Source organism: Oceanobacillus sp. E9 (assembly GCF_001741975.1).
GTDB lineage: Bacteria > Bacillota > Bacilli > Bacillales > Amphibacillaceae > Oceanobacillus > Oceanobacillus kimchii.
The window spans coordinates 1-57,671 of sequence record NZ_LSNA01000009.1; the positions used below are offsets into that span (position 1 = coordinate 1).

At 34.7% G+C, this 57,671-nt stretch carries 60 protein-coding genes (1 of these 60 running past the window's edge); 19 read left to right on the top strand and 41 right to left on the bottom strand.

What is annotated here, in order from left to right; translation table 11 throughout:
- Positions 1-390: 390 nt before the first annotated feature.
- Positions 391-1,263, bottom strand: a complete 873-nt coding sequence (locus AQ616_RS16215) for a nucleotidyltransferase-like protein (RefSeq protein ID WP_017796058.1) — start codon at positions 1,261-1,263, stop codon at positions 391-393.
- Positions 1,264-1,387: 124 nt separating this feature from the next.
- Here AQ616_RS16215 and AQ616_RS16220 point away from each other — a divergent pair, with 124 nt between their 5' ends.
- A complete protein-coding gene (locus tag AQ616_RS16220) occupies positions 1,388-1,753 on the top strand; it encodes a YgzB family protein (RefSeq protein WP_011065312.1) in 366 nt (121 codons plus the stop codon).
- Positions 1,754-2,167: 414 nt separating this feature from the next.
- On the opposite strand, the gene perR is transcribed toward AQ616_RS16220, so the two are convergent.
- The 4 genes from perR to AQ616_RS16240 all read right to left on the bottom strand — a co-directional run bounded on the left by perR (position 2,168) and on the right by AQ616_RS16240 (position 4,361).
- A complete protein-coding gene (gene perR / locus AQ616_RS16225; RefSeq protein ID WP_017796057.1) occupies positions 2,168-2,611 on the bottom strand; it encodes a peroxide-responsive transcriptional repressor PerR in 444 nt (147 codons plus the stop codon).
- A gap of 202 nt (positions 2,612-2,813) precedes the next feature.
- Complete coding sequence (locus tag AQ616_RS16230; RefSeq protein WP_069686278.1) at positions 2,814-3,380, bottom strand: cob(I)yrinic acid a,c-diamide adenosyltransferase; 567 nt, start codon at positions 3,378-3,380, stop codon at positions 2,814-2,816.
- A 9-nt stretch (positions 3,381-3,389) separates the two neighbouring features.
- A complete protein-coding gene (bcp, locus tag AQ616_RS16235) occupies positions 3,390-3,866 on the bottom strand; it encodes a thioredoxin-dependent thiol peroxidase (protein ID WP_017796055.1) in 477 nt (158 codons plus the stop codon).
- Between the two features lie 60 nt (positions 3,867-3,926).
- Positions 3,927-4,361 carry a potassium channel family protein gene (locus AQ616_RS16240; RefSeq protein WP_017796054.1) on the bottom strand — a complete coding sequence of 145 codons (435 nt, stop codon included), beginning with the start codon at positions 4,359-4,361 and terminating at the stop codon, positions 3,927-3,929.
- A 150-nt stretch (positions 4,362-4,511) separates the two neighbouring features.
- Here AQ616_RS16240 and AQ616_RS16245 point away from each other — a divergent pair, with 150 nt between their 5' ends.
- Positions 4,512-5,810 carry a glutamate-1-semialdehyde 2,1-aminomutase gene (locus tag AQ616_RS16245; protein ID WP_017796053.1) on the top strand — a complete coding sequence of 433 codons (1,299 nt, stop codon included), beginning with the start codon at positions 4,512-4,514 and terminating at the stop codon, positions 5,808-5,810.
- A 261-nt stretch (positions 5,811-6,071) separates the two neighbouring features.
- Positions 6,072-7,313 carry an MDR family MFS transporter gene (locus tag AQ616_RS16250; RefSeq protein WP_069686279.1) on the top strand — a complete coding sequence of 414 codons (1,242 nt, stop codon included), beginning with the start codon at positions 6,072-6,074 and terminating at the stop codon, positions 7,311-7,313.
- Between the two features lie 227 nt (positions 7,314-7,540).
- Here the strand turns inward: AQ616_RS16250 and AQ616_RS16255 are convergent, their stop codons facing one another.
- The 3 genes from AQ616_RS16255 to AQ616_RS16265 form a co-directional block, all read right to left on the bottom strand.
- Positions 7,541-9,295 carry an ABC transporter ATP-binding protein gene (locus AQ616_RS16255; protein WP_069686280.1) on the bottom strand — a complete coding sequence of 585 codons (1,755 nt, stop codon included), beginning with the start codon at positions 9,293-9,295 and terminating at the stop codon, positions 7,541-7,543.
- A gap of 113 nt (positions 9,296-9,408) precedes the next feature.
- Positions 9,409-9,936 (bottom strand): nucleoside tri-diphosphate phosphatase, encoded by a 528-nt coding sequence (gene ntdP, locus AQ616_RS16260; protein WP_017796050.1) that lies wholly within the window; start codon positions 9,934-9,936, stop codon positions 9,409-9,411.
- A gap of 193 nt (positions 9,937-10,129) precedes the next feature.
- Positions 10,130-10,312 carry a gamma-type small acid-soluble spore protein gene (locus AQ616_RS16265; RefSeq protein WP_017796049.1) on the bottom strand — a complete coding sequence of 61 codons (183 nt, stop codon included), beginning with the start codon at positions 10,310-10,312 and terminating at the stop codon, positions 10,130-10,132.
- A gap of 175 nt (positions 10,313-10,487) precedes the next feature.
- Here AQ616_RS16265 and AQ616_RS16270 point away from each other — a divergent pair, with 175 nt between their 5' ends.
- Entirely contained in the window at positions 10,488-10,649 is a 162-nt protein-coding gene (locus tag AQ616_RS16270; protein ID WP_240490519.1) for a hypothetical protein, read from the top strand.
- 13 nt (positions 10,650-10,662) lie between these two features.
- Here the strand turns inward: AQ616_RS16270 and mutY are convergent, their stop codons facing one another.
- Positions 10,663-11,727 carry an A/G-specific adenine glycosylase gene (gene mutY / locus AQ616_RS16275; protein ID WP_069686281.1) on the bottom strand — a complete coding sequence of 355 codons (1,065 nt, stop codon included), beginning with the start codon at positions 11,725-11,727 and terminating at the stop codon, positions 10,663-10,665.
- Between the two features lie 79 nt (positions 11,728-11,806).
- Between mutY and AQ616_RS16280 the strand changes: the two genes are divergently transcribed.
- Positions 11,807-12,796, top strand: coding sequence for a metal-dependent hydrolase (locus AQ616_RS16280; protein WP_017796046.1), 990 nt, complete (start codon positions 11,807-11,809; stop codon positions 12,794-12,796).
- Between the two features lie 41 nt (positions 12,797-12,837).
- Here AQ616_RS16280 and AQ616_RS16285 read toward each other — a convergent pair whose 3' ends face one another.
- A complete protein-coding gene (locus AQ616_RS16285) occupies positions 12,838-13,170 on the bottom strand; it encodes a YfhH family protein (protein ID WP_017796045.1) in 333 nt (110 codons plus the stop codon).
- A 63-nt stretch (positions 13,171-13,233) separates the two neighbouring features.
- Positions 13,234-14,049 carry a recombination regulator RecX gene (gene recX / locus AQ616_RS16290; protein WP_069686282.1) on the bottom strand — a complete coding sequence of 272 codons (816 nt, stop codon included), beginning with the start codon at positions 14,047-14,049 and terminating at the stop codon, positions 13,234-13,236.
- 77 nt (positions 14,050-14,126) lie between these two features.
- On the opposite strand from recX, the gene AQ616_RS16295 reads away from it, so the two are divergent.
- The 6 genes from AQ616_RS16295 to AQ616_RS16315 all read left to right on the top strand — a co-directional run bounded on the left by AQ616_RS16295 (position 14,127) and on the right by AQ616_RS16315 (position 18,129).
- Positions 14,127-15,026, top strand: a complete 900-nt coding sequence (locus AQ616_RS16295; protein ID WP_069686283.1) for a TIGR01777 family oxidoreductase — start codon at positions 14,127-14,129, stop codon at positions 15,024-15,026.
- 336 nt (positions 15,027-15,362) lie between these two features.
- Positions 15,363-15,923, top strand: coding sequence for a GNAT family N-acetyltransferase (locus AQ616_RS16300; protein WP_017796042.1), 561 nt, complete (start codon positions 15,363-15,365; stop codon positions 15,921-15,923).
- Between the two features lie 96 nt (positions 15,924-16,019).
- Entirely contained in the window at positions 16,020-16,148 is a 129-nt protein-coding gene (locus tag AQ616_RS19465) for a YfhE family protein (protein ID WP_017796041.1), read from the top strand.
- Positions 16,149-16,244: 96 nt separating this feature from the next.
- On the top strand, positions 16,245-16,448 hold the full coding sequence (locus AQ616_RS16305) for a PLD nuclease N-terminal domain-containing protein (protein WP_017796040.1): 204 nt from the start codon (positions 16,245-16,247) through the stop codon (positions 16,446-16,448).
- Positions 16,445-17,353 (top strand): ABC transporter ATP-binding protein, encoded by a 909-nt coding sequence (locus AQ616_RS16310; RefSeq protein ID WP_017796039.1) that lies wholly within the window; start codon positions 16,445-16,447, stop codon positions 17,351-17,353. The genes AQ616_RS16305 and AQ616_RS16310 overlap by 4 nt, the downstream gene beginning before the upstream one ends.
- Complete coding sequence (locus AQ616_RS16315) at positions 17,353-18,129, top strand: ABC transporter permease (protein WP_017796038.1); 777 nt, start codon at positions 17,353-17,355, stop codon at positions 18,127-18,129. Before AQ616_RS16310 ends, AQ616_RS16315 begins: the two co-directional genes overlap by 1 nt.
- Before the next feature lie 244 nt (positions 18,130-18,373).
- Here AQ616_RS16315 and AQ616_RS16320 read toward each other — a convergent pair whose 3' ends face one another.
- The 15 genes from AQ616_RS16320 to AQ616_RS16390 form a co-directional block, all read right to left on the bottom strand.
- Entirely contained in the window at positions 18,374-19,075 is a 702-nt protein-coding gene (locus tag AQ616_RS16320) for a hypothetical protein (RefSeq protein ID WP_069686284.1), read from the bottom strand.
- A gap of 3 nt (positions 19,076-19,078) precedes the next feature.
- Positions 19,079-19,933, bottom strand: a complete 855-nt coding sequence (locus AQ616_RS16325; RefSeq protein WP_017796036.1) for an ABC transporter ATP-binding protein — start codon at positions 19,931-19,933, stop codon at positions 19,079-19,081.
- On the bottom strand, positions 19,923-20,300 hold the full coding sequence (locus AQ616_RS16330) for a GntR family transcriptional regulator (protein ID WP_017796035.1): 378 nt from the start codon (positions 20,298-20,300) through the stop codon (positions 19,923-19,925). Before AQ616_RS16330 ends, AQ616_RS16325 begins: the two co-directional genes overlap by 11 nt.
- Before the next feature lie 136 nt (positions 20,301-20,436).
- The gene (locus AQ616_RS16335) at positions 20,437-20,616 is read right to left on the bottom strand and encodes a type II toxin-antitoxin system antitoxin (protein ID WP_017796034.1); all 180 of its coding nucleotides are present in this window, start codon (positions 20,614-20,616) and stop codon (positions 20,437-20,439) included.
- Between the two features lie 12 nt (positions 20,617-20,628).
- A complete protein-coding gene (locus tag AQ616_RS16340) occupies positions 20,629-21,477 on the bottom strand; it encodes an SPFH domain-containing protein (protein ID WP_077595852.1) in 849 nt (282 codons plus the stop codon).
- A gap of 76 nt (positions 21,478-21,553) precedes the next feature.
- Positions 21,554-22,426 carry a ComEC/Rec2 family competence protein gene (locus AQ616_RS16345; RefSeq protein WP_017796032.1) on the bottom strand — a complete coding sequence of 291 codons (873 nt, stop codon included), beginning with the start codon at positions 22,424-22,426 and terminating at the stop codon, positions 21,554-21,556.
- Positions 22,427-22,748: 322 nt separating this feature from the next.
- Positions 22,749-24,887 (bottom strand): ATP-dependent Clp protease ATP-binding subunit, encoded by a 2,139-nt coding sequence (locus tag AQ616_RS16350; protein WP_017796031.1) that lies wholly within the window; start codon positions 24,885-24,887, stop codon positions 22,749-22,751.
- Positions 24,888-25,146: 259 nt separating this feature from the next.
- On the bottom strand, positions 25,147-25,932 hold the full coding sequence (gene pdaA / locus AQ616_RS16355) for a delta-lactam-biosynthetic de-N-acetylase (protein WP_069686285.1): 786 nt from the start codon (positions 25,930-25,932) through the stop codon (positions 25,147-25,149).
- Positions 25,933-25,987: 55 nt separating this feature from the next.
- The gene (locus tag AQ616_RS16360) at positions 25,988-27,298 is read right to left on the bottom strand and encodes a Na+/H+ antiporter family protein (RefSeq protein ID WP_017796029.1); all 1,311 of its coding nucleotides are present in this window, start codon (positions 27,296-27,298) and stop codon (positions 25,988-25,990) included.
- A 373-nt stretch (positions 27,299-27,671) separates the two neighbouring features.
- A complete protein-coding gene (locus tag AQ616_RS16365) occupies positions 27,672-28,475 on the bottom strand; it encodes a YfkD famly protein (protein WP_017796028.1) in 804 nt (267 codons plus the stop codon).
- 141 nt (positions 28,476-28,616) lie between these two features.
- The gene (locus AQ616_RS16370) at positions 28,617-29,309 is read right to left on the bottom strand and encodes an amino acid ABC transporter permease (RefSeq protein ID WP_017796027.1); all 693 of its coding nucleotides are present in this window, start codon (positions 29,307-29,309) and stop codon (positions 28,617-28,619) included.
- Between the two features lie 13 nt (positions 29,310-29,322).
- Entirely contained in the window at positions 29,323-30,201 is an 879-nt protein-coding gene (locus tag AQ616_RS16375; RefSeq protein ID WP_069686286.1) for a transporter substrate-binding domain-containing protein, read from the bottom strand.
- Positions 30,202-30,385: 184 nt separating this feature from the next.
- Positions 30,386-31,207 carry a YihY/virulence factor BrkB family protein gene (locus tag AQ616_RS16380; RefSeq protein WP_017796025.1) on the bottom strand — a complete coding sequence of 274 codons (822 nt, stop codon included), beginning with the start codon at positions 31,205-31,207 and terminating at the stop codon, positions 30,386-30,388.
- A 33-nt stretch (positions 31,208-31,240) separates the two neighbouring features.
- Positions 31,241-31,537 (bottom strand): hypothetical protein, encoded by a 297-nt coding sequence (locus tag AQ616_RS16385; RefSeq protein WP_017796024.1) that lies wholly within the window; start codon positions 31,535-31,537, stop codon positions 31,241-31,243.
- Entirely contained in the window at positions 31,530-32,024 is a 495-nt protein-coding gene (locus AQ616_RS16390; protein ID WP_017796023.1) for a low molecular weight protein-tyrosine-phosphatase, read from the bottom strand. The genes AQ616_RS16385 and AQ616_RS16390 overlap by 8 nt, the downstream gene beginning before the upstream one ends.
- Positions 32,025-32,190: 166 nt before the next feature.
- On the opposite strand from AQ616_RS16390, the gene AQ616_RS16395 reads away from it, so the two are divergent.
- A complete protein-coding gene (locus AQ616_RS16395; RefSeq protein WP_069686287.1) occupies positions 32,191-33,543 on the top strand; it encodes an alanine/glycine:cation symporter family protein in 1,353 nt (450 codons plus the stop codon).
- Between the two features lie 163 nt (positions 33,544-33,706).
- Here the strand turns inward: AQ616_RS16395 and AQ616_RS16400 are convergent, their stop codons facing one another.
- The 3 genes from AQ616_RS16400 to AQ616_RS16410 all read right to left on the bottom strand — a co-directional run bounded on the left by AQ616_RS16400 (position 33,707) and on the right by AQ616_RS16410 (position 36,259).
- Positions 33,707-34,378 carry an SOS response-associated peptidase gene (locus AQ616_RS16400; protein ID WP_069686288.1) on the bottom strand — a complete coding sequence of 224 codons (672 nt, stop codon included), beginning with the start codon at positions 34,376-34,378 and terminating at the stop codon, positions 33,707-33,709.
- Between the two features lie 14 nt (positions 34,379-34,392).
- Entirely contained in the window at positions 34,393-35,388 is a 996-nt protein-coding gene (locus AQ616_RS16405) for a glutaminase (protein WP_017796020.1), read from the bottom strand.
- A 151-nt stretch (positions 35,389-35,539) separates the two neighbouring features.
- Entirely contained in the window at positions 35,540-36,259 is a 720-nt protein-coding gene (locus tag AQ616_RS16410; RefSeq protein WP_069686289.1) for a lysophospholipid acyltransferase family protein, read from the bottom strand.
- A gap of 145 nt (positions 36,260-36,404) precedes the next feature.
- Between AQ616_RS16410 and AQ616_RS16415 the strand changes: the two genes are divergently transcribed.
- Positions 36,405-37,388, top strand: a complete 984-nt coding sequence (locus AQ616_RS16415; RefSeq protein ID WP_069686290.1) for an NADPH:quinone oxidoreductase family protein — start codon at positions 36,405-36,407, stop codon at positions 37,386-37,388.
- 470 nt (positions 37,389-37,858) lie between these two features.
- Here AQ616_RS16415 and AQ616_RS16420 read toward each other — a convergent pair whose 3' ends face one another.
- Complete coding sequence (locus tag AQ616_RS16420; RefSeq protein ID WP_069686291.1) at positions 37,859-38,785, bottom strand: CAP domain-containing protein; 927 nt, start codon at positions 38,783-38,785, stop codon at positions 37,859-37,861.
- Positions 38,786-39,271: 486 nt separating this feature from the next.
- Between AQ616_RS16420 and mreBH the strand changes: the two genes are divergently transcribed.
- The 3 genes from mreBH to AQ616_RS16435 all read left to right on the top strand — a co-directional run bounded on the left by mreBH (position 39,272) and on the right by AQ616_RS16435 (position 43,091).
- Positions 39,272-40,279, top strand: a complete 1,008-nt coding sequence (mreBH, locus tag AQ616_RS16425) for a rod-share determining protein MreBH (RefSeq protein WP_017796016.1) — start codon at positions 39,272-39,274, stop codon at positions 40,277-40,279.
- 464 nt (positions 40,280-40,743) lie between these two features.
- Positions 40,744-41,895: a CaiB/BaiF CoA transferase family protein gene (locus AQ616_RS16430; RefSeq protein WP_084822498.1), complete on the top strand. Its 1,152-nt coding sequence runs from the start codon at positions 40,744-40,746 to the stop codon at positions 41,893-41,895.
- Positions 41,895-43,091, top strand: a complete 1,197-nt coding sequence (locus AQ616_RS16435; RefSeq protein ID WP_069686292.1) for an acyl-CoA dehydrogenase family protein — start codon at positions 41,895-41,897, stop codon at positions 43,089-43,091. Before AQ616_RS16430 ends, AQ616_RS16435 begins: the two co-directional genes overlap by 1 nt.
- A 214-nt stretch (positions 43,092-43,305) precedes the next feature.
- Here the strand turns inward: AQ616_RS16435 and AQ616_RS16440 are convergent, their stop codons facing one another.
- From AQ616_RS16440 to AQ616_RS16450, 3 genes are read right to left on the bottom strand one after another with little or no spacing between them, the layout of a single operon-like run.
- Positions 43,306-43,632 carry a DUF3870 domain-containing protein gene (locus AQ616_RS16440; protein ID WP_017796013.1) on the bottom strand — a complete coding sequence of 109 codons (327 nt, stop codon included), beginning with the start codon at positions 43,630-43,632 and terminating at the stop codon, positions 43,306-43,308.
- A gap of 20 nt (positions 43,633-43,652) precedes the next feature.
- The gene (locus AQ616_RS16445) at positions 43,653-44,822 is read right to left on the bottom strand and encodes a saccharopine dehydrogenase family protein (protein ID WP_069686293.1); all 1,170 of its coding nucleotides are present in this window, start codon (positions 44,820-44,822) and stop codon (positions 43,653-43,655) included.
- Between the two features lie 57 nt (positions 44,823-44,879).
- Positions 44,880-46,373, bottom strand: a complete 1,494-nt coding sequence (locus tag AQ616_RS16450; RefSeq protein WP_069686294.1) for an aldehyde dehydrogenase family protein — start codon at positions 46,371-46,373, stop codon at positions 44,880-44,882.
- Between the two features lie 310 nt (positions 46,374-46,683).
- Between AQ616_RS16450 and AQ616_RS16455 the strand changes: the two genes are divergently transcribed.
- Together AQ616_RS16455 and AQ616_RS16460 are read left to right on the top strand one after the other, a co-directional pair.
- Complete coding sequence (locus AQ616_RS16455; protein WP_017796010.1) at positions 46,684-48,027, top strand: sodium-dependent transporter; 1,344 nt, start codon at positions 46,684-46,686, stop codon at positions 48,025-48,027.
- 80 nt (positions 48,028-48,107) lie between these two features.
- Complete coding sequence (locus AQ616_RS16460) at positions 48,108-49,451, top strand: FAD-dependent oxidoreductase (RefSeq protein ID WP_069686295.1); 1,344 nt, start codon at positions 48,108-48,110, stop codon at positions 49,449-49,451.
- Between the two features lie 161 nt (positions 49,452-49,612).
- Here the strand turns inward: AQ616_RS16460 and AQ616_RS16465 are convergent, their stop codons facing one another.
- The 7 genes from AQ616_RS16465 to AQ616_RS16495 form a co-directional block, all read right to left on the bottom strand.
- On the bottom strand, positions 49,613-50,281 hold the full coding sequence (locus AQ616_RS16465) for a hypothetical protein (RefSeq protein WP_017796008.1): 669 nt from the start codon (positions 50,279-50,281) through the stop codon (positions 49,613-49,615).
- 99 nt (positions 50,282-50,380) lie between these two features.
- Positions 50,381-51,433 (bottom strand): C45 family autoproteolytic acyltransferase/hydrolase, encoded by a 1,053-nt coding sequence (locus tag AQ616_RS16470; protein WP_017796007.1) that lies wholly within the window; start codon positions 51,431-51,433, stop codon positions 50,381-50,383.
- 144 nt (positions 51,434-51,577) lie between these two features.
- Positions 51,578-53,464, bottom strand: a complete 1,887-nt coding sequence (locus AQ616_RS16475) for an ABC-F family ATP-binding cassette domain-containing protein (RefSeq protein ID WP_069686296.1) — start codon at positions 53,462-53,464, stop codon at positions 51,578-51,580.
- A gap of 14 nt (positions 53,465-53,478) precedes the next feature.
- Entirely contained in the window at positions 53,479-53,679 is a 201-nt protein-coding gene (locus AQ616_RS16480; RefSeq protein WP_017796005.1) for a hypothetical protein, read from the bottom strand.
- Between the two features lie 89 nt (positions 53,680-53,768).
- Positions 53,769-54,563 (bottom strand): N-acetylmuramoyl-L-alanine amidase, encoded by a 795-nt coding sequence (locus AQ616_RS16485; RefSeq protein WP_017796004.1) that lies wholly within the window; start codon positions 54,561-54,563, stop codon positions 53,769-53,771.
- Between the two features lie 25 nt (positions 54,564-54,588).
- Positions 54,589-54,822 carry a phage holin gene (locus tag AQ616_RS16490; RefSeq protein ID WP_017796003.1) on the bottom strand — a complete coding sequence of 78 codons (234 nt, stop codon included), beginning with the start codon at positions 54,820-54,822 and terminating at the stop codon, positions 54,589-54,591.
- Positions 54,823-55,290: 468 nt separating this feature from the next.
- Positions 55,291-55,782, bottom strand: coding sequence for a peroxiredoxin family protein (locus AQ616_RS16495; RefSeq protein ID WP_017796002.1), 492 nt, complete (start codon positions 55,780-55,782; stop codon positions 55,291-55,293).
- A gap of 382 nt (positions 55,783-56,164) precedes the next feature.
- Here AQ616_RS16495 and AQ616_RS16500 point away from each other — a divergent pair, with 382 nt between their 5' ends.
- Positions 56,165-57,151, top strand: a complete 987-nt coding sequence (locus tag AQ616_RS16500) for a P1 family peptidase (RefSeq protein ID WP_017796001.1) — start codon at positions 56,165-56,167, stop codon at positions 57,149-57,151.
- 121 nt (positions 57,152-57,272) lie between these two features.
- Here AQ616_RS16500 and AQ616_RS16505 read toward each other — a convergent pair whose 3' ends face one another.
- A protein-coding gene (locus tag AQ616_RS16505; protein WP_069686297.1) for an RluA family pseudouridine synthase crosses the window boundary here: on the bottom strand, positions 57,273-57,671 show its 3' end. The gene runs 513 nt beyond the window's last position; the window shows 399 of its 912 coding nt (coding positions 514-912); its start codon lies off the right edge, out of view — the gene reads right to left on this strand; the stop codon is at positions 57,273-57,275.

Sequence of the window (57,671 nt, forward strand, 5' to 3'; positions counted from 1 at the left end):
TTTCTTGTGCTTCAGAAGTCAACTTCTGACTTCATTTCTTTTAAGAAAAACGAGGTGTTTTTCTTCTTTCGTACTGGTTGTTTTGTTCAGTTTTCAAAGAGCAATTTCTGTGTCGCTCTCTTAAGCAGCGACCTCTTAAATATACCATGCTGTGTTTTTTTTGTCAACAACTTTTTTTGTTGTTTTTTTTAAATCTTTTTTTGCTGAACGCTTGCTCAAATCAGCAACGAAATTAACTTTACCATGGCTCATAATGAAAGTCAACGATTATTTTACATTTTTTTAACACAAACATTAAAACAAGGAAAGATATGGGGGGTAATGCAAAATAATCGTTTCCTAGGCGCTTTCACCATCTCATTATATTCAAAGTCACAAGGAATGTTACTATTACTTTTCTTTCAATCTATAAGCGCGTTGAAATACAGCAGGGTTTTTTGTCTCTAATAAAACCACTTCTACAATGCCTTTTTCAACTAAATAGGAAAGTATTGCGCTTAAATCGTATGTGTAATGTTGAACATCAGTAGTTCCTTTTATCGAAGCATATGACCAAGGTTCTTCTTGTTTGTCCATTATCTCAAGGAGATGTTTTGAAGCAGAGTGCGCGCGATTATTCATCACAAAATCCATAGCTATCAACATTAGCTCAATTCTTTTTTCAATGGACTCATTACTGTCTAATAAAGTTTCATATAATTTATACACTTCAAGATCGATGTTCTTCACCTGATTCCATACAGTCACTTCAGGATAATAACCATGATCAATAACTGATAATCTTGCTAAATAATGTAAGGAATTTAGGATTTTACTATGCGCATCTCTTATTTCTCCAGCATCATAAAGTAATTTTGCTTCGCTATAACTTTTTACAAGTTTACCAAAATCAATAACCTTCCTTAAATCTCTTTTGTCTTCAGGAAAGAACCTTAATTCTTCTTTAAGCTGTTTTACATATTCATTTCTATCATAGATGGTCCTTCCATATATAATCCATTCGACCGCTCTTCTATAACCACTCGTGTCTATCCACTCCATTAATATCTCTTCTTTTACTAAATGAAGCGCAGCAGTTTTCTCCTCTACTTCATAATGTTTAACAAACCAGTTATTTGATTGTTCACGTACAATAATAAGTAAAATACTATCAAAACCATCTGTTAATGGACGATCGAATTGCGTTGCTTCTATAGTTAAAATTCCTAATGTATTAGAATTACTTGCATGTTCTTGGTAAATTGGTCTTAAAAAATTTTCCATTAAGACGCCTCCCCACTACACCTAATATTTAATATATTCGTTACATTCCAGTAAAATCCTCTAATCAAATTCAATCTTTTCTTAAACTATGCTATACTACAATAGAAGAATAAGGAGGACAACCATGTCACAACAACTTACATACTCAAGTAAAATAAATAAGATCCGCACATTTGCATTGATACTTGTTTTTGCTGGTATTATTACAATGTACGGTGGTATTTTAACCAAGAATATTGAATGGTTAATGGTAATTTTCTTTATCCTGGGTACCTTAATGGTGATCCTTAGTTGTGCAGTATATGTGTGGATTGGTACTTTATCACTTCGAGCAGTACCTGTAATATGTCCAAGTTGTGAAAAACCTACAAAAATGCTTGGCCGTGTAGATGCATGTATGCATTGTAAACAACCGCTCACCATGGACAAGAATTTAGAAGGAATTGAATTTGACGAGAAGTATAATTCACGTAAATATAAAAAGAAATAATTTAAATAGAACAAAAGCGTAAACGCCCATTTAGAAACCATAGCGAGTGCGCCCCCTTGTTTTTTAGGGGGGTTCAACTAAGGTAGAACTTCCTCTTTCCTTCGAGATAAAGGAATCACGGTGAGGAACGAGCCAATGATGACTTTCACTCAAGTATAAGTGCGGCTAAGCCTCATAAAGTACATTCGGCAGTCTTCTTTTCACCCAGGCATAAGTGCGACTAAGCCTCATAAAGTTCATTCGGCAGTCTTCTTTATCGTAGGGCGTTTCGTGAAGTCACCTAGTTTCTGGGTGTTGGAGCTGGACGTGGCAATTTCTGTCTACGAAAAAAAGAGGGCCACAAATATTTACTTTCTTACCTAATAAAAATAAACCCCGTCTCCTGACGGGGTATTTTAATACAATTTAATACCATTAGTGCTTTTTAGTATTTATTTCTTGGCATTCATCGCATTTACCGTAAACTTCTAAGCGATGATGGCTAACATCAAATCCAGTTACTTGTTCTGCTAGAGATTCTACCTCATTTAATAAAGGGTAATGAAAATCAACAATCTTTCCACAATCATTACAAATTATATGGTAGTGATCTGATGTATTACAGTCAAATCGACTAGAGGAATCACCATAGGTCAATTCACGTACAAGTCCGATATCTTTCAATACACGTAAGTTATTATACACGGTTGCAACACTCATATTTGGAAACTTACCTTCTAATGCTTTATAAATCTCATCCGCAGTTGGATGAACCATAGCGTTCAAAAGGAATTCGAGCACTGCGTGTCTCTGTGGTGTAATACGGACGCCTGATTCCTTCAATGTATCGATTGCTTGACGCAGACGTTGTTCAGACACCGTTAAACACCTCTCTTTCAGTATATATTTTTAGTTAATAAAATTATTATATTATAATCTTTATAAATAGTTTACCTTCATAAACCGTTTTCTGTCAACAATGGTATAACGACCAAAACCAATTATAAATTGACACTTCATGAAATTGAACGTGATCTAGCACTTTTGGATAATGTAATTCCACCTATACGCTTTGGCTATACTACATGCTAGTTAAATCAACATGTAGACCTAGTTCTTGCTCACCAAGCTTTTTATTGATATAACGTGCTGCAACAAAAAGAAAATCAGATAAACGATTTAAGTAGGAGAGTACGAGTTTATTTTCAATTTCTTCATCTAAACCTACTACTAATCGTTCTGCTCGTCTAACAATCGTACGTGCACTATGCAAAGCACTCGAAGCTATGTGTCCAGATGGTAAAATAAAATTATTTAATGGGTCTAATTCCTCGTCCCAAATATCTATTTGTTTTTCCATTTCAACTATATGCGACTGTTTTAATTTCCAGTACACTTCTTTGTCCTTTGGAGTAGAAAGCTCTGCTCCAACATGAAATAAAATCGTTTGTACACGATGTAATTGATCGAGAAAGTCTTGTCTTCCTTCCCACTCTTCATTACCAAGCGCACTAACAGCCAACCCAATTGCTGAGTTTGCTTCATCACATGTCCCATATGCTTCTACTCGCATATGATTTTTTGGAACTCGTCGTCCATATACTAATGAGGTTAACCCTTTATCTCCAGACCTAGTATAAATACGCATATTTAACCTCTATTCGTCTTCTTTCATTGCTTTAATGTATGCTAGAGCATTAGAAACATGATCCTTCACTCTTACTTTTCTATATTCTTTTATTAAATTTCCTTCTTTATCAATAATAAATGTAGATCGTTCAATTCCATAATATTCTTTTCCAAAGTTTTTCTTTAACTTCCAGACATCGAATTGTTCTGCAAGTTGATGGTCTTCATCTGAAAGAAGATTAAATGGTAATTCGTGTTTATCTATAAACTTCTGATGTCTAGCTTCTGGATCAGGACTTACTCCGAGTATTACTGCATCTAACTCTTTAAAGCTTTCATGATTATCCCGAAAATCACATGCTTCTGTTGTACACCCCGGTGTCATATCCTTGGGATAAAAATATAGGACTACATATTTCCCTTTATAATCAGACAAACTTATATTTTCACCATTTTGATTTGGTAAACTAAAATCATTGACTTTTGATCCTATTTCTACAGACATTATTGTTAACCCTCCAACATATAACCATTTCTTTCAATATATCACATTAAATACAGATATTCATTTATCCCTGCTCCTAGATCCAATTTGCACAACCTTTAATACAAACGCTGCTGGCAATATGTAGCCAATTAAAGCTTGAGACACCGCAATTAATCTTCCAATTCCTATTGGAATAATGTCTCCATAACCTATCGTTAAAAGTGTAACCCCACTAAAATAAACAGAATGTATTAATGACCCAATAATACTAACTTGTCTAAGTTCTCCATGTTCTACAAGTACTATCCCTTCAAGAGATAGTATAAAATATATCATCCCATATCCAATCATGATTGTTATATATACAACAATCATAGCAATGAAGATCTCTATTGAAAAATGTCCCTCTCTCATACGCAACAATTGGCTGATATTATTTGTTTGGATAAAATCATATATACACTTCCCACCTATAATCACAATAATAATTAACATGATCCAAGGTATTATCATAAAGAACAATCCCCTCTTAATGGCTCTTATTCTATATATATGCCAAAGAACAAAGAGCTTGTTCAAAAATTAAAAATGTACGTTTTATAAGAATTTCTAATTGATTTTTGATATATTAGTAACTGGTTAGACAGAGGAGGAAAATAACTGATGAAATTTACAAATTCCGAAAAGCTACATCAAGAGGCTCTTCAACATATTGTAGGAGGAGTTAACTCCCCTTCTCGTGCATATAAAGCTGTAGGTGGTGGTTCGCCTGTATATATGGAACGAGGACAAGGGGCATACTTTTGGGATGTGGATGATAATAAATATATTGATTATTTAGCGGCTTATGGCCCAATCATTACTGGTCATGCACATCCGCATATTGCAAAAGCAATTGCCCATGCTGCAACAACCGGTGTTCTATATGGTACTCCAACACGTTTAGAAAATGAATTTGCTCAAATGTTAAAAGACGCTATCCCTTCATTAGAAAAAGTTCGATTTAATAATTCTGGTACTGAAGCTGTAATGACAACGATTCGTGTAGCACGTGCTTATACTGGGCGTACAAAAATAATTAAATTCGCTGGTTGCTATCACGGACATTTTGATGCTGTTTTAGTAGAAGCAGGATCTGGACCTTCTACATTAGGTACTCCAGATTCAGCTGGAGTTCCAACTTCAACCGCATCTGATGTAATTACTGTTCCGTTCAATGATATTGGAGCATTTAAACTAGCATTAGATAAATGGGGAGATGAGGTAGCCGCAGTACTTGTAGAACCAATAGTTGGGAATTTTGGAATCGTTGAACCTTTTAAAGGTTTTCTACAAGAGGTAAATGAATTAACCCACCGAGCAGGAGCATTAGTAATATACGATGAAGTGATTACTGCATTCCGATTCACATATGGAAGTGCTCAACAAATTTATGGCGTAGAACCGGATATGACTGCCATGGGTAAAATAATTGGTGGTGGTTTACCTATTGGTGCTTATGGAGGCAGAAAAGATATAATGGAACAAGTGGCACCACTAGGCCCTGCGTATCAGGCTGGGACGATGTCAGGTAACCCGGCATCAATGGCTGCAGGTATTGCATGTTTAGAAGTGTTAAAAGAGGAAGGCGTTTATGAAGAGTTAGATCGTCTCGGAAAACGGCTAGAAGAAGGTATTCACGAAAAAGCTCGCGAGCATGGTATTCATATTACGGTTAATCGACTCTGTGGTGCTTTGACGGTATACTTCGGAGTGGATCAGATAACGAATTACGCAGAAGCAGATGCTTCAGACGGAGAAGCCTTTGCAAAATTCTTCCAACTAATGCTGCGAGAAGGAATTAATCTTGCACCTTCTAAATATGAAGCTTGGTTCTTAACAACAGAACATAAAGATTCAGACATTGAAAATACTATTGATGCTGTTGGGCGAAGCTTTGCAGAAATGGCTAAAACTTTATAGCCAATAAAACAAAGACCTACAATCTGGAAAAATCTCAGTTGTAGGTCTTTTTTACATTTAAAAAAACATATGCTTTTATTTGCATATGCATCAACCAGGAACAAACGTTCTATTTATATAACATATAAAATAAAGACATTCCTGCTTCGAATTCTATAATAGTATTATAACTGATTGCTAAATATAAGTCTATAATTTTCCGAAAATTAAATATAAAATATATACTACCTGGCCAGGAATTGATTTTTAGGAGCTATTTAAATGTCATGGATAACATGGGATCGTAATTTAAAAATAAGATTGTTAGGTGAAACCTTATTTAATATGCTGTTTTGGATGTATTTCCCTTTTTTAACCATTTACTTTAGTGAATCAATAGGTGTGGTTGAAGCAGGTTTTATGATGACTGCCCCAGCTATTATTAGCATATTTGGCGGAATGATTGGCGGTTATTTTGCTGATGAATATGGAAGGCGGAATATTATGATACTAGGTTCGTTTATGCAAGCAATGTTTTTTGCTTTGTTCGCACTATCTGTATCCCCTTGGATAGACTACATTGCATTTGTCGGCATAAGCTTAGGAAAAGCTTTTTACAGACCAGCAAGCAGTGCTATGGTTGCTGACTTAGTCTCAGAGAAAGAGCGGCGTAATGTATTTGCTACGTTTGCTTCTGCTAACAATATCGGGGCTATTTTTGGTCCATTTCTTGGAGCGGTATTATTTTTTCAATATAGAACTGAATTATTATGGTCATGTACATTTATTGCCTCTCTTTATTTTGGCATAATTCTTCTGCTTATGAGAGAAACAATGCTTATTCAAAATTCAAAGAAAAAAACAACTGCTCTTTCAGTTATAAAGGATCAATGGAAAAGCTATTTTCACATTCTTAAAGATAAAGTTTACCTCTATTATATTGTTGGTGGAATGTTTATCACGATATCGATAATGCAATTAGATCTATACCTTGCATTATATGTAAAAAACTATGTCCCAGCACAACAACTTTTTTCGATAGGCGACTGGTCATTTTCATTAAATAGCGAGCAAATTTTCGGTTGGATGATTGGGTTAAACGGATTATTATTTGTCTTATTAGTGATTCCTATTACAAAAAGGATAAATGGTTGGTCAGATCGAAATGCACTTGTACTCGCTGCATCTTTATCTGGAATCGGGATGTTTAGCGTCGGACTTTCTACTAACATTTGGCTGTTGTTTATACTTACAGTAATTTTTACTATTGGTGAAATCATTCATGGACCAGTAGTTCAAAACTTTGTCGTTTCTTACGCTCCTAAAAGTGCAATAGGACAGTATATAGGAGCTTCTGACTTACAATATTCTTTTGGAAGGTTCATCGCTCCCTTCACGGTCATATTATCAAGTGTATTTCCACCAATGTTTATTTTTGGATTCATTCTACTTTGTGCTTGCATCAGTACACTTTTCTATATCAGAATGTTTAATTTTATAGATAAAGAAGAGATTGGGATATAACAAAAATTTTTGCTCAAAAGATGAATGATAGATTGAATTAGCATAAGAAATATACGGAGACCCCTATGGGAAAGAAGCCTAAGCGTTCCACCCTGAATGCGGAGCGTCTGGGGGCTCACCAGCCGCCTTAGGATAGATAAGTGCAGTATATTTCTGATGCGGGTTTTAAAAAACCTATTCATTCGGATTTATCTTTTGTGTAAATATTATTGTCCCAATCTCTTGTTTTAATTATCTTCTTCTAGGTGTTGAATCTGGTATAAATCATAATAATGCCCTTGTAATTTCATTAATTCTTCATGTGAACCAGATTCAATAATTTGTCCGTCTTCAACAACAACAATTCTATTCGCATGTGTAATAGTCGCTAGTCGATGCGCAACGATAAATGTAGTTCGGTCTGATGCTAATCGCTCCATAGTTTCTTGAATAAGATGTTCGCTCTCAAGATCCAACGCAGAAGTTGCTTCATCAAAAATAAGAATTGGTGGATTCTTTAAAAATACTCTTGCAATAGCAATGCGTTGTTTTTGTCCACCAGAGAGTTTTACTCCCCGTTCTCCTACCATGGTGGCATAACCTTGAGGCAAGGATTCAATAAATTGATGAGCATTAGCGGCTTTTGCTGCTTGCACCACTTCTTCATCCGTTGCTTCTGGATTACCCATACGTATATTCATTTCAATCGACTCAGAGAAAAGTATATTATCTTGTAATACCATACCAATATTATCTCTTAACGATCTAGATTGATAATCACGAATATCTTTCCCATCAACTTTTACACTTCCACCTGTTACATCATAAAAACGAGGAATAAGACTAATTAATGTCGACTTTCCTCCACCACTCATACCTACAAAAGCGACGGTTTCACCTTTGTCTACATGGAGAGTAACGTCTTTAAGTACTGGTAATTCTTCTTCGTCATATTGAAATGAAACACGTTCAAATTCTACCTCACCACTCAGCCTTCCAGGAGCAACAGCGTCTTGTTTATCAGATATATCATATTTCTCGTTCATTAACTCAAAAACACGATCAATCGACGCTATAGCTTGCACTAATGTAGTAGAAGAATTAATTAAGCGACGTAATGGGCTATATACACGTTCCATATATCCTACAAATGCAACCATTGTACCTAATGTAACCACACCTGTAATAACTTGATAGCCAGCAAATGCAATAACCAACAACGGTGCTAAATCAGTAATTGTATTAGTTACAGCAAATGTTCGTGCATTCCAATCAGTATGTCGTAATGCCTTATCAAGAAAGTTACTGTTTCTTTTATCGAATTGCGCTTGTTCATAATCTTCAAGCGCAAAACTACGTGTAACTGGTACTCCCTGTACACGCTCATGTAGGTGACCTTGCACTTCTGCCAGTGCTTGTGACCTTTCTCGCGTAAGTTTACGTAATCGACCAAAGAAGTACTTCACTGCAAAACCAAATAACGGGAATAAAATAATGGAAACAATGGTTAGTTGAACATTCATTGTTAGCATAATTACAATTGCTATCAAAATAGTTGTCAAATCCAACCATATATTCATTAAACCAGTAATCACAAAATTCTTCGTCTGTTCGACATCATGTATTACCCGGGAAATAATTTCTCCGGTTTTTGTCTGAGAATAGAATTTTAAGCTTAATTTTTGTAAATGATCAAATAATTTATCACGAATATCAAATAAAATTTTATTCCCTACCCATTGAGCAAGGTATTGTCTTACGTATTCAATAGGTGGACGAAGAATTAGAAAAACAACAAACGATATCCCCATCACCCAAAATAACTGCGTAATTCTTTCAGATTGGGTTAATCCTTCTACAGATATAATATCATCAATTACATACTTCAAGATTAATGGCATTAATAATGGTATCCCAAATTTCATGACTCCAATAATTAATGTCAATACAATTTTCCACTTATATGGTTTTACAAATTCCATATACTGTTTAATACTGCTCATGAACATCATCTTCCTCTATTGATGTGATTAGTTATCATTAAAAAACCTTGTTACGACTCACGGTAACAAGGATACCTCTTTCTTTATAGCTATTGCAATAAAATAGCTTCAAATTAATGATACGTTAAGTACATTTCATACCAATTATCGACAAAGTCGGGGGAAAATGGTCCTTTCCCTTGTCTTATCCATCGAATTAATATTTCTAACTGTTGATGTAAAATACGATCAATTACTTGAGGATAATTCATCAAATTCCTATGTTCTTCGTATTCATCTTCGTCTAATAATTGAAATGTCATATCAGGAAAAACTTTTACATCTAAATCATAATCAATATATTTTAATGCCTCACCATCATAAACAAACGGCGAGCTAATATTACAGTAGTAGTAAATTCCATCATTTCGTAGCATTCCAATAATGTTAAACCAATACTTAGAATGAAAATAACATATGGCTGGCTCTCTGGTAATCCAGGAACGACCATCACTTTCAATTACTCTTGTTCGATCATTCGCTCCAATAACTACACTTTCTGTACCCTTTAAAATTACACTATTCTCCCACGTACGATGAAGTTGTCCATTATGTTTATAGCTTTGGATAGAAACCTTAGACCCTGCATTCGGAGAAACCATTGCACTCCTCTCCTTTTCTTTTTCACCCGCTCAATCAAAATTATTACTACTATTATAATTGTTCTATTTAGAAATATAAAGCTAAACGAACAAGAACTGACTTATGTATGCGAAAGAAGATCATAAAAAGAGCAATATAAAAAGAGTTCCCTTTACATCAAAAGGGAACTCTTTCATTTAATAGAAACAGATGTTATTTTTTGTTTTGTTGAGATTTTTGATTTTGTTGTTTCACTTGTTGTGCATCTGTTTCAGAAGCAAACTCAGTACCATATTGTCCTTGACCTTGAGCAGCTTGTTTGTTTTGTTGTTTAACATGCTGTGCATTTGTACCTGCTGCAGTAGTTTGATTTTGTTGATTTTGCTTTTTAGCCATCAATATCACCTCCGCAATAATTAATTTATCCAGTAACTCATTTCTTATCCATCTTTTTTTCACTGCAAAAAATGGAAAGGATGTGTACTTCATAAGTGCACAAAATATAAATGTAAACATTCCTAGGGAGGAGATACCAATAAAGCTTGAAAGAGACTTTTCTGAACTATCCATGATGAGTAAAACAGACTGGGAGGATGGGGAGCTTTATTATTTCCAGCATGCTTTATCACAAATTCTTCCTTATATTAATTCTGAAGGACTTTCCATTCTTCATGAGATAAATAAAGAAATGTTCCAACGCATAGAAAAAAATCAGGACGTCCATTTGGATTAATCCTGATTTTTCCTTATAAAAATTGCATCATTTTTTGATGTGACACAGGGAAAGGGTAATTTACAATTCCTTCTTTAGAAATGAATGTTAATGAATCTTTATTTAAAGATTTTTGAGAAGTATTAGCTTTCTTTATATCCATTTTCCATATAATATGACTGAATGTATGTTTTAAATTTCCACAATCTGATTCTATTTGTAATTCAATTCCATATTTATCATACATCCATTGTTCAATTTGGTTTAAACCTACCTCCTCTAGAGGAACCATTGGAAACTGCCATAAGTTTGCTAATAACCCTTGTTCACTACGTTTTTCAATTACATATTCTCCTTGGTCATTTTTAATGAGCAAGACAATATACTGTTTGATTTTTTGCTTTTTTGCTTTTTTCTTAATTGGTAACTGTTCTTGGATCCCATGTTGAAAAGCCTGACAGTGTTCCATTACTGGACAAAACATACATGTTGGTTTTTTTGGTGTACAGATCATTGCACCTAAATCCATAATTGCTTGATTAAATGAGGAAGGATCTTTATGTGATATAATTTCTCCAACATATTGCTCTATTTCTTTTTTAGTTGATTGTTTTGCAACATCATCTTCTATCTTTAAAATTCTAGAGAACACTCTAAGGACATTTCCATCTACTGCAGGAATGGGTTGATCAAAGGCAATGGATAGTATTGCACCTTTTGTGTAAGGACCAACCCCTTTTAAGCTTGCCAATTCCTTTTCACTATTAGGTATTTCACCATTATATGTATCTACAACTTCACGCACTGCGGTTTGTAAATTTCGTGCACGGGAATAGTAACCTAAACCTTCCCAAGATTTTAATACATCTTGTTCATCTGCTTGAGCTAAATCATAAACTGTTGGATATTTCTCCATAAAACGATTAAAATAAGGTATAACCGTATCTACCTTGGTTTGTTGTAGCATAATTTCTGACACCCATGTTCTATAAGGATTTTTTTCTCTTCTCCAAGGAAGATCACGTTTATTCAAATAGTACCATTCCAGCAAATCGGTTTGAAAAACTGGAATGTTAAGATTTTGTAACCTTTTATTCATCTTTTCCCCACATCCTTTATGTTACAATAGCGACTAGTTTGACTTTAATACTGGTAATAATTAAGGAGGATAATCTTTTATGGACACTGGTACGCATATAGTTATGGGTGTTGCATTAGGCGGCCTAGCAACAATAGACCCTGTAGTGCAAAGTAATCCTACACTATTTCATGCTGTATTAGTTGGTACCGTTGTTGGGTCTCACGCACCTGATTTTGACACGGTGTTTAAACTAAAAAATAATGCAACTTATATTCGACACCATCGAGGAGCCTCCCATTCACTGCCAGCAATTGTCATATGGAGCTTTCTCGTATCCGGATTAATATATTTATTTGTACCTGAAGTTAGTTATTTACATCTTTGGTTATGGACACTATTAGCTGTCGTTATCCATGTGTTTGTCGATTTATTTAATGCATACGGTACACAAGCATTTCGTCCATTCTCTAAAAAGTGGATAGCCAAAGGTTTCATTAATACATTTGATCCCTATATCTTCTTCTTAAATGTTGCCGGAATTGCGGCATGGGCTTTAGGTGCTAATCCTGGCATTACTTGGGTAATTATTTACTCAGTCATTGTACTATACTACATTAAACGATATATGGACAAAAGAGAAATCGTCAAAAAAATTCATGAATACTATCCAGAGACTAAATCTATAGCCACCTCTCCTACAATAAAACAAAACTATTGGCGTGTCGCTATAACCACTCCAGACCACTTTTATGTAGGTAGAGTAGAAAATCGTCATATTGAAATTATTGATGAATTTCTACGGGTTCCACTTCCAGAAAGTGACATAATGGATGTAGCAAAACAAGATAAAAATATCCAATCTTTCTTGAACTTTTCTCCAATTTATCGTTGGGAAATTAATGAACAAGAAGATGGTTCAACAGAAGTTCGTTTTATTGATTTAAGATACCGTTCAAAAGATTACTATCCATTTGTAGCTGTTGTACAAATCAATGCGAATTTGGAAATTGTCACTTCGTACACAGGTTGGATATTCTCAGAAAGAAAATTACAAAGTAAATTAGTTCCTAGTGATTCGTCATTATAAAAAGGATGGTTAGCTTTTAACTAACCATCCTTTTTTATTTATCATGCTAACTTTTTGCCTAAAAGTGAGATTGGCAATGCTTCGATTTCTTCACGTACCTCTTCTAATAAATTTATACGATATCCCCACGCAAATACTCCATTAATATAATCAATTTTAAATGTATAACCTGGCTCCATCTTCAATTGATAAATTTCACCTTTTTTAAAATCATCTGGATTTATTGTATATGCTAATGCCACTTGCATTTTCCGCTCATATATTTGTACTTCAGAAACATTCCCAAGTTGTTCTGCTTTTTGTGCCTTTTCTTTTAAATTTCCAATTTCTCGGTGTAATTGTTCAATAGAATAATCACTATAACGAAAATTCATATCTCTTCCCCCCTATTCATCCTATATAATTGTATCAGCAACACTACCTATAAACCATTGATTTTACTCATCTTGAAGTGACTGATCAATAAACTGGTTAATCATATCAAATGAAAATCCTTTACGATATAGACCTTCCATTACTTTTTGTTTTAGAGCAAAACCACTGTGTTTTCTTTGATATTTATAAAGAAGCTTCTCTCCTTGCAGTTGAAGAACTTCCCATTCACGATCTGCATCCTCGGTTGTGTCCATTTCTTGAATGACCATACTTATTACTCCAGAATCAAACCCTTTTTGCATAAGATTTTGTTTAATTTGATCGATTCTTTTTTGATGGGAATCTTTTGATTTTGATTGCAGTTTTTTATTAATTAACTTTTCTACTTTCTGTTTCTGTTCTTCCACAGAATATTGTTCAAGTGCAGAGGTTATTTTACTCTCATCTACACCCTTTTCATATAATTCTTGTCGTATCATTTTTGGACCTTTAGAAGACGAATTCTTACGAGACCGAACAAACATCTGTGCAAACTGTTGATCATCCACCCATTTTTCTCGTTTTAATCGTTTAATAATTTCATCGATATGTGTCCCATCCACTTCTTTTTTTTGTAAATAATCGCTAACTTCTTTTTCTGAGCGCATTCGATAGCTTAAAAAGTGTATAGTAAGGGTATATGCTTTATGTAATGTATCTTTTTGCTCGAGAATTGAAATCATTTCATCCTCAAGCTCCATTCCTTTAGAAAGACGATATTCAATTAATATCGCTTCATCTACACTAAAACCATATGCATCACCATCAGGAGTTTGTAAAAAGATATTATATCGATTTTTATGTTTCTTTTGTGTCGTAATACGAGCAATTTTTTTCATTGGTTATTCACCTCTTTCTATACATCATAGCAAAAACTACGCAACGAATGAACTAATATAAAGGGAGGCTATCATATATGAAATATGCTTTGATAAGTGGAGGAACAGGATTCCTTGGTTCTGAACTAACTACACAATTACAAAATCAGGAATATCACGTATATATACTTACTAGGTCGGTAGAAAATAAAGTGAACACATCTACAGAGACTTACATAGATTATACTGTTCAAGCTGATTCTCTACCTATATTTGAAGTTGTAATTAATTTAGCAGGTGAATCATTGTTTGGATATTGGACCGAACAAAAGAAACAATCTATTCTCAACAGTAGATTAAAAATAACCAATCATCTTATACAGTTAATGAAAGAAATGAATACCAAACCTAAGGTATTTATTAGTGCTTCTGCAGTTGGATATTATGGCATGTCGGAAGATTTAATTTTTACCGAAAGAACTACCGAAGCTGCTGACGACTATTTAGCTTCTGTAACCGAAGAATGGGAAGAAATCGCAAAAGCTGCAAATTCATTTGGAATACGCACAGTCTATACAAGATTAGGAATATTATTAGGAAATAAAGGCGCTTTTCCAATGATGAAATTACCAACTCAACTTTTTGCTGGGGGTAGAATAGGTAACGGCGAACAATGGCTATCATGGATTCACATTGAAGATGCTGTTCAGTTAATTTTATTCTGTATACACAATAGTACGATTACCGGGCCGATTAATGTGACAGCACCAAATCCAAAACGCAATAAAGACTTCATGAAAACAATTGCTAAAACGTATAGAAGGCCATATTGGTTTCATGTACCTCGCCTAGTTATGGAAACCACTTTTGGTGAAATGGCACACCTAATAACAAAAGGACAGTATGCATTTCCTCAAAAAGCGATCGATCATGGTTTTTCTTTTAAGTTTCCAAATTTACAAGAAGCCATAGAAAATATCAAGGACACAAAATCGTAGACTGAAACTTCTTCAATTGGTGAATTACTGAATTTCGCATACGTTTATAAATTTTATATTTTCTTCACAAAAAAATGGTTCCCTTTTTTAAAAAAAGGTTGTAAAATAAAACTACTAAAAACATGAAAGAGATGAATCGTATAGAAATTTCAAGCAGAATTAAATAGGGAAGGCAAATGGTGCGCCACCGGGTACTACCTGGTTCTAGTGGGTTCGATTCCCACCCCGAATTTTTGTTGAGATCTATAAATGAAAATTCGAGGGTGGGCAACTTACAGATTCCTTATTATATTGGCATCTGTCTATACCCACCTGGAAAAAAGGAGGGTATTTTTTATGCTAAAAATGCGTGATTTACAGGAGGTGCCTGTACTTTTTGAACTTATGGCGCACCCGGAAGTATTCCCTTTTGTTAGGCATAAAGCAACAACATCAGATGAATTTTATTTCTTAACGAAACAAACCATAGAAGCAGAAGAAAGAGGAGAATTAATTTCTCGTACGATTGTTGATGAATATCAACAGCCCATCGGTACGATTAACCTTTTTGATATAGAGGATAACTATGGATTTCTTGCCACATGGATAGGCCAACCTTACTTTGGCAAAGGATATAATCGTCCTGCAAAAGATGCTTTTTTCCATGAACTATTTATGGATCATAGCATAGATGGTATCTTTATGAAAGTTCGCAAATCAAATGAACGTTCTAAAAAAGCAGTATTAAAATTACCTTATATTACATTTGCAAATGATGTATATCCGCAAATGTATCAACGAGTAAATGGTACTGATGACATTTATGATTTATTTGTAATTATGAAAGAACATTATTTATCATATCAACAATTCCAAATGGATACTCCTGTGGAAAGTACTGGAGAGGAAGTATCTTAATCACTAGAATTACCTTAGTAACCCGCTCGTTGGATAGATGATTTTGTATAAAAGTTCCAATCTTGGTTATGCTACAGGTAAAGTGAGGGATGCTATATGGTAAAGCAACGATCTTCGGAAAAAGAAAAATTCCTTTCAAAAACTCAAGAAGTTTTGTACGCAAGAGAATTCAAACGTGCAAATCGAGTGTATGATCAATTCTCTCAAAGAAAAAGTCGAGGCTAAAAAAAGCTTCGACTTTTTCTTTGAATTACATGAATCTTTTTTTCAAATGAATCGTACAAATACTAATGAATAAAAGAAAGTGAAGTGATACATATAATGGAAGAATTATTAGAATACTTACCAATTATTTTACCTTTTGTTATCATTCAAATCATTCTAATGATTATTGCTCTCATCGATTGGAGCAAAAACAAAGAATCATTCGATAGTATGAAACTAGTTTGGTTAATCGTAATTATATTTCTTAATATATTTGGTCCAATTATTTATTTTCTCTTTGCAAGGAGGAATAATGAATGAACTTGTTAACCGTAAATCAATTGACTAAATCATACAAAGGAAAAACTGTAGTTAACCATATTGATTTTAAAGTTCCGGACAACGCTTGTGTTGCATTAATTGGTCCTAACGGCGCCGGCAAAACGACTACGTTAAAAATGCTAGCAGGGCTCTTACAACCTAGTTCTGGCGAAATTATATTTCATAATCGACCTATAAAAGGAGATTTCCGAAATTATATTGGTTATCTACCTCAATACCCTACTTTTTATTCATGGATGACCGGATATGAATTTCTAGTATACTGTGCAAAACTTTGTCTTTTATCTCCAACAGCAGCTAAATCACGTGCTAAGGAACTTCTACAAAAAACCGGTATATATGAAGCTAAAGATAAAAGAATCTCTAGCTATTCAGGTGGCATGAAACAACGCCTTGGGATTGCTCAGGCAATTATTCATCAGCCAAAGTTGTTATTATTAGACGAGCCTGTATCTTCCCTGGATCCTATTGGTAGAAGAGAGATACTTTTGCTTATGGAAGAGCTAAAAAAAGATATGTCCATCTTTTTCTCTACTCATATTTTACGAGATGCTGAGGAAGTAAGTGACGAACTCATCCTTTTACATCAAGGAAAGGTTATTGAATCAGGTTCTATTAGTAACCTACAAGATACATATCAAACTTCTATGATTAGATTAGAATTTCAAGACAGCTTAGAAATATATCAAGAAAAAGTAAATAAGTTATCAAATGTATCCGACACTTATATTGAAAAAAATACACTGTGGGTAACAGCAATCGACATACCGTCTGCTCGAGAAGAAATATTATTAGAAGCAGCCACTCATAACTGGGACTTAACAAATTTTTCGATAGATAGAGCTTCTTTAGAGGACATGTTTATGAAGGCGGTGAACCGATAATGCAATGGAACACTCTATTTCAGAAAGAAGTTGTAGAAAACTGGAGAAATAAAAAATGGATTTGGTTCCCACTTGTTATCATTTTATTATCGATTTTAGATCCAGTCACTAATTATTTCTTACCACAAATTTTAGAAGCAGTTGGTGAGATGCCTGAGGGTATGGAATTCATTTTACCTGAATATACAGTAGCAGAAGTAGTGATGATGACACTTGGTCAGCTCAGTAGCTTAGGAGTGTTAGTAATTGTTTTTTCGTCTATGGGAATTATTGCAAATGAACATAAAAGTGGTGTATCACAAATTATCTTAGTAAAGCCTATTGACCATCACTCATATGTAACTGCAAAATGGGCTTCTTTACTTTTACTAGTATGGGTCTCTTGGATATTAGGCATGCTTGTAAGTTGGTATTATATTTATTTGTTATACGGGCCGTTATCATTTAATCATATGGTACAAACTATCTTTTTCTATGGATTATGGTTATCTCTTGTTGTTACTGTAGTTGTTTTTTATAATACATTTGTAAAATCACAAGGTTTAATTGCGTTTCTATCCATTGCGAGTCTAATGATACTATCAGCTCTAACGCAAGTTTTTCAAAGTGCACTGAAATGGAGCCCTATTCATTTATCTGATTACATTAAACTAACTATTGACCAAAGTCCCATTCATACTGACCTTATATATACCGGTATAGTTACCATCATAATTATAGCTATATTACTGCTACTTTCAGTAATACTTTTTAGAAAACAACAATTAGAGAGATAAAAATAGAGAGGTACGGGAATAATAGTAATAAAGTAAAACTAACATTCAGTGAGGGAGGTACGCTGATCGTCACTGAATGTTAGTATAACTAGGATTTGACCTAGAGCCCATGAACTGAAATCGAATATTATTGAGCAATATCCTCCAATATTATCCACTAAAGATTTAGCTTCATCAGCTTGAAGTAAGTGTATTACTCCCACATATATCTTTTAGCAACACTTTTTATTATCTAAGCTCTTCATTATACTTTTTGAACAACCGTCATTCTTTTTATAAATAGATAGCTAAACATATACAGTACTATCCCAATAAGGAATAAGATAAAAAATGTTAGCATTGAAGCATCTGGTAATATATTTGCAAAAGCATCGATTAACCAACCATCAAATAGTCCGTATAAGGATACTACTAAGAATGCTGCTAAGAATAGTCCACCACCAATTAATCCGGATCGATAAAAAATCAAACCTACTAAAAATAATAATGCCATAAGAAAGAACATAAAAAAGGTATCAATAATAGTTCGTGTTAACCAGTTATCTGTCAGTAACATTGCTGGATGGGAAAAGATAAAGTTAGATACCCCGAATAAATGATGCATACCCTCTGTAACCAGTTGTAATGTGTTTCCTGCAATCGCCATAAACAAAGAATAACCTAAAAAGAAATAAAAATAACTAAGAAAAATATTATTACGGATTGCTCCCATTTTTAAACCAAATGGTATATCCTTTTTCACACTTTGAAATGCTATAATGCAAACATTCGTGTAGGTCGCAAATGGCATCATCCAGTAAAACTCAGTCGCACCTACATCAATTAAAAAGTAAGCAAGAAAACTCAAAACGATCAGCATCGCAATTAAAATCGTCCAAAATATCTTACCATGTCGCATTAAATCTTGGGTATAATAATACAATAGCCCTTTGACTTGATTATTCATCTTCTATGCCCCTTTCCTTTCTGTTAAGTGAATCATTAATTCCTGAATAGGAACTCCTTCCACTTGTAATCCGGCTGCCATTGCTTCTTCTTTTGTACCGTACGTATATGCCATCGAGTTGCCAGCCAAATCTTTTCTTTCAATTACTTCTTTTCCTTGTAAATAAGCATCTACCTTAGTTGTTGGACCTGTAACAGCTACTGTCTTATCCCTCAATACTTCAGAATCCTCTTGTAAAGCTAACGTACCTTCTCGCAAAATTAATACTTCTTCAAACATTAAACTAACTTCATCAATTAAGTGAGTAGAAAATATAAACGTTCTTGGATATACTTGATAATCCTCTAAAAGCAGCTCATAAAATCGTTTTCGCGATGGAGCATCCATCCCGATATATGGTTCATCAAAGACAGTAATCGGAGCTCTACTTGCTAAACCTACAGTGATTCCTAATGCAGACTCCATTCCTTTTGATAATGTTTTTACTTTTAATTTTTTTGTTAAATTAAACTCTCCCAGGAGTTGTTCCGCAAAATCTTGATCCCAGTCAGGATAAAAAAAGGAGAATATTTTAAGCACGTCTTTGATAGTAATTTCTTTTGGAAAGTTATTTGATTCTTTAACTAAACAGATTGATTCCGTTAGCTTTTGCTTATCAAACGGGCTTTCTCCGTCTAATTTAATTTCCCCACTAGTTGCGAGGATTTGGCCACTGAGAATATCCATAAATGTTGTTTTCCCAGCCCCATTTCTACCTAGTAAGCCATAGATCTTATTTTTTTCTAGTGTAAAAGAGACATTATCTAAAGCATACTTCTCGCCATACTTCTTACTAAGGTTGTTTACTTCAATCTTCATTAAAATTATCCTCCCTTTTCCACATTTCCAATATTTCATCTTCACGCATACGAAGTTTTTTTGCTTCGTGTTTTAATGGAAGCATATAGTGGTCATAAAACGTTTGCTTTCTTTTTTCGATTACAATATCTTTGGCTGATTCTGTTACAAACATGCCTACTCCTCTCCTTTTCACCAAAATTCCCTCTGCCACCAATTCATTTATACCTTTACCTGCAGTAGCAGGATTAATTTGATAAAAGGCGGCAAATTCATTTGTGGAAGGTACTCGGTCTCCAGATTTATAGGAATCATCCATAATTGAGTCTTCCACGTGATCTTTTATTTGCAAAAATATAGGTTTATTTTCATCCAGTTCTTTTCTCATTTTTAGTTCATTCCTTAATTGGTTAATTACTTATGTAACTAACTATATAACACAGGTCTATAAAAGTCAAACCTTATTTAAATAAAGTGAGCAATATGTTTTTTGCACAAAAAAAGGACAAAGCATACGCTTTGCCTTAGTCTTCACCTATTTTTTTATCTTGTTTTTTGGGTAATCTTCCAGCTCGTTTTGTAGATTCTCGCAGTAAAAATTCTACGTGGCTATTTACACTTCGAAATTCATCTTGCGCCCATTTTTGTAATACATCGTAGAGTTCTGGATCAATGCGTAAAGGAAAGTTCTTTTTTTTTGGCATAAATAACCCTACTTATTGATACAAGGAACCTGTATTCACCACAGGTTGCGTCCCTTGATCGGAAACAATGGAAACAAGTAAATTGTTAATCATTGCTACACGTCTTTCATCATCCAAATCAACGATGCCATCTCTCTCTAAACGAGCAACTGCATCTTGTGCCATACCTACTGCTCCATCTACAATTTGTTTTCTAGCCGAAATAATTGCACTTGCTTGTTGACGCTGTAACATCGCTTGGGCGATTTCTGTAGAGTAGGCTAAATGCGTTAGTCTTGCTTCAATTACTTCTACACCTGCTACTTTCAAACGCTCTTGTAATTCTTGTGTCAATTCATTCGAAACCTCGTCTGCATTACCTCTTAAAGTTAAGTCATTATCTTCAAATGAATCATAAGGGTATGTTGTCGCAACTGCTCGAATCGCAGTTTCACTTTGGATTTCTACAAATTGTTCGTATTGGTCAACATCAAAAACCGCTTTAGCAGCATCTACCACTTTAAATACAACAACTGCTGCAATTTCGATAGGATTACCATTTACATCATTAACTTTTAGCCGATTACTATTAAAGTTACGAACACGTAATGAAATTGTTCTTCTTACAGAAAAAGGGATAGTTACGACAATTCCTTCTCTTCGAACAGTCCCCATATACTTACCTAAAAATATTACTACAATTGATTGATTCGGCTGTACGATCGTTATTCCACTAATCAAACAAGCTGCAATTAACACAAGAAATATCCCAATAATGAATTGCTGCTGAATGAATGCAAAGGCTCCAAATGCAATTAGTGCAATAATAAGTCCTAAACCAACAATACCATTTAAACTCCATGCTTTCCTTTCTTGTATCATGACATCACCTTTTCATATTATATTTATATTATTATGATATCACTTTTGTATAATAATGTAAATTAATATGAATCTGTTATCCTATAGATTCTCTTATAAACTTTTGTATTGGATTTTCTTCTGGAGTTATAACCATTGAATTTCCATCAGTTTCTAACACAATGTTGCCAAGTGCGGCCGTTGAGTATATAGCAGATTTTACTGAATATAAATTTTCTATTACTCGTTTAACTGGGTGGCCATATCTATTTTCTTTGCTATATGTGAGTATAGAGATATCTGGACTGACTTCTTGTAAAAACTTCAAAGATGAACTAGTTTTTGAACCATGATGTCCCACCTTAATTACCTCAGCTTGAATATCATAATCCTTCATAATTTGTCTTTCTTGAGCCTTTCCCACGTCACTCATCAGAAGCATATCCATATCACCGTACGTTAATTTTAATACGATGGAGGATTCATTATTCGTACTAAAGCGGTGATAGCTATTCCACACATCTAATTCAATCATTGGATCCACTTCAATTGGTACGTCTTTTTCTGCTAAGTGTACAGGTATTTCAAGTTCGCGTAATTTGTTGATGTAATTAGCAAATGTCTTTGTAGGGTGCAATTTCCCAGTATCATAAGCCTCTCCTACCTCTACAGAATCCAATACTTTTAATAACCCACCTATATGATCAATATCAGGATGGGTTGAAATAAGTACGTCGATTTGATTAATTTTTTGTTTTTTTATATAATTAACTACTTTCTCTCCCGCATCAGGTGGGCCACCATCAATTAAAATTGTTCTATCAAGCGGTGTTTCAATTAATATGCTATCGCCTTGACCAACATCAATAAAATGAACTCGCATGCCAGGAGCTTGACCTGCATATATAGATGCAGGATCTACAAATAATATAAAAGGCAGTAATATTATTATCCATAGCTGTCTTTTCATCAATTAACACCTTCTAAACTTATTTGTATTAGTGTTAACCTGTATGAACCATGTTATGAAGAGAGTAAAATGGAAATTAATATAATTTAGGTTAAATTATTCTATTGAAAGCAGAAGTAGTAATTGTTTTATTGCAGTATTATTTGTGTCCCTTCTGAAACGGCGCTCCTCATCTTGGGTACATAATTGACTTTTATCTTCCATGGCTGGTCTCGGTTCATTTTTGGGAACATAAATAATTTCTAAATGAAAAAGGATTAGAGTATAATTTCATAAAAAAACGCTAAGCCAATTTGGCTTAGCGTTAATATATTGCTCATCTTTAAGATGCTTTATCTATTACAATTTCATTCCCTTTAACATCGACATGAATGGAACTTATACCTTCTCCTTCGAGAATTAAATCAGTTAATGGGTCTTCAATTTTATCTTGAATAACACGACGTAAAGGACGCGCTCCAAAACGAGTATCATATCCTAATTTAACCAATTGCTGTTTTGCTTCATTGGAGATAGTTATTGTCATTTTATTTTCTTTTATTGCCTCTTCTAATTCAGACAACATAAGATCAACAATCTGTAGTAAGTCTTCTTCCGCTAACTCATGGAAGTTAACAATAGCATCAAATCGATTTAAAAATTCTGGTTTGAAGTATTGACTTAGATTTTCTAGTGTAGACACAGATTCATGTGCTTCTCGATTAAAACCAACATTAACCTGTTTTACACCAGTACCAGCGTTACTTGTCATGATAATAACTGTATCTTTAAAGCTTACTTTTCTACCTTGAGAGTCAGTCAATTGACCATCTTCCATAATCTGCAAGAACATATTTTGTACATCTGGATGAGCTTTTTCAATCTCATCTAACAATAGAATAGAATATGGATTACGACGAATTCGCTCAGTAAGCTGACCAGCTTCTTCATGTCCTACATAACCTGGCGGTGAACCAATTATTTTAGAGACAGCATGTTTTTCCATATACTCACTCATATCTAGTCTAACCATTGCATCTCTAGAACCAAATAGTTCCTCAGCTAATACTTTCGTAAGTTCCGTTTTACCAACTCCTGTAGGTCCCACAAATAAGAATGAACCAATTGGACGTTGTTTTGCTTTTAAGCCTGCACGACTACGACGAATTGCTTTCGCTACTTTTTGCACCGCTTCGTTCTGGCCGATCACTTTCTGACTTAGTTGGTCAGATAAGTTTTTCATTTTTTCTTGTTCATCTTTTTGCATTTTTGTTACTGGAATACCAGTCTTCTCTTCTACAATTAACTCAATATCACTGATATCCACATCTAAGACTTTTTCGCCTTCTTCAACTTTATCTAATTGTTTTTGCAATTGAATTTCTTGATATCTTAAATTTGCTGCTTTTTCATAATCCTCTACATCAGCAGCTTCTTGTTTTTTCTTAATAATTTCATTAAGTTGTTGTTCAAGCGTGTCAGAGTCTTTCTGTGCATTAGATAAATTCAATCTAGAACCTACTTCATCCATTAAATCGATAGCTTTATCAGGTAAATGACGGTCTTGAATATATCTACTTGATAAGTTTACAAATGCACGAATAACTTCTTCAGAATAACGAACTTCATGGAATTTTTCGTAACGCTCCTTGATGCCTTCCAATATGGTTACTGCATCTTCAAAAGATGGTTCGTTTACCATAATTGGCTGCAAGCGTCGTTCAAGTGCAGCGTCTTTTTCTATTTGTCGATATTCTTTAAGTGTGGTTGCACCGATGATTTGTAGATCTCCACGTGCTAATGCTGGTTTTAATAAGTTACCAACATCCATCTGTGAACTTTCTGCTGTTCCAGCTCCAACGATTAAATGAATTTCATCAATGAACAAGATAACATCTTTTCTTGATTGTAATTCTTCAATTAACTTCTTCATTCTTTCTTCAAATTGACCTCGAACTCCAGTATTTGCAACTAAAGAAGCTACATCTAATAAATAAATTTCTTTATTCATTAATTTAGCTGGAACATTTCCTTCTACTATATTTACTGCTAGTCCTTCTGCAATTGCAGTTTTACCAACACCTGGTTCACCAATAAGAACTGGGTTGTTCTTATTTCTTCTATTTAATGTTTCCGTAACTCTTTTAATTTCTTTATCTCTACCAATGACAGAATCTACATTTCCTGATCTCGCTTGGTCAGTTAGGTTTTTTGCTAACTGATCAATGAGGCCATTGCCTTTATTTGCTTTTTGTTTGGTGCGTGTACCAGTAGTACTTCCACCATTTCCTTGTGAAAAGTTATTGGCAAATGCTTGATCCATATTGCCGAATGGAGAATTAGAGAAAAAGTCAGAGTTCATCATATTTCCTTGAATATCTTGGAAACATTCATGGCATAGATGAATTTCCATTCGTTGATTATTCATCTGCATTTGTGCATTTATCGTTGCATCATTTTGACCACAGTTTTGACATTTCATTTCTCATTCCTCCTCTATTTATAGTTAAGATAGCCTGTTGGTTTTAATTTATGACAAACGCCTATATACTGTCACAACTATTTTTGACTTTGACTATCTTTGACTATAGTTTCATTATACTCTGACCTTTTTTGACTTTCAAGTATTTTAGTCAAATTTTTTTATAAAAAGTTTGACCTTTGACTAATAAAAAAATATACACAAAAGGAGCCGTAAATGAAACAGCTCCTTTTCCTTCTACAATATTATTATTCCCATTTTAAAACATAGGAAAACCTTGTGGTAATTGATTTTTTAACATTAAATGATCCAGGCTTTTAAATGTGTATCCTTCCTCTTTTAAATCTTTAACTACCTGTTTCAATGCTTTTGCATTATCTGATGATACTGCATGAAGTAAAATGATTGCGCCAGGATGTATTTGATCCATTATTTGATCATACGCATATTGCCAACCTTTTTGTCCATCTGTATTCCAGTCAATAAAAGCAAGTGACCAAAAGATATGAACTAACCCTAATTCATTTGTCCATTTTAATGTATCTTCATTAAATACTCCTCTTGGGGGGCGCAAATACATCATTTCTTTCTGATCACTAACTTCTGCCACTGCATTTTCCAAATCTTCTACTTCTTTTTGTATTGCTTGTTTGTTCATAATAGTAAAATCTGGATGGTGATAGGAATGATTTCCAATGATATGTCCTTCATTCACCATACGTTTTATTAAATCTGGTTTACTCTTAACATAATGACCAGTTACAAAAAATGTTGCAGGTACTTTCTCTTCCTTTAAAACATCAAGAATTTCATCCGTATATCCTTGTTCATAACCATTATCAAACGTTACATATAAAACTTTTTCTCCCGAATCATCTACATAATATGCATTATACTCATCTAATAATACTTGATATGAACCTATATCCGGTATTTCATGATTAGAATTTTTACTATAACCCCACCCGTAAGCATGAACCGTGTTTAATGGTAATAGTACATAAAAAAAGGCAAGAAAAACGAGTAAAGATATTGTTTTTTTCATACAATCCCCACCTATGTTTTTTCTTACCTTATCCTGTTTCATATTTTTTTATTCATTATAGAACCATTGCAGCTATCCATCCGAATATAAATAATGGAATATTATAATGCAAGAACGTTGGTACGCATGTGTCCCAAATATGGTTATGCTTTCCATCTGCATTTAAGCCCGAAGTAGGGCCTAACGTACTATCCGAAGCTGGTGATCCAGCATCTCCAAGAGCTCCCGCTGTACCAACAAGTGCCGCTGTTGCCATTGGTGAAAAACCTGCAGCAATACATATAGGAACAAATAAAGCTGCGATTATTGGAATAGTACCAAAAGAAGTACCAATTCCTATGGTAATAAATAATCCTAGTATCAATAGCACCAACGCAATTAATGCTTGATTATCACCTAATGATTGTGAGGTTACTTCTACTAAAGACTGCACTGCCCCAGTTTGTTCCAATACATTTGCAAATCCAGATGCTACAAGAATTACAAATGAAATTGTCCCCATCATTGTAATTCCATCTGTCATCACACGGTCCATTTCTTTAAAAGGTATAACAACAAATAAAAGTAAAGCTACTAGACCAGTTAACGCACCTAGTATTAGGTTATCAAATATAATTTGAACAATTAATGCTAACACTATGGCTACTAATGTAAAAACATGCTTTTTCTCAAAAGTAATATTCGAATCTGTTTGGGTAGCTACATTAGTAGATACATCTTCTCGAGCTTCTTTTGGTTCTTTATCTTTTCGATACGTAATAAATATCGCTATTAATAGTCCAACCACCATCCCTAATCCAGGAACTAACATAGCCATCGTTGTTTGATTCGTTGTGATTTCTGCACCATTATTTTGTAATCCATCAATAATTAATCCGTGGAAAATCAAACCATAACCAGCAGGTATCATTATATAAGGAGCTTTTAAACCAAAAGTTAGTGTAATTGCTACCGCACGCCTATCCATTCTCATCTTATCAAATACTTTTAATAAAGGTGGAATTAGGATAGGAATAAAAGCAATATGCACCGGAACTAGATTTTGTGAAAGTGATGCAACTCCAGCTAATGCGAGTAACATCATTGTCTTTTTACCCGTTAATATGCGAATAATAAAGTTGACTAATAAACTTGTTATTCCTGTGTAACTAATCGCAACCGCAAAAGCTCCTAAAAGAATATAACTTAGAGCTGTATTTGCAGCGCCTCCCATTCCTTCTACCATCATTTTAATTGAATCACTTATATTTAAACCAGAAAGTAATCCTGCCGTAATTGCTGCTACAATAATAGACAGTATTACATTGAACCTGAGCAAACATAATATCGTCATTACTAATACTGATACTATAACGACCCATTCCATTGTACTTCCCCACCATTCTCATCTCTTTATTACTTCATCATGATAAAGTATTAAAGGATAAAATTCAACCCCTTTTTTAATATTAATTTATATAAATCAATTTATATTTAAGATATTCGGTATAAAATCCGAATGTAGCGCTGTCTGATTTCCATTACATACGCACAAGGATTCAACTAACTAGGAAAAAACCTCTATTCTAGTGGATTTTCAAGCCTCTTCTGAGTAGGTGTCACCGTCCTGCATTACAATCTAATAAAGCTTTCCGATAATCTAACATTAATATACGATTTAAAATAGAACTTACGGAACTTGGTGATTAGGAAAGCTTCATCTAATAACAAAAAGCCGCCCTTTAGACAGCTCTCCATAGTTATTTGACATTAAATGAGAAAGAAACGTGGTCTTGAATAGGTATCCAAGCTCCTATTCCTTGTTTCGTGACATTTTTGATTTTTATTGATTTATTCGATCCTTTTAATTCGATATATACTTCCCCAAAAGTAACCTGTCCTTTTTCATTTACTGCTGGTGCAAAAGCTTGTAATGTTCCATGTTTTTGGCTAGGTACAGAATAGGAATTAGTTAACTTTGTACTTTGTCCAAAAATAGTATTATATGACAGGGGAAGCTTCGTCTTTTCCTTCGATTTTAACAACATCATTTTTTTCACATCATTGGGATTGCTTATTTTATTGGTAAGAGCTCCTTTTACTTCTTTTTCCTGTTGCTGAATATAGTTCATATTTTGAACTTCATTTCCACCAATGTTATTCATTTCATTCACATTAATTTCTTGGTATTCCCAGTTAATATTCGATTCTTCTGATTGGTAATTTAGTGGCCATCTTCCTAAGTAAACCATCCCACGATAACCTATGGCAATTGGAGAGGGTTTTATAGAGCTTTCATTTAAAATTTTTATTAACTCTGGATTTTCAATTGGAATTTCAACATCCTCCAGTATTTCTATTGTCCAATCGCTTGGTTCAATTACTTCCTGATCTTCTGTAGAATTAGGATAGGTATTTTCTTTGGAAATATCAAGTACATGACTAGGGACGGCTGAGTCTTCATTTTCTTTCGAGTCATCTTCAGCTACTGCAAGTTGAGGAAAGGTGAGTGATGAAAATAATACTGCGATAAACAAGTAGCTCGCACTAATGTTATTAAGCATAATTACCTTCCTTTCGTTTTTTTCTATTTTTTTCTGAAGATAGTAAAACTATGCATTGAATTCAAAAATGGTATTTAATAGCATAAGAAATACAAAGAGCGAGGTAGAAACATAATTATATTTTGTCTCAACCTCTCTCTTTTATTTAGATACATATACGCTATATCTTTTTTCTAATCTTTCTTGAAGCATTCCAATCAAAATACAAATCGGCCAATAAATTAAAGCAACTAAAATATACACTGTCATCGCATCGAATTCTCTACCTGTAACAATCTGTGCCTTCTGGAAAAGCTCTGGTACAGTTATTACTGCAGTTAACGATGTCGCCTTCACGATATCCATAAAAACATTGGTCAACGGTGGAATGGCTATTCTTGTTGCTTGCGGCAAAATAATTTTTCGTAATGTATGCCAATAAGTCATATTAAGCGCTTTTGCTGATTCCCATTGTCCTCTATCGACACTATTTAATGATGAACGATTAATTTCCGCAATATAGGCAGCACTATTAAGACCGAACCCTAGAATTGCAGCTGCTATCGCCGATAATTCAATCCCTATATAAGGCAAACCAAAATATATAATAAAGAGAAAGACAAGCATTGGCGTACCCCGCATAAAGGAGATATAAATTCTAGATGGCCAACGTAATAGGAATGTTTTTGAATCTCTCGCCAAGGCGAGAAATAAGCCAAAAACTAATCCAATTGCCATACCTGCTATAGCAATCATGATAGTATAAGGTAATCCCTCTAAAATGAATGGTAAATTTCGTAAAGCAAGGTCAACATCAAAAATATTAAACAACTTTGTCATTAATATAATATTCATCTTTTAGCGCCTTTTACAAATCTAACCCATCAATTTCTTCAATCTCTTCGTTCGGTTCTACAGATGCATCTTCTTCATAAAATTCTTTCGCTAGTTCGCTTAAAGTTCCATCTTCTCTCATTTCTTGAAGTACGTTGTTAATTTCTTCTGTCATTTTATCTGCGTCTTTTGGCATGATAACGCCTTGTTGACTAGGATGGAATTTAATCGTTGGATGTAAGTGTAAATCAAAATCAGGAAAAGCAGCTACCCCGAATTTGGTTAAGTAATAGTCGTTGATCACTACATCTGTTCTTCCATTACTTACATCACTTAAATACGCTTCATTTGGTGCATTACCATAAGTAACTACTTCTGCTCCATAATGTTCTGCAATTTGGCTATAAATAGTGGTAGCACCACCACCAGCTTTCTTCCCTTCTAAATCCTCTAAACTTTCTATTCCAGAATTATCTGACTCACGAACTGCCATTGTTGCATAAGAGTACTTATATGGTTCACTGAAATTAAATTGTCCCTTACGCTTATCCGTGATTTCGATATCATTTGCCGCTAAATCTATTCTTCCGCTTTGAACAGCTGGTAACATACTGTCTATGCCCATAATTTCAAATTTAATTTCTAAATCTAATCGTTTTGCAATCTCTTTCATAATTTCTACATCGTAACCTGTTAATTCATCTTGTTCATCATAATAAGACGCCGCTATTAGTGTCCCTGATGTTCCGACTACAAGTTCACCAGATTGTTGAACACTTTCCCATCGTTCATCAGATACAGTTTCATTACTTTTACTATTCTCCGGTGTTTCTTCGGTTTCTTCATTTGTTCCACACGCAGCTAAAAGCAGAATAAACATGAATATAAATAAGCTTAACATTACTTTCTTCATTTCTTTCACCCTTCCCCTATTGTTATAATACGAATCTGAAAATTATTATAACAGATAATAACTATGTGTAAAACAATTAATATAAACTGTATAATTTTTCACAACTATAAATTATATAACAGATTTTATGATATTAAAAAAGCCAAAGAAAAATACATTTCATTCTCCTCTGGCTTCATATTATTTAATGATTCTTTTTTCGTTGATCTTGTATAAAAGCATTTAATGCTCCACCTGTAATGATAATAATCCCAAATAAATAAAACCATATCATTAAAACAATTACGGTTCCCAAACTTCCGTAAGTGGCCGAATAATTTCCTAAATTATTCACATAAAAAGAAAAGCCCCATGATACTAATTGCCAAGATAAAGTAGCAAATGCTGTACCCCATACCACTTCTGAAAATGAAATACGTTTATGAGGGGCAAGCTTGTACAGAAATAATAAAACGATAAAGAAAATAGCAGAGGATATAATCCATCTTAATGTCTCCCAAACTTCGATAAATCCAGTTGTAAACCCAAACATAGAAAATATATAAATACCGATCATTCTTCCAAATACAGGCAACAATAAAGCTAATAAAATGATGATAACCATACCAACTGTTAATACAATAGAAATTAATCTTGTCGTAAAGAATGATCGCTCCGTTTCTATACGATAGGAACTATTAAAAGCTCTTGTTATTGCATTAACACCATTTGAAGCTGCCCATAAGGTACCTAATATACTAATTGATAAAAGACCGGTATTTTGCTCAGTTAATGTATCTAAGTTTGTAGAAATTAACTGTATTACTTGTTCAGGGGCAAAGGTTCCGATCGTCTCCATAATAAGATTAATATCAATTGGCAGATAGGCGATTAGATTAAGTAAAAACAATAGAAAAGGGAATAAAGATAACAAAAAGAAATAAGCAAGTTGTGCTGCCAAACCAAATACATCAACCTCTTCTATTCGTTGATAAAATTTCTTGCCTAGGCTAATCCAACTCTCCAATGTATCTCTCTCCCCCTATCATCTGTTCTTGTATTACTCTATTTCTTTTCGCCCTGTTTTATTCGTAACTTTATCTAATGTTTGTTCTACTTGCTCTAAAGCGTTGATAGCATTGGAAGATCCACTTGCCACAGCATTATTCAATTTATCAACCGTTTGCTTAATACCGTTAATTGCTTCAGATGGATGACTTGTATAGTAAGATGAAGTCGCTTTAGCTAATACTAACTTTTTCTTTGCATAATCTCTTGCATCCTTATCTATTAATGCTGTTGCTCCACCTGCAACTGCCCCAACTACCATTCCAAGTAAAATTTTACGTTTACCCATGATTCATCTCTCCTTCTTCGTTTAATTGATGGTATTCTTTCAAAAATTGAAGTAAATGTTGACATCCACTTAATATAAGTTGATACGCGTATTCAAAATTCCCACTAAAAAAAGGATCTGGAACATTAATCACTTGAGAACTTTCCACAAATTCGAGTAAACGACCCATAACAGGACCTTTTTTTGATTGTATCTTTTCCAAGTCCTTTATATTCTGCTCATCCATAACAATAATATAATCAAAATTTTTCCAGTCATCCTTCTCGATCTGCCTTGCATATGAATTTCTATATGAGATTCCCTCACGATCCAGGATGTTTCTAGTTCCACTATGTGGTTGTTTACCGGTATGCCAATTTCCTATTCCTGCAGAGTCTACTTGAATAAATGGAGATAAATTTTCGTTTTCAAGCATATGTCTGAAAATGGCTTCTGCCATTGGGGAACGACAAATATTTCCAAGACAAACAAATAAAACACGTATCAACGATTTCCACCTCTTTCTCTTTTTATTCTATTATAAGCGACTAGATTTGATAAGCAAATACATGTAAATTTCGATAAATAATATAAAATGTATTAAATTTCCTCTTGACATCCAACCAAATATTCGAAATATTATATACTATATAAAAAAAGAGGGGGCTAGTAATTTGATAGAGTTTTTAGAAGAGGTAAGTTCATTTGTGTGGGGTCCACCAACATTAATACTAATCGTTGGAGCAGGGCTTTATCTCACATTTAGACTTGGATTCCTGCAAATTCGGGCGCTACCGTATGCTTTAAGATTAGCATTTAGCCCACAAAAACAAGATAAGAAATCTAAAGGTGATATTAGTCATTATCAAGCATTAACAACTGCTATGGCTGCAACGATTGGAACTGGTAATATCGTTGGGGTTGCAACCGCAGTCGTTGCCGGAGGACCCGGTGCAGTTTTTTGGATGTGGATAACTGCTATATTTGGGATGGCCACCAAATATTCAGAAGCAATATTAGCAGTTAAATATCGAGTCACTGATGATAACGGCAAAATGGCCGGTGGTCCAATGTATTACTTAGAACGTGGATTAAATTTAAAATGGTTAGGTATTATTTTCGCTATATTTGGTTCCATTGCAGCATTTGGTATCGGGAATATGGTACAGTCCAACTCAGTCTCAGATGCGTTACAAACATCATTTTCCATCCCTACATGGGTAACAGGACTTGTACTAACTGTTCTTACTGCACTTGTTGTACTTGGAGGAATTAAAACTATCGGAAAAGTTACTTCATTTTTCGTACCAATTATGGCTGTTATTTATGTGTTTGGTGGGCTTACCATCATGGTTATGAACTTTGATTTAATTCCAGCCGCAGTTAACCTTATCTTAACAGATGCATTTACCGGTAGTGCTGTGGGCGGAGGAATTTTAGGAACCGTAATTCGATATGGAGTAGCACGTGGTGTTTTCTCTAATGAAGCTGGACTTGGTTCTGCGCCGATTGCAGCTGCTGCTGCCAAGACAGACTATCCTGGTAGACAAGCTTTGGTATCAATGACACAAGTATTTATCGATACGATTATTGTTTGTTCCATTACGGGTATTACTATCGTGATGGCCGACATGTACGGTACTGGAGCTGATGGAGCTTCCTTAACTGGGGCATCATTTGCATACTTCTTAGGTGGATTTGGAGAACATATTGTAACCATTTCGATTGTATTCTTCGCGTTTTCCACACTTGTAGGATGGTCTTATTACGGAGAAAAATGTTTTGGATACTTATTTAAGAATCAAAATGCAATGAAAGCCTATCGATTGATTTTTGTTCTGATTGTATTCTATGGAGCAGTTGAAGTAATCGACATAGTATGGCTAATGTCAGATATATTTAATGCTCTAATGGCTGTACCGAATATTATCGGTCTTCTCGGTTTATCTGGAGTTGTAGTTTATGAAACTAAACGATTTATGAAGGTTGCCAAAGAAGAAAAACAACAAGCAAAAAGAACTGGATAAAGAATCATTTTTCCACTTTTAAGAGAGATGGGGACATAACTAATCTGTTTGCTCAAAAGACAGACGATAATTACAAGCGTAAAAAATATACTGCTCTTATAGGAGGATTTATCTTTTGGGTAAATACTTTGTCTCAATCTCTCTTATTTTTTTCTTACTTCATTTACTCTTCTATGATGGCCGAAATACATTTTTCATCATTGTTTTTAGCATTATTCACATGTGTACTAACAGGATAATGTATTAACCTATCTTGCTTTTCATAATCAAGCCAGTACTTCCAATCTACAGAATTATGGCTTTTAGGCTCTATCCACTCTTCTTCTCTATCTTTAGGCAAAATAACAGGCATTCTATGGTGAAGTTCTTCCATATCTTGATTCGCTTGCCTTGTTAAAATAGTGCAAGTAAATAAAGGTTCTTCATCGCCTTGCCATTTATCCCATAACCCTGCAAATGCAAAGACGTCTTTATTTTCTAGCTGAATACGCATCGGTTGTTTTTTATCCAATTTTTTCTTCCACTCATAGAAACTATCTGCAATAATTAAACATCTTTTTGAAGAAAGTAATCGTTTGAAACTTGGCTTTTTATGTACAGTTTCACTTCGGGCGTTTATCATCTTATATCCAATTTTTGGATCTTTTGCCCAAGAAGGCACCAATCCCCATTTCATATAACCAGCACGACGCTCTTTACCATCATGTATAATCGACAATACTTTCCGCCCAGGAGCTATATTATAGCTAGGCTCATAAAAATCTAACGATTGCTGTAGTCCAAATGCTTCTTTAATCGCTAATTCATCTGCTAATAACGTATATCTACCGCACAAAGATTACCCCTCCCTTAAAATAGACTTAAATCCCATTGATTTGCTATATGTCGCAGCAGTTTAATGCCCGCAATGCTATTCCCTTGTTTATCCAATGCTGGGCCAAATACTCCAATGCCACATCCTTCTATAAATGGTAGATCCTGTTCACGAACTCTTGGTGGGACTACTGCAAGTATTCCTCCAGACACGCCACTTTTTGCAGGAATACCTACATAGGAAGCAAACTTTCCAGATGCATCATACATTCCACATGTAAGCATCAATGATTTTGCGACTCGAGCAATTTGTTTTGGAATTAGCGTTTCATCTGTGTTCGGATGTATTCCATCGTTTGATAATACTAAGCCAATCATTGCCAAGTCATCGACTGTAACGTTTAATGAACAGTGTTTAAAATATGTTTCCAATGTAATACTCAAATCAGACTCCAGGTATCCTTCTTCCAGTAGATAGTATCCAATTGCTCTATTTCGCATGGAAGTATCTCGTTCGGAAACATATACGTCTACATCAATTTCAGGCCGATGTCCGAGTATTTTTTCTAATAATTGATATAAGGGCTCTAATTTTTGATCAGATGTTTTTCCTTTTAACAAAGAAGAAATTGTTATTGCTCCCGAATTAACTAGTGGATTAAATGGTTTTTTTGGTTGGTTGATTTCTAAATGCATAATCGAATTAAAAGATTCTCCAGTCGGTTCTACATCTACTCTTTGAAGGACATATGTAAGACCTCTTTCCATGCATGCTACAATAAAACTTAACACTTTCGATATACTTTGAATGGAAAACTCCGAATCTGTATCTCCAGAACGAATGATAGTACCATTCTTACCAATTATAGAAATACCTAAAGTATTAGGATCAGCATGTTCAAGTCTTGGTATGTAATTAGCTACTTTACCTTCATCCGTTTGTTTCTGATAAAAATTTACCCAATTGTCAACATAATCTTGTAACCACTCTTTACCTCTCTCGATATTTAAATTTACCGACCCTTGCACCATTACTCAACACCTCATTTCTACATTGCTTATATTAACCGTATTCCCTAATCTTTTTTATTTTACCCTTATTCAAGACTATTCCATACAAAAAACACTTTCAAAATAAAAGGAATACCTTCCGTTCAAAAGTGTTTCTCCAAATGTTATTCATCTATTTGTCATTTAACCTTTTTCTAATGATACTCTCTACATTACTAGCAATTTCTGCGCTTTTCATTTTCTCATATTGTTCTGGCATAATTGGATCATCGATAACAATTTGAATAGAAGATTTTTTCATTCTCCCACCATCTTCTTCTAACATTTGATAAGTTCCATCAATACTAACTGGAACAATAGGAACCTTTGATTTCGTAGCTAGACGAAAACTTCCAGCTTTAAAATTGTTCACTTCTCTTCCCTTACTTCTCGTCCCCTCTGGAAATATCAACATAGAATTTCCATTTTTTAAATTTTCTATTCCCTGTTGAATCGCCTTCATAGATTGCCTGCGATCTGTACGATCTATAAAAACACAATGAACAAATTCCATCCATGTAGAGATTATCGGAATCTTTTTTATTTCCTTTTTCGCAATAAAGCCAACTGGACGCTCAAGATATCCTAAGAAAGCCAATATATCAAATATTCCTTGGTGATTTGCTACAAACAAAACTGGTCCTGATGGTACTTTTTGCAGCCCTTCTACCTTCACATCTGTTCCTGTTTTGGCAATAACTTTTTGAGATACTATTTTTGGAGTTGCAAATATCTCATCCTTTTTTTCTAAAGCAAGTCCAGTCGTAGCCAAGTTTTTCACTTTTTGTAATTTAAAGATAGTTCCTATAACTAGTAAGGACGCATAAACATATACTCCAATTGTTCGCATCATACTCAACACTCCCTCTGTGCACACAAAAGTTATTATACTATGATTACTATTGACAATGAAGAAATTTGTCGAAAATCGAATAAATTGATTGAAGTGGTTATTTTATATTATTCTTTTTGTAATACCTATAAAGGAGTGAGTCATGATGAGTTATAAAGCATTTGTTTTATACAAAGAAGAAAATAGCTTACACCATAAAATAGAAAATTTAGAAGAAGCTTATTGGCAAGATGGCGATATTTGGATTGACGTTGCATATTCTAGCGTGAATTATAAAGATGCGTATGTTGTTAAAGATGGTTCTTTAGCTGAAAAATCTCCTTTAATACCTGGTATTGATTTAGCAGGAACTGTAAGGGAATCTAACAATCCTTCGTTCCAAAAAGGACAAGCCGTAATTGCAACAAGCTATCGTATAGGAACTGGCCATCATGGTGGCTATGCACAGGTAGCAAGAATACCTAGTGAATGGGTGATTCCTTTACCCGATGGACTTACATTAAAAGAGGCTATGATACTTGGAACAGCTGGTTTAACGGCTGCTTTATCTATTCAGAAGTTAGAAAATAATGGATTAACCCCCGACCAAGGACCAGTTGTTGTTCCAGGAGCTACAGGAGGAGTCGGTAGTCTAGCTGTCAATATGCTATCTAATCTCGGTTATGAAGTAATTGCAGGGACCGGAAAAGATGATAAAAAACAATATTTATTACAAATCGGAGCAAGTGAGGTAGTTAACCGTCAAGATTTACAAGAAGAAGCTCCTTCCTCACCACAGAAAGCAAAATGGGCTGGCGCAGTTGATCCAGTAGGTGGAAATACATTATCATATATTCTCAACACTTTAAAACGTGGTGGATCTGTTGCAACTAGTGGTTTTACAGCAGGAACAAATGTCCAAACTACTGTATTTCCATTTATCGGTAGAGGGGTTAACTGGTTAGGCATTGATTCTGTTACGTGTTCAATGAAAGAACGAACAGACGCTTGGCATCGATTAGCAACAGACTTAAAGCCCACTATTTTCCAAAATGAATCTATTCAAGAAGTTACGTTAGAAGAATTAGATCATGTTTTTGAAGCGATGCTTGCTGGTAAAACAACAGGACGGACAATTGTGGCTTTATAATTGGAATTAAGGTGAAAACTGTATCTTAGAATAGGAGAGTCCTTTTAGATATGTAAATTATATAATAAACTTGTGGTAAAACACTCAACCGATTCTAATATACATTAAAATGATTAATAGAGCGGGTTCTATTTTCTAAAAATGATTTCTAATTTTCATGATTGTAGTAAATAGGACCCCTTTATTTACCAATACGGCTTTGATTCCCACTATTAACTTCAATAGAATGGTCTATTAACCAATATTACTTCTCAATTCCATCATAATCGTCAATAGTACCCTTCTATTAACCAATACTGCTTCTCATTTCCATCATACTCATCAATAGTACCCTTCTATTAACCAATACTGCTTCTCATTTCCATCATACTCGTCAATAGACTTAGAATAATACTCAAGACAGCACTGATAATATGTGTCATAAAAAAAGAAGAATGGCTATCAGTCAGCCATTCTTCTTTATTACGCTATTATTTTCCAATGAACATTTGAGTCCAGTAGTTTCCATTTTCAATGTGTCCTACCCCAATGTGAGTGTAGTCTCCATTCAGGATATTAGCACGGTGACCTTCACTGTTCATCCATGCATTAACTACTTCTTCTGGAGAACGTTGACCTTGTGCAATGTTTTCCCCAGCAGTATTGTAATCAATACCGAAGCTTTGCATCATGTCAAACGGAGAACCATAGTTCGGGCTATTGTGATCGAAATAGTTATTAGACTGCATATCTTGAGACTTTTCTTTAGCTACTTTACTAAGCTCAGTATCTAGCTCAAGTGGTTGTAATCCTTGTTTTTCTCTTTCTTGGTTAGTAAGTTCAACAACTTCTTGTTCAAATTGACTTACATCTTCGCTTTGCTCTTGATTTTGTTGATCTTGGTTATTGTTTTGTTCTTGTTGTTGAGATGGTGCAGTTGCTTGCTCTTCTGAAGCTTGTTCTTCTGAATCATTAGCTTGCTGTTCAGTGTTTTGCTCTTCAGTGTTTTGCTGTTCAGTGTTTTGCTCTTCAGTGTTTTGCTTTTCAGTGTTTTGCTCTTTAGTGTTTTGCTCTTCAGATTGTTCTGGTTGAGCTGGTTGAGCTGGTGTTTCATTAGATTCAGATTGTTTTTCTTCTTCTTTTTTAGGAGTATCTGCTTTAGGTTGTTCTTGCTTCACTTTATTTATGATAGTCTCTAAATTAATATTCTGCCAATCTAATTTTGATAATTTATCTTTAATAGAATTGATTTGTTCTTGTGAAAGTTCATTCCACTGACCATTTACAGAATACAAGAATTTATATGAAGTTTGAATAGATGGTTGCTCATTTGCAGACGCATCTGCTTGTCCTGCAAAAGCTCCTCCAAATATTAATGATGCTGATAGTGCAGCAACAATTCCTACTTTTTTAAACATGTAAAACGCACGCTCCTTTTGTTTTTTGTTGTTTGCTGTGTGCAATAACACTATAGCATGAGTTTTGATGTAATAATTGAAATATTAGTGGTATCCTTTACCAATGCGACTGTAGATACGTATAGTTTATACATTCAACTCTATTAATCCCTTATGTATTCTATAATTCTATTTCAGGCTATCTTACCCAAGCTTGGAAAAACTAATTTATTTAGGGAAAATTTACTATAAAGTTATTGTTGACAACCTTCTAGAATAGGCTATATATTACAAGTTGAGCATAAATGTAACGAAATTGTTACTTGTACTTGTAGATTTTAATGTATTATATTATGAGGAATGGACAATTTTAAATTAATGAACTCTGCGGAATAAAATTATCCACCCCCACAAAAATTTTTGTAGAATAGAAAAGTATTATATAGAAATTTGTCTACAATAAATATGTTTTCAAATATATTCTGTCATCAATGGAGGATTTATTATATGTTTTCAAACGCTGAAATCGGAATTGACTTAGGTACTGCTAATATTCTTGTATATTCAAAGACAAAAGGAATAGTTTTAAATGAGCCATCAGTAGTGGCGATTGATGTTAATACTAAACAGGTAATGGCTGTCGGAGCTGAAGCTAAAGAAATGGTCGGTAAGACACCGAAAAATATCATTCCAATCCGTCCTTTAAAAGATGGAGTTATTGCGGATTATGATGTAACCGCACAAATGTTGAAAGAACTATTAAAAAAAGTAAGTAAACAGCTTGGTATGTCTATGCGTAAACCAAATGTAGTCGTTTGTACACCTTCTGGAAGTACGAGCGTGGAAAGAAGAGCGATTCATAATGCTGTATCTAGTTACGGAGCAAAACAAGTTCATCTAATTGAAGAACCAGTAGCAGCAGCAATTGGTGCAGATTTACCAGTAGATGAACCATTCGCCAATGTGATTGTTGATATTGGTGGAGGAACATCTGAGGTAGGAATTATCTCATTTGGTGGAATTGTATCCTGCAATTCTGTCCGTACAGCTGGAGATAAAATGGATGATGAAATTATTCAACATATTCGAAAGCAATATAATATTCTAATAGGTGAACGAACTGCTGAGAATATTAAAATGGAAATCGGTTATGCTCATCCAAATCATAAAGAAGTTACTATGGAAATTCGTGGACGTGATATGGTTACTGGATTACCAAAAACAATCGAAGTTACTTCAACAGAAATCTATCAAGCTATCAAAGAGTCTTTAGAACAAATTCTAGAAACGATCCGTTCCACTCTTGAAGAGTGTCCTCCAGAATTAAGTGGCGATATTGTAGACAACGGTATTGTTCTTACTGGAGGAGGAGCATTGCTTAATGGTATGCGAGAATGGTTATCTGACGAAATCAGTGTACCTGTGCATATGGCACCAAATCCATTAGAATCAGTTGCTATCGGAACCGGCCGTGCATTAAAAATGATTCATAAATTACAAAAAGCTGCAAAATAAAATGAAACAAGCATTCTGGTGGAAGAACGCCGTCCCACTAGATATTAGTACCCTAAGGGCATTACCCAAAGACCCTTAAACAGAATCGTTCATGACAGGTAGTTAACCTTGGATAACCTACAGGATTCATGCCTGTTACACGAGAAATAAGTAGCAAATTCCACACAAATTATTCTATAGTATTGTGTGGAATTCTATTTTTTCTAAATAAAAGCGTTTACAAATATACTGTTTCGATTTATAATAATTTTAGAGCCACATGAAAGCGTATTCCACGTTCATCTCTGTGGTCATGTAATATGCGTCATGCCTTGACCATATTATTTTTATATGCCATGCTGACTATTTTGTATGCATACTCATTGCCAGAGTAGCTACCCACAAAAAGCCAGTTCAAATGATTGCTTAATGCAATGATATTTGAACTGGCTTTTTTCATTCATGTATAAGGAGGGATTACAATTTTGTCGATGAGTTTAGAAGGATTAAAGATTTTGGATCTCACTCGTGTTCTTGCTGGCCCCTACTGTACTATGATTCTTGCTGATTTAGGAGCTGAAGTAATAAAAGTAGAAGCTCCTGGAGGAAGTGATGAAACTAGAGATTGGGGTCCCCCATTTCAACATGGAGTTAGTGCATATTACCTTTGTGCAAATCGTAATAAAAAGAGTATTACGATCGACCTTAAATCGTCGAATGGTATTAAATATCTGAAGGAAATTATCAAAGAGTCAGATGTGATTGTAAATAATTTTAAGACTGGTACGATGGAACGTTTTGGATTGGATTATCAAACCCTTTCTACACTTAATCCAAGCATTATCTATGCATCTATTACTGGTTTTGGTGAAACTGGTCCCTACAAAGATATGCCTGGTTATGACTTCATTATTCAAGCAATGAGTGGACTTATGAGCATTACAGGTAACCCTGAATCCGGTCCCCAAAAAGTCGGTATTGCTATAACAGATGTATTAACTGGCTTATATACCTGTATTGGAATCCAAGCAGCATTATTAGAAAGACAACACTCTGGTAAAGGCCAAAAAATTGATATTTCTTTATATGATACCGCTGTTAGTTCTTTAGTTAATGTTGCTAGTAATTATTTAATGTCTAGTCAAAAACCGAAATTACTAGGAAATAGTCATCCTAATATTGTACCTTATCAAACGTTTAAGACTAAAGATAGGGATGTTGTAATTGCTGTTGGAAACGATGCACAATTTAAGAGACTTTGCCACATCCTCCAACTAGATTATCTATCAAACGATAATCGTTTCCGAACCAATGCCAGCCGTGTTCAACATCGTGACCTGTTGATCCCTTTACTCCAAGAATCTCTAACACTCCAAACTTCTAAGTACTGGATAAAAGCTTTACAAGAAGAAAAAATTCCGTGTGGTCCAATTCAAACCATAGATAATCTTCCCGAAGACTTACAATTAAAAAGTAGAGAGATGTTTGTATCTATGCATCACCAAACCGCGGGGCCTATCAAACTTATTGGTAACCCACTGAAATTATCCAGAACACCAGTCACTTATCGTCATGCACCACCTAACCCTGGAGAACATAACAACGATTATATACATTTGAAAGGAGATATGGAATAATGAATTTTCATTTTAGCGAAGAACAAGAACTATTAAGAAAAACAGTCAGAGAATTTACTGACAAGGAAATTATGCCTTACATTGGCGATTGGGATCGTAATGGAAAATTTGATCCGACACTATTGAATAAATTAGCAGAACTAGGATTAATGGGTGTATGTATCCCTGAACAATATGGTGGTAGTGGAATGGATTATAATTCACTTGCCATCGTATGTGAGGAATTGGAACGTGGCGATACAGCTTTTCGAACCGCAGTTTCGGTGCATACCGGGCTTAACAGTATGACATTATTACAATGGGGAAATGAAGAACAAAAGCAAAGATATCTTACAGCCCAAGCAAAAGGCGAAAAAATTGGTGCCTTTGGATTAACAGAACCCGGTGCTGGATCCGATGTTGCCGCTCTTCAATCTACAGCGGTGAAGCATGGAGATCACTATATTTTAAATGGACAAAAAACTTGGATCTCTCTTTGTGATGTTGCAGATCATTTCATTGTTTTCGCCTACACACAGGATCGCTCCCAAAAACATAAAGGTATATCTGCATTTATCGTGGAAAGATCTTGGGAGGGTTTCTCTTCTAAAGCAATCAAAGGAAAACATGGGATTCGTTCAGGGAATACTGGAGAGCTATTCTTTGACAACATTAAAGTTCCAAAAGAAAATTTGCTTGGAGAAGAAGGAGAAGGATTTAAGATTGCCATGTCTGCATTAGACAATGGTCGTTTTACGGTTGCTGCAGGTGCAGTTGGGCAAATTATGGCATGTATAGAAGAAAGCGTAAAATATTGCCATGAGCGAAAAACATTTGGAAAAGAAATCGGAAAACATCAATTAGTTCAACAAATGATAGCTAAAATGGAAGCCGGATATCAGATGAGTAAGCTACTCGTCTACCGTGCAGGAGAATTGAAGAATGAAGGAAAACGTAATACGAGAGAAACATCATTAGCAAAATGGCAAGCTTGTGATTTTGCTAACAAAGCAGCTGATGATGCTGTACAAATACACGGAGCTTACGGGTACTCCGATGAATACCCTGTAGAAAGATTTTTACGTAATTCAAAAGCGCCCGTCATATACGAAGGGACACGGGAAGTTCATACAATAATGCAAGCTGAATACGTATTAGGTTATCGAGAAGATAAACTGCTTAATCAAATGCTTCCTACATGGGAAGAAACAAAGTAGTTTCTACTCATGAAGAGACATAGCGATAGCTTAATACATTTTACGCGTCACCCACCGAAAATCCACTCGAGGAAGCAAGTACGCTTTCAGAGTGGATTTTTGGCTTATAGTGTATTATTCTATCTTCACCTATTTCTTCTGCTTGATGGTGCGGTGATTACTCAACTGTTTTTTCTTTTTCACCGTAAGATATCTTTAATCCCCCTTCTTTTTCTTATTGTTGTACAACAATAGACTTTTGATATTGCTCATACTGCTTGAATAAATCCATTAATGCAGAAGCTAATGCATTACCTGCTTTCCCCAAATAATGCTTTTTAATTTGATCAATCGGAAATTGAATACCGTCTTGTAAACTATGTCCTTTTAATATTGTCTGTACAAATTGCTTTCCATGATCAGTAGCAAGTGTACAACCTGCATTCACAATCACACCATATTTTTTATCGATTTCCGCAGTAATGGTTAATGTTTCATAGATACTTTTAGCTGCCATACCTGAAGGCAATTTTGCGTGTCCTGCAATAAATACTGTATTCACCCTAACCATCCCCTTATAACCTACACTGATGTTTGCTTATTTATGGATACTTTTTCTTTAATTGTAACCCCTCTTTTCTTCATTTCAGCAATATATTGCTTTCCAGGTACCATTTTTTCTGGCGGTAAGACACCTTTTGTCGTAATTGTTCCATTAGCAATCATTTGTGCCACAACAGATATAGTATTCGCTGTTGCCCTTGCCATTGCAGTAACATTTGTATCTCTATCTTTATAAGTAGTCATTTCAAAAATATGAGAAGTCGATTGTCCGTCCTTCTCTCCTTCGACTACTACCCGTAATAGTACCGCATCCTCCCTGTCTCCTAATTCAACTATTGGATCAAGTACTTTTAAAAACACTTCTCTCGGATTTACTTTATGTCCGTTTATATCAACATGATAATCTAACCGAGTGAGATTTAAATCTACCAACAATTTAAATTTTTCTGCATGTCCCGGATAGCGAATAGTTTTATATTCAAGTGTACTCAAGTAAGGATATGATAACGATAAAGTCGACGTACCACCTGATGTATGAAATGCTTCTAACGGTCCGAATTTTTCAAAGTGAATAGGCTCTACTTCACTTAGAGAAGGCACCTCTTGAACAGAACCATTTCTTATAATCAGGGATGGATCAGTATAATGATCAAAGACTCCTTCCATGGAAAAAACATGGTTGTATTCAAGTGGCGGTTCTGGCTTAACAGGAATTCCACCAACATATAATTTAATTACTTTGGTTTGATCCAGTTTACTTACACCATATCCAGATAAAATATTAATCATTCCTGGCGCTACTCCTAAGTCAGGGATAATCGTTACTTGAGCTTGATTAGCCTCTTCATGATAAGTCAATACCTTATCGGTCACATGCCCAATGTGTCCACCTAAATCAACAGAGGATACACCTACCTCAATAGCAGTTCTAGCCACTACCTCATTAAATGAATAAAATAATGCATTAATAATTACATCGAATCGCCGCATGAATTTTGCTAGTTCATCCTGATTACTCGCATCAACTTGGTATGCAGTTAGTTTAGAAGAATTCAATTGATCACAGACTTCTTGAGCTCGAAGTAAATCAATATCTGCTAAACCAACTTGTTTTACTCCTTCACTTTGTGTTAAATCACGTGCTGCTTCTTTCCCCATTAAACCAGAACCTAATACACCAATCTTCATGTTATTCCCTCCCCATAATCACTAAAAGGTACTCTATAAACAAGGCGAACGATAAATCTACTCCTCTGTATCTATCTGGGCACGTTGTAATTTTCCACTATAATCAACATAAATGGCTTTCCATTCAGTGAAAACATCTAACGCCTGGACACCAGAATCACGATGTCCATTGCCAGTTCCTTTCGTTCCGCCAAACGGTAAATGAATCTCAGCACCGGTAGTACCTGCATTGACATAGACAATACCTGTATCTAAATCACGTTGTGCTTTAAAAACACGATTTATATCCCTTGTAAAAATAGAGCTGGATAACCCATAAGTAACTTGATTATTTACTTCAATAGCTTCTTCAAAACTACTTACTTCAATTAATGAAACTACTGGCCCAAAAATTTCTTCCTGCGCAATTCGCATGTCAGGCTTAGCATCGGTGAATAAGGTCGGAGTAAAATAATATCCTTGATTATTGCTTTCCCATTCAGACCCTCCTGCTAATAAATTAGCGCCCTCTTGTTTTCCAACTTCAATATATTTCTTGATTTTATTTAACCCTGCTTCATTGATAATCGGACCTACTTTAATTCCTTCTTCCAAACCATTTCCAATCGTTAAATGATCCATTGCAGCTAAAAGTCTTTCTTCTAATATCTTTTTCACTTTATGATGAACAATCACACGACTACATGCCGTACAGCGTTGCCCACTCGTTCCGAACGCACTCCAGAGAATCCCTTCTACTGCTAAGTCTAAATCTGCATCATCCATAACAATAACTGCATTTTTTCCGCCCATTTCTAGTGATACTTTCTTTAACTGCTTCCCACAATCCGATGCAATATTTCTTCCCGTGTCATTTGATCCAGTAAAAGATATTACTCTAATATCTTCATTTTGAACCATTGAATCGCCAACTTCTGATCCCTTACCAAATACAACATTTATAACACCGTTAGGTAATCCAGCTTCTTCAAATATTTTAGCTAATTCATATGCCATAATAGGTGTTTCTGTTGCTGGCTTCCAAATCACCGCGTTACCAGCGACAATTGCTGGGAATGACTTCCATGTAGCAATTGCAATTGGAAAGTTCCATGGCGTAATGATACCTACTACCCCTACAGGACACCGCTGACTCATCGCAAATTTATCTTTTAATTCTGCTGGTGTAGTTTGACCAAACAATCTTCGACCTTCTCCAGCCATATAAAATGCCATATCAATTCCTTCTTGAACTTCTCCTCTTGCTTCTTCTAATACTTTTCCATTCTCCATAGTCAATAGACGAGATAGTCGCTCTTTTTTATCTTTCATAATCATTCCAACACGGTATAATACTTCTGCACGTTGTGGTGCCGGTACAAGTGCCCAGTTCTTTTGAGCTTTTTTAGCAGCTTTTACTGCCTCTTCAACATGATATCGATTAGACAATGGTACTTGCACAATACGTTCACCATTTGCAGGATTTGTAACGGCAGTAGTATTTTCCACATCTACCCATTTACCATCAATAAAATTTTGTAATACATCGGTCTCTAATGTAAGCGCTGTCACTAATAATCCCTCCTTTAAAATTTGAAGCAAGAAAAAGTAATAAACCTTACCAACTCAAGTATAAATGACAATGTTTAAATTTTACAACTATTTTTAAAATACGTAAATTTACTAATAAATCACTACTTAATGTATTTGATTTTTATTATTTATATTCACTAAACGGGAAATCTCTTACGAAAGCTTATAACTATAGTTTAATCTGTTAATCTTTTCATTGTATTCACAATTCAATACCTTCTCTTAACATCTTCTTCTTTTATGTTATACTTATAAAATAATTTTTTTATAACGAAAGGAATTTGACATTATGGATCAACGAAAAGATCAATGGGCATCAAAACTAGGGTTTATCTTATCTTCCGCTGGCGCTGCGGTTGGTTTAGGAGCAATTTGGAAATTCCCTTATATGACAGGGATGAATGGCGGAGGAGCTTTCTTCTTTATCTTTATCCTATTTACAATCATTATCGGATTGCCTTTGTTAATTGCTGAATTTATCATAGGTAGAGGTGCACAAAAAGAGGCAATTTCAGCATATCAAAAGCTTGCTCCAAAAAGTATATTCTCCTTTATAGGTCATTGGGGAGTAATAGGTGCCTTTATATTAATGTCTTTCTATTCCGTTGTTGGAGGATGGGTATTAATCTACAGTCTTCTTTCTATTCCTGGAATGGTTATTACTGATGGTGCACAATACGCAGAATTATTTGCATCGATAACAGGTAATCCATTACTTACTATTGTTGGACTTGCACTATTTATCTTTATTAATTCTTTTGTTATATCTTCTGGTATAAAAAATGGAATTGAGAAATATAGTAAAGTCTTAATGCCATTGTTATTTATTTTCTTTATTATAATCGTTATACGATCTGTTACTTTTGAAGGAGCTATGGAAGGAATACAATTCTTCCTTCAACCAGACTTTTCAAAATTAAATGGTGAAAATATCTTATATGCATTAGGTCAGGCATTTTTCTCACTTGCTGTAGGTATTTCAGTAATGGTTACGTATAGTTCTTATTTAGATAAAAACGTGAGCTTAGGAAGTTCAGCAGCTTCCGTTTCGATTATGAATATATTTGTATCATTGCTGGCAGGACTTGCGATTTTTCCAATTGTATTTTCTTTTGGATTAGAGCCAACGGAAGGCCCAGGACTTCTATTTATCGTTCTTCCTGAAGCATTTGCGCAAATGCCGTTTGGTGAACTATTCTTAAGTCTATTTTTACTTTTATTCTTATTCGCCATCCTAACATCTTCTTTCAGCATGCTAGAAATTATCACTGCAGCTGTAACTGAAAAAAAGAATGTTTCTCGAAAATCTGTTGCTTGGATAGCAGGTATCCTTGTATTGGTTGCTGGTATTCCAGCTGCATTATCTTCAAATGTACTTGCTGACTTCCATATTTTTGGGAAAACCGTTTTTGATGCAAGTGACTTTCTTGTCAGTAACATTATGCTTCCAGCTGGTTGTTTATTTATTTCTATATTTATCGGTTTCAAAATGGATAAACAGCTTGTTAGACAAGAATTTAGTTATGGAAATAATTTAAGTAATGGCGTCTTCCAAACATGGTATCAACTCATGCGTTGGGTAGTACCCTTCACAATAATTATCGTTTTTCTTTACTCAATCGGGGTAATATAAAACTAAATAGATTTTTGTTCCTCTCATCTATTTGATGAGAGGTTTTTTATAATCCGGGTTTCAAGATAAGGAGTGATAGTATGTCTAAAAAAATTATCATTGTCGGTGGAGTTGGGGGCGGAGCGACCGTTGCTGCACAAATTAGGAGAACCAATAAAACGGCAGAAATTCTTGTATTAGAACGAAATGGATATGTCTCCTTTGCAAATTGTGGTATGCCATATTATTTAAGCGGTACAATTACTGATCGTCAAAAATTAATTTATCCTGAGGAAAAGTTTGCACAAAAATATGATCTGACTGTACAAACACATGCAAATGTAACAAAAATTAACCGTAATCAGAAAAGTGTTGTATATGAAAAGCATCAGACAGAACATAGTGTTTACTATGATATTTTAATATTGTCCCCAGGAGCTTCACCTGTACTACCAGATATAGAAGGATTACAACAAGCAAATACATTTCCCTTAAGGACGATTGAAGATATGGATGAAATTGAAAAATTTATTCAATTTAATAATCCTCAATCGGCTGCTATTATTGGTGGTGGATTTGTCGGGTTAGAAATGGTAGAAAGTCTACATAATCGAGGTCTTTCTTGTTCCTTAATAGATAGTTCTGAACATGTATTAAAAAGAATCGACAAAGAAATGGCTATACATATAGATGAACATTTACAGGAAAAAGGAATAACTTTGTATGTCAATGATGGATTAAAAAGCTTTTCAGATGATGGTACTTCCTTACTCCTTTCCAGCGAGAAAACGATCCAAGCAGATATGACTATTATGGCTATAGGAATAAAACCAAATACAGCGCTTGCCATTGATGCCGGATTGGAAATTGGAGAAACCGGTGGGATTAAAGTAAATCAATATATGCAAACTACTGATCCACATATCTTTGCTCTTGGTGATGCAGTGGAAGTCACTGATTTTATAACTGGAGAACCTGCTCATATTGCCTTAGCTTGGCCGGCTCATAGGCAAGCATTCATTATCTCTTCTTACTTGAGTGGCAACCCTATATACGATGATGGTATAATTGGATCATCGATTTTACGCGTCTTTGATTTAACTATTACAGCTACTGGGCAAAACAAACAAACTTTAATCGATAATGGGATTGAATTTGAAGAAACTATAATGAAAGGATATTCTCATGCAGCATATTATCCGGGTTCAAAAGAGCTTTGGATGCAAATTGTCTTTGATAAAAATACTGGACAATTATTTGGTGGAAGCGTAATTGGATTTGAAGGTGCAGATAAACGGATGGCTGTTTTAGCTACAGCAATCAAAGGAAAGTTAACAGTAGCAGATTTAGCTTCGTTGGAATTAGGTTATTCCCCTATCTATTCAAGTGCAAAAGACCCTTTGAATATACTAGGTTACAAAGCTATGGAACAGCTTGGGAATTGATTATGCCCTTACGAATTTGACATTGAGATCCCCCTCTAAGAAACAGATGTAATTATAATCTGGCTACTTAGAGGGGGAGAGTATTTCATTCTTATAAAAAACATCTTATCATCGACGATGCTAGAAGGCTACGTAATGAAAAGATGTTACATAAAAATATATTAATTATCCTCAAATTGATAAATTAGTTCATATTTACTTTCATCTAATAACTCTGCTACATGAATTCTCACACCATGTCCAAATACAATTTCATCCTCAGTCATTGCGACTACCATCGCTTTTGTATTGTTTTGAACATCTAAGAATATATCACCCACTGCCGGCTTTAATGCATCATCTTTTTCTGCTAAATAAGAAATCGACTCATCTTGAATTTGTTGTTCTTCTGGAACAAGATTTTTATCATAATAGGCAATCTCCTGACTAGCCTCTGATTTCCCTGGTACCATTACTACATATTCATTATGTTTCACACCATTATCGCGGGTGGTTAATACATTCCCATTTTCGACTTTTTCTACTTTTTCAATTTCATTCAATGAATAGTGATCAAGAAAATCAGGAGTAGGTTTTACAATTAAAATGTAATCACCCGGCTCTGGTTTTGCATGTTTATCAATGGTGTATCTTTTCCCATAAAATATAAATGTATCATTATGCTGTGGACGATATAACTCAATCTCTTTAGCAGTAGTTAAAATCTGCTTCATATCTTTTAGACGATACATATGAACAGATTTTTTAAACATGGGTTTTACAGAATACACTTTATGCAATTCATTCTCAAAGAAAACAAATTGACCTTTTCTAACTTGATAAAGTTTCATTTAATGTAGCCTCCTTAATTTCATTTCTATAAATAAAATTTTATTAGAATCCATTTTTATATTCCCTTGAAACGCGACTTTTTAAACATAGAACTTTGATTAATGTACATTTGCTTTCATATGTGCAAATGGTAATGAGGTGTCTACCTCACCATAAAGCCTTTCTTCAGGAAATTCTATACCTTCTGTCCATTTATTAAAATCAATAACATATGGATCAGTATCTCCTCCTAAACTGAACCAAACTTTCCTGTCTGCAGGCAGATACCCAGAGGTGTGGATCGTACCTCCCCAATTTTTATATTGTTTAGAGAAAACTCCTTTATCCGTATCGTTCATCATGCGAAAAGCTTCTTCTGCACTTAACTTATTAACGCTATTGTTTTGCATTGCAACTAATCGGCGATAGGAATCATCTAAGTAATTTCGATTTTCTGATGTTAAATTTTCAAAATGATTGGTACACAAATTTCCTTTTCTCACCGATGTTCCACGTGCAGATCCTTCGATTATAAATGTTTCTTCTTGTTGATCCAATACTAAATAACTAAATGCATACCGATGTGGAATTTCTTGTAGTAATTGTACTGCTTCCTCTACACTAGAACATGTTTCTAATACAATTCGGCTAATCATATTACAGATAAATCCTTCCCCAGGCTTTTTACGATGGGTAAAGTTATATCCCAACACGAGCCCATGTTGGTTCATCCCGTCTAACCTTCCCGTAATACGTTGAGACGGTCCAATACTTGCTAATCCAGTATCCGTAGGTTGAAACAATACCAATCTACCTTCATATGTTTTTGGATGATAATCATAATTCCTAATCATATATTCGCTACTTGTAAATACTGAACATCCACTCGAAGGCAAATTAATTCGATAACCAGCAAATTCCTGAAGAGTATCGGAAAGTGACCACTCAATTCCATCTTTAATTCCCTCTAGCTCTTCCCATATTCCAGGTGCATAAGCATTAATCATAGCTTTTACTTCATCGATATTAACCGTAAATCTCGGCCTCCTTAGTTTCCATTGCTTCTTACGGTTTTCCATTACAAAAGAATTTTTGATACTATCTCCTTGCATTTTTCCAAACTGATAATGTGATCCTCTAAAAGTTATTAGATCTGAATAAATTTGTTGCATGACATAATCACCTGACTCTAATTAGATAGTAAGTACAGTCTACTGAAAAAAATGTATAAAGTGAAATAACTTTCCTCGGCTTTGTTAGTTTAGCTTATAACCCCTAATAAATTCAATAAAAAAACATGAAGAATTTATATTTCTTCATGTTTCAAGTTGTTCTACTTTTATAGATAATGCTTCCCATCGTGCCATTTTTCTCTCTAAGTCTAATTCTACTGCTTGTTGTTTCGCATATAATTCTTGTACTTTTTCTGAATCACTTCCAGCATCAACAATCGCTTGTTCAACTTCTACAATTTGTTCTTCTAATTCTGTAATTTCATCCTCAATCGTATCCCATTCTCTTTTTTCCATATAAGATAACTTCTTTTTCTTCTTCTCATTTTGAGAAGTTTTAGTCGGTGATTGTTTTTTGGGTGTTGGTTGTATTTCTTCTGTTCCCCTTTGCTTTTCAAGAAATTCAGTATAATTTCCATAAAAAGTATCCGTATTGCCATTACCTTTAAATACAATTAATTTATCAACTACTCTATCTAAAAAGTATCGATCATGCGATACAGTTATTACTACTCCAGGAAAATGATCCAAGTAATCTTCCAGAACGGATAGCGTCTGTGTATCCAAATCATTTGTCGGTTCATCTAAAAAAAGCACATTGGGCTCTTGCATTAATACTTTTAATAAATACAAACGACGACGTTCTCCTCCAGATAATGTTCGAATATAGGACCATTGTTGAGCGCGGTTAAATAAAAATCGTTCAAGCATCTGCTCAGCAGTAATTACTTCTCCATCCTCTGTATGAATAACCTCAGCTACATCTTTAATATATTCGACAATACGCTGTTGATCATCTAATTCCTCTTCTCCCTGGGTATAATAACCAATTACCACTGTTTCTCCTATTTTGACAAAACCTTGGTCTGGTTCAGTACGTTTTGCCATCATATTTAGAAGCGTTGTTTTTCCCGTACCGTTATTACCAATAATACCAATTCGATCTCCTGGTATAATAAGATGAGAAAAGTTACTTAATACTTTCTGATTTCCAAATGATTTATGAAGATCTTCAATCTCAATAACATCATTTCCTAGTCTTTTAGAACCCGCTTGAAATTTAACTTCTTCTTTTCTCGTATCAAATGTTTGATTTTTCATCTCTTCTACACGTTCTACACGAGCTCGTTGTTTTGTCGATCTAGCCTTTGCACCTCGTTTCAGCCATGCGAGCTCACGTTTTAACGTATTTTGATGTTTTTGTTCATTACTACGCTCTAGAGACTCTCTTTCCGCTTTCTTCTCTAAAAATAATTCATAATTTCCTGCATACGTATATAAATTTCCTTTATCTAATTCAAAAATTCGGTTCGTTACCCGATTTAAGAAATACCTATCATGCGTGACAAGTAAAACAGATCCGGAATAGGATTGCATATATTTTTCTAGCCATTCAACCGTATCATGATCTAAATGGTTCGTAGGTTCATCCATAATTAGCAAGTCTGCCGGCTGTATTAATGCTTTCGCGATAGCGATTCTTTTTTTCTGGCCACCCGATAGTTTTCCAACAGTAGCGCCAAAATCGGTTATACCCAATTTAGTTAGTATAGTTTTTGCAGTGGTATTGGCTTCCCAAGCTTCTACTTCATCCATTTTTTGTTGTATATGAATTAATTTCTGCTGCAAAGCTACGTCATCTGGGTTATATTCTAAATGATAAAGCGCCTGCTCATACTCTCTCATAACTCGCATGATTACAGAATCACCATAATATATTTGATCCAACACCGTTAAATCTTCTTGCAGATTCGTTTCTTGTGTAACGTATTCTATATGATAATCTTTTGAATGTCTTATCTCGCCCTGATCCGGACTATCCATTCCTGCAATTACTTTAAGAAAACTTGATTTACCTGTCCCATTTACTCCTATAAGACCAATTCGTTCCTTCTGGCCTATAGTTGCGGAGATTTGGTTAAATAAAGTTTTATCCCCATATGTTTTACTTAAATTATCTATGATTAACATTGTACAGACCTTCTTTATTCGTTAATATCATTATCTTCTTTAGTGCTTTTCTTTAATCGAAACCATTCTTTAATTACCAATACTAATAATAATAACATCCAAGAAGTCACTAGATAAAATATCCATGTATTTAATTCATTCATTTGATTATAAAAGCTAGCCATCCCCATCCAAATTAATGCTGTAATCACGAGTTGTCCAACTAATAGCTTCATTTTTGACTCTCTCCATTCAATAAAAAAATACCTAACGTATAGTTTATCTTATACGTAGATATTTTTCTATGGTAATGAAATGAAATATTTTAACTTAGGACTGATTTCAATTTGGAAGATGAGCGAGTATAGTAACGCACATAATTTTTATTTGCAGTAATATATAAACCACTTTTAATTTGATACATATGTCCATCACCTACAGGAAACTTATCTTTTATCACTGTGAATACTTCGCCTTTATGAACAATAACTGCTCTATTTTCCCAGTCAGGACTATTATATGTCCATAAAGAATCTGCCAAAATCTCTAAATACCCTTGGGATGTACCTCCACCACCTGGCAGGTCAAGTGCATTGGCAACACCCGTTGCATGACTTCTTGCTATCGAATTAAGAAATGAGGAAGATTTAAGTTTGTTAGCGTCTTCTCTATGGTCAATAAATCCATTCTCAGTTAATACTGCTGGCATTTGCGATTCACGAAGCATGTGAAAATTCGCTTCTTTCATACCCCTATCATAAAAGCTAGTTTCATTGACAATCGATTGATGTACTAGTTGACGCAAACGATGTGTTTCCGCCTTTCCTGAATAGCTACCATTAAAAATAAATGATTCAAACCCAGTACCTCCGCCGGCATTAATATGAATGGAAACTAAATAATCAGCTTGCCAATTATTTGCCATTGTCGTTCTTTGCGACAGAGAGACCGTTTTATCTGTTTCACGAGACAATCGTACTTCATGACCATCAAATGTTTGTAACAAGTATTCTTTCATACGAAGCGCAATATCTAAAGTGATATTCTTTTCTTGTAATCCATTTCCCGTTGCTCCAGGATCATTTCCTCCATGACCAGGATCAATAAAAATTCGCTTCATACTTATCCTCCTTGTCCATATTTTATTATTTTGCTAACTGATGATCCACAAGTACTTGATGCTGTCTTTTGCCTTTGTATGTCACATAATTATTTTTGAACCAAGCTGTTAATGTAGCTACAATAGTAAAAATTGAAGAAAGTATTTCTCCCCACAGCTCTTGTGTTCCAGGTATGGGATGGTATCCAGCAGTGACCAAAAATTGATTCGTTAAAGCTAGAACAAGTACGATAGTTCGAATAATCGTTCCTTTATCCATGTCCCCACCTCCTTTTTTGTATAAAGGCATGTATTCGTCAATTTTCACACCCTAAAACCAAAAATAATATAAAAAGAGTGTTTTAGTATTTGAAGTGTTATAAGAATAGAGGCACAAACGACCGTTTAGAAACGTACGAGTTGGCTATGTTTTTAGGGCGCTTCGACAATAGTTCAACTTCCTTTTTCTTTTGAGATAAAGAAAACACGGTGAACTTGAAAGCGAGAAGAGCCTTCATGTGCAACATACAGCAAGTCTTCTTTTCACCCAAGGGCATAAGTGCGACTAATCCTCATATTAGTTAAAAACCGCTGCCTGTTAAAAAGCGTCGTCTGCAATAGAAATCAAACAGCATAATATTCGAATTTCATACAAATTATCTTACTGTAAAATTCACTCATGGAATAAAAAAAGAAAAATCAACCGAAATGATTTCATTCCGTTTGATTTTTCTTCCGTCCTTAACAGCTATTCCATTTTGTTATACTCTGCTACCATTTGCTCATAGGTTAGGGCACCATAAGATTTATGCCTGATAATACCTTCAGAATCAATCATATATGTGGTTGGAATTGGACTAATTCGATACGCTTTTGATACTTCACCTTGTTCATCTAATAGGATTGGAAATGTCAGCTCTAATTCTTGTGAAAAACGTACTACCTGTTCCCTATTCATTTCCGTATCGGTTAGATTAACAGCTAGAATATTAGGTTGTAAATCTTGATAAAATCGTTGCATATCAGGCATTTCATGTCTACATGGAGGACACCATGTAGTCCAAAAATTTATCATAACTCGTTCTCCCTTAAAATCTGAAAGTCGGAGTTGTTGACCATCTATTGTTTTCAATTCAAAATCTGGTGCACGTTCGCCAACTTCAGTCCCATTCGCATAAACAGTCATGATTGGTAAAAACATGCTAATGCTTATCACCATAACATATTTTAAAAACTTCATTTATCCCCCTCCATTACAAGCTTTAAACTTAGTTTTCCTGTTCTTTGAATTTGCATACAAGAAAAATTTCATCATGTTTTACTGTAAATATGTAAGCATCGTAAATAAATTTTAAATTTTTCTTACTTTAATGCATAAAAAGTAACTTGAAATATATACTCAAAAGTGGGAAAATTCGTTACTAGGGGAGCTATAGTGAAACTTCATTCAGTCAGGATTATGGATTCGGGCATTTTCTATCAGCTAACTCCACTTGCCCTCTTTGCATTAGCCTCACCATCTTAAAGTGTGAGGATAACTGCCATAACAAGCAGGATAAAGGTCAATGAATTTTTAAATTGCCTCAAGTAAATAAATGGTATAAAAGACGGAGCTGATCATTATGACATTAAAAACCGGTTTGAAAGATTGTATTACCGATGTCGATGGAGTACAGGTTGGACATACAACGCTTTATGAAAAAATAAATGAGATAGATACTATATGTACTGGCGTGACAGCAATATTGCCACATCCAGGCAATTTGTTTCGTCAAAAAGTCATAGCCGGGTGCTCCGTAATTAATGGATTTGGTAAAACAACTGGACTCGTTCAATTAAATGAATTAGGCCTTATCGAATCTCCCATTATGCTTACGAACACACTAAGCGTAGCACCGGTAATGCAAGGAACATTGACGTATATGTTAAATCGTACAAAGGAAATTGGTGATACAACAGGCACGATTAACTTGATTGTTGGTGAATGTAATGACAGCTATCTAAATTCTATTCGATTACAAGCGATTACACCATCGCATGCTATTAAAGCAATTGAGTCAGCAAGTACAAAATCATGCGAAGAAGGTGCAGTTGGTGCGGGGACAGGTATGCAATGCTTTGGCTACAAAGGAGGAATTGGAACAGCATCTCGTCTTATTGAAGTTGAAGATGTTACCTATACCTTAGGAGGACTCGTTGTTAGTAATTACGGAAAGCGAGAACAAGCAACATTTGCTAATTGGGAACACACAGAGCAGGAAACACCAGATGGATCTATTATGATGATATTAGCTACAGATGCACCATTATCCGACCGCCAATTAAAGAGAATTACCAAACGATGCGCTGCAGGTCTTGGACGAACAGGAAGTGCTATAGACCATGGAAGTGGAGATATAGCGATTGCTTTTTCTACAGCAAACCAAGTGTTGCATGATTCAAAAAATCATCTGACAACTGCAACTTATATTCGCGATGATCATCCAATGATGAATCAAATATTTCAAGCCGTTGTCGAGTTAATTGAATCCTGTGTACTTCATTCTCTTCAGAAATCCGAAACTACATTAGGACGATCAGGACATAAATTAGAGAAAGCTCCGTTATAAGAACAAAGGCACTAGCTTCAGACGATTAGTTATCCACTGCATCTAATTTTATAATTTCCTGCAATAAAAAACCGAGCTATAGCTAACAATTACAATTAGCTATAGTTCGATTTGGCCAGCTTTATTTTGATTTTTGAAAGAAAACATTAGGGACATCAGAACGAAAGAGCATTAATTTATTAGTTACCGGATGATAAAATGAAAGTATCTTCGCATGAAGACCCAACCTACCGATGACACTTCTACCTTTGGAACCATAACGTTTATCACCAACAACTGGATGTCCAAGCTCTTCCATATGTACACGAATTTGATTCTTTCTTCCTGTTTCTAATTGCAGCTCCAATAATGAATAACGATCATTTGTTTGCAGAACTCGATAACGTGTAGCAGCTCGTTGACCATCATTCTTTACTCGTGAAGAATACATTTTTCGAGTATTACTTTCTTTGAGCCAAGAGACGATATACCCTTTCTCTTTAGTTACCTGACCTTCTACAAGTGCAACATAAGTGCGTTC

Coding starts and splice junctions, on each gene's coding strand:
- AQ616_RS16240 (WP_017796054.1), bottom strand. CDS start 4,361: ATGATAATACCTTGGATCATGTTAATTATTATTGTGATTATAGGTGGG.
- AQ616_RS16495 (WP_017796002.1), bottom strand. CDS start 55,782: ATGAAGTTTTTAAAATATGTTATGGTGATAAGCATTAGCATGTTTTTA.
- AQ616_RS16405 (WP_017796020.1), bottom strand. CDS start 35,388: ATGGTGCAAGGGTCGGTAAATTTAAATATCGAGAGAGGTAAAGAGTGG.
- AQ616_RS16375 (WP_069686286.1), bottom strand. CDS start 30,201: ATGAAGAAAGTAATGTTAAGCTTATTTATATTCATGTTTATTCTGCTT.
- AQ616_RS16220 (WP_011065312.1), top strand. CDS start 1,388: ATGTCACAACAACTTACATACTCAAGTAAAATAAATAAGATCCGCACA.
- AQ616_RS16335 (WP_017796034.1), bottom strand. CDS start 20,616: ATGCCAAAAAAAAAGAACTTTCCTTTACGCATTGATCCAGAACTCTAC.
- AQ616_RS16285 (WP_017796045.1), bottom strand. CDS start 13,170: ATGAATTTTCGTTATAGTGATTATTCTATTGAACAATTACACCGAGAA.
- AQ616_RS16270 (WP_240490519.1), top strand. CDS start 10,488: ATGAGTAAAACAGACTGGGAGGATGGGGAGCTTTATTATTTCCAGCAT.
- AQ616_RS16345 (WP_017796032.1), bottom strand. CDS start 22,426: ATGAAAAGACAGCTATGGATAATAATATTACTGCCTTTTATATTATTT.
- AQ616_RS16365 (WP_017796028.1), bottom strand. CDS start 28,475: ATGCTTAATAACATTAGTGCGAGCTACTTGTTTATCGCAGTATTATTT.
- AQ616_RS16480 (WP_017796005.1), bottom strand. CDS start 53,679: ATGAAGCTATTAGTTGGACAACTCGTGATTACAGCATTAATTTGGATG.
- AQ616_RS16360 (WP_017796029.1), bottom strand. CDS start 27,298: ATGGAATGGGTCGTTATAGTATCAGTATTAGTAATGACGATATTATGT.
- pdaA (WP_069686285.1), bottom strand. CDS start 25,932: ATGAAAAAAACAATATCTTTACTCGTTTTTCTTGCCTTTTTTTATGTA.
- AQ616_RS16340 (WP_077595852.1), bottom strand. CDS start 21,477: ATGATACAAGAAAGGAAAGCATGGAGTTTAAATGGTATTGTTGGTTTA.
- AQ616_RS16255 (WP_069686280.1), bottom strand. CDS start 9,295: ATGAGCAGTATTAAACAGTATATGGAATTTGTAAAACCATATAAGTGG.
- AQ616_RS16485 (WP_017796004.1), bottom strand. CDS start 54,563: ATGAAGCGAATTTTTATTGATCCTGGTCATGGAGGAAATGATCCTGGA.
- AQ616_RS16230 (WP_069686278.1), bottom strand. CDS start 3,380: ATGCGTATTTATACTAGGTCTGGAGATAAAGGGTTAACCTCATTAGTA.
- AQ616_RS16325 (WP_017796036.1), bottom strand. CDS start 19,933: ATGAAGATTGAAGTAAACAACCTTAGTAAGAAGTATGGCGAGAAGTAT.
- AQ616_RS16435 (WP_069686292.1), top strand. CDS start 41,895: ATGAATTTTCATTTTAGCGAAGAACAAGAACTATTAAGAAAAACAGTC.
- AQ616_RS16420 (WP_069686291.1), bottom strand. CDS start 38,785: ATGTTTAAAAAAGTAGGAATTGTTGCTGCACTATCAGCATCATTAATA.
- AQ616_RS16315 (WP_017796038.1), top strand. CDS start 17,353: ATGCAATGGAACACTCTATTTCAGAAAGAAGTTGTAGAAAACTGGAGA.
- AQ616_RS16310 (WP_017796039.1), top strand. CDS start 16,445: ATGAACTTGTTAACCGTAAATCAATTGACTAAATCATACAAAGGAAAA.
- bcp (WP_017796055.1), bottom strand. CDS start 3,866: ATGTCTGTAGAAATAGGATCAAAAGTCAATGATTTTAGTTTACCAAAT.
- AQ616_RS16460 (WP_069686295.1), top strand. CDS start 48,108: ATGTCTAAAAAAATTATCATTGTCGGTGGAGTTGGGGGCGGAGCGACC.
- AQ616_RS16385 (WP_017796024.1), bottom strand. CDS start 31,537: ATGGGTAAACGTAAAATTTTACTTGGAATGGTAGTTGGGGCAGTTGCA.
- AQ616_RS16410 (WP_069686289.1), bottom strand. CDS start 36,259: ATGATGCGAACAATTGGAGTATATGTTTATGCGTCCTTACTAGTTATA.
- AQ616_RS16265 (WP_017796049.1), bottom strand. CDS start 10,312: ATGGCTAAAAAGCAAAATCAACAAAATCAAACTACTGCAGCAGGTACA.
- AQ616_RS19465 (WP_017796041.1), top strand. CDS start 16,020: ATGGTAAAGCAACGATCTTCGGAAAAAGAAAAATTCCTTTCAAAAACT.
- AQ616_RS16295 (WP_069686283.1), top strand. CDS start 14,127: ATGAAATATGCTTTGATAAGTGGAGGAACAGGATTCCTTGGTTCTGAA.
- AQ616_RS16305 (WP_017796040.1), top strand. CDS start 16,245: ATGGAAGAATTATTAGAATACTTACCAATTATTTTACCTTTTGTTATC.
- ntdP (WP_017796050.1), bottom strand. CDS start 9,936: ATGGTTTCTCCGAATGCAGGGTCTAAGGTTTCTATCCAAAGCTATAAA.
- AQ616_RS16330 (WP_017796035.1), bottom strand. CDS start 20,300: ATGAGAAAAGAACTGGATGAAAATAAACCTATATTTTTGCAAATAAAA.
- AQ616_RS16320 (WP_069686284.1), bottom strand. CDS start 19,075: ATGAATAATCAAGTCAAAGGGCTATTGTATTATTATACCCAAGATTTA.
- AQ616_RS16215 (WP_017796058.1), bottom strand. CDS start 1,263: ATGGAAAATTTTTTAAGACCAATTTACCAAGAACATGCAAGTAATTCT.
- mutY (WP_069686281.1), bottom strand. CDS start 11,727: ATGAATAAAAGGTTACAAAATCTTAACATTCCAGTTTTTCAAACCGAT.
- AQ616_RS16445 (WP_069686293.1), bottom strand. CDS start 44,822: ATGAAGATTGGTGTATTAGGTTCTGGTTTAATGGGGAAAGAAGCAGCA.
- AQ616_RS16250 (WP_069686279.1), top strand. CDS start 6,072: ATGTCATGGATAACATGGGATCGTAATTTAAAAATAAGATTGTTAGGT.
- AQ616_RS16465 (WP_017796008.1), bottom strand. CDS start 50,281: ATGAAACTTTATCAAGTTAGAAAAGGTCAATTTGTTTTCTTTGAGAAT.
- AQ616_RS16350 (WP_017796031.1), bottom strand. CDS start 24,887: ATGAAATGTCAAAACTGTGGTCAAAATGATGCAACGATAAATGCACAA.
- recX (WP_069686282.1), bottom strand. CDS start 14,049: ATGAAAAAAATTGCTCGTATTACGACACAAAAGAAACATAAAAATCGA.
- AQ616_RS16370 (WP_017796027.1), bottom strand. CDS start 29,309: ATGAATATTATATTAATGACAAAGTTGTTTAATATTTTTGATGTTGAC.
- AQ616_RS16500 (WP_017796001.1), top strand. CDS start 56,165: ATGACATTAAAAACCGGTTTGAAAGATTGTATTACCGATGTCGATGGA.
- AQ616_RS16470 (WP_017796007.1), bottom strand. CDS start 51,433: ATGCAACAAATTTATTCAGATCTAATAACTTTTAGAGGATCACATTAT.
- AQ616_RS16280 (WP_017796046.1), top strand. CDS start 11,807: ATGGACACTGGTACGCATATAGTTATGGGTGTTGCATTAGGCGGCCTA.
- mreBH (WP_017796016.1), top strand. CDS start 39,272: ATGTTTTCAAACGCTGAAATCGGAATTGACTTAGGTACTGCTAATATT.
- AQ616_RS16300 (WP_017796042.1), top strand. CDS start 15,363: ATGCTAAAAATGCGTGATTTACAGGAGGTGCCTGTACTTTTTGAACTT.
- AQ616_RS16245 (WP_017796053.1), top strand. CDS start 4,512: ATGAAATTTACAAATTCCGAAAAGCTACATCAAGAGGCTCTTCAACAT.
- AQ616_RS16490 (WP_017796003.1), bottom strand. CDS start 54,822: ATGGATAAAGGAACGATTATTCGAACTATCGTACTTGTTCTAGCTTTA.
- AQ616_RS16475 (WP_069686296.1), bottom strand. CDS start 53,464: ATGTTAATCATAGATAATTTAAGTAAAACATATGGGGATAAAACTTTA.
- AQ616_RS16455 (WP_017796010.1), top strand. CDS start 46,684: ATGGATCAACGAAAAGATCAATGGGCATCAAAACTAGGGTTTATCTTA.
- AQ616_RS16415 (WP_069686290.1), top strand. CDS start 36,405: ATGAGTTATAAAGCATTTGTTTTATACAAAGAAGAAAATAGCTTACAC.